We start from the raw sequence: 57,671 nt of genomic DNA on the forward strand, positions 1-57,671 counted from the left end.
CGCAGCTGGCCGACTGGCTACATCGAAGGGCCATCGCCTCACAGACGACGACCGCGTGCGAGCCGCAATTATCGAGCGATTAATGTGCGATTTCGAGGCTGACGTGCCGGCAATCTGTGTCGCCCACGGATCTGATCCGATCCGTCTTCGCGATTCGGCTGAGCGCTTGGCCATGCTGGCCAAGGACGGGATGGTGGACTTCGAAAACGGCTTTGTCCGCGTACGGCGGGAGCATCGCTTTGGGATTCGCGCTGTCGCTGCCGCATTCGATGTGTTTAGGGATGGCGTTACGTATATCCCGCAGCAGCTTAATGCGATGCAAAGCACGACATAGTCCGGCATCAATGTCTCCGCTTGGAACCGCCGGCCTACTTGCCACGCCGGCCGGGCGCTGGTCTGGCAAGTGGGCTTTCCGTTTGCCAATGCGTTCGTTCCCGGCCCTCACGGGGCGGCGAGTCCCTGCCGTGAGCGCCTCACCCGCGAGGCTACATGGCGGCCGTGGAGATTACCTCAGCAGCGGCGCCCGATCGGAAACCTTAGCACCTCAGCGCTTTGGCGTGGCTGCTTGAACTCTTCGACGGCAACCGCCTCAATTAGCAGGTCCAAGGCTTCGCGGCCCCTTTGACTCATCGGGTCATCCCCACAAAGGTAGTCATACGCTCGATCTAAATGCACTCGGGCGGCGGAAAAATCGCTTGTCATATCATAGAACCCTCTCTACCCGCCCGCATTGCCGTCTACGAGGTGAAGGTAGTGCAATCGTCAATATATACAGAAAAATTTGAATTAAATCGGAGATGATCATGGAGGCCGAGTTCCCTGACCTGATGCCGCCATCGAGCCCGCCGACGACCACTCGCTGGCGCTCGGTCGCTTCATAAATGCCGAGCACCCCGTCCCGAGACCACCTCTGACCTCCCTCCTTCGATGCTAGACGCGTGGAAGACATGGCTGCGCCGCCGCTGCGAGAAAGGCGTGTCCCGTCGCGCGGCGGCTGCATAGTGGGCAGCCAGCGCCGGGAGCTAATCGGCAAAGCCGCGTGTGGCGATTTTGCATAGCGCGCAGGCGAATCGCCACGCCCGTCCAGCATGTCCGATGCCGCGTAGGCCGCCAGGATCCCTGAGCGGAGTGCATGCACGATCCCGCGTGATGACAGTGGATCGGCACAGAACAGGCAGTCGCCCGCCGCGACGCAGCGGTCACCGGCGGCGGGATCGATCGTTGCGGTTCCCGCCGCCTTGATCATGCTGGCGGTCTCGATTGCGTTGGGCGGCACGAGCGGCGCGACGGACTGCGTTGCGGCTAAAGCGCGGTACCAATGTCCGGCTTTGCGCAGTTCGCTGCCCAGATCCGGATCGGTGAGGCACGCGCAAGTCGGCGCTGTACCACCAGCCTTCGGGACGCGCCTCGACTGCTGCAATCGCCCGGTGCTCGGTCGAAAAAGCGTGTGTAGGCGGCAAGATGTCCGTGCATGGTGAGCTTGGCGCCGAAACATCGGGCCAGCCTCCAACTGGACCGGTCGCCCAAACCACGGCGCGGGCAACGATAGCTTCATCGGCCAGCTTGAGCAGCCAGCCTTGATCGTCGCGCACTGCCGAACCCACGGCCGAGCCAAACCGCGTGTCCACACCTGCCGCCTTGCCGCCTGCACCATCAGCCGGTCGAATCGCGTCCGGTCGAGCTGCCAGTCGGCACCGTAAGCGGAAAACATGCCGTGCCGCTCGCTGGGAACTTCATTGGCCCACACCGAAACAAGCGCACGATTTTCAACGAAGCCGGCCTCGGCGAACGGCGTCCAGACACCAAGCTGACGCAGCAGCCCATTCGCTACTGCCGGCAGCACCTCTCCCGGCTTTGGCCGATCATGCCTTCCTGCTTCCAGCAACAGCACGCTCCGCGCGGGTGCATCGTTGCCAACGCCAGTCCGGATGTGGTCGCCGCCGAACGTGATCGTCTCAGCGAGCTGGCGGGACAAAATGCCAACCTCAAGATAGCGTTGGCCCGGATCAGCGAGGCGGACTGAGGAAGACTTTAAATTCAAAAGGTGACACGCGGCAATAGTCGCGTGCCGCTGTAGCCCCAGGCTCCGCTTCACCGTGGGGACCGATCGGTCGCACTCTCAGCCTGGGGTTCTTCTCTGCCACCCATCATCGAATTTTGGTGGATTGTCCGTCTCCCGCACCGGTTTGAGCGCGATAGACAAGAATCGCGTTTTCTGTGCCGGCCGGCTTCAATGACGGAGATGGCGAAAAGCTGAGTGCTCGGGCTTGCGGGCCGAGCTTGTCGGCCGCTCGATGGAAAGTGTCATTTGAGGTGGGGTCTCGGCCGCGTGCAGCTGAAAGACACGCTCGTCCAGTTCCTTGTCCACTTCCGTCAGACGATGATTGAGGCGAAGGTAGTCCGTCCAGGTCGGCGTGCGAAACGTTTCTGTCCAATGCATAGGCTTCTGCAGGTTCCGCTGGAGCGTCCAGTTCCGAGCACCGACGCGGCTGTGAACATGGCGCCGCTGCCGCATGAGGTCGAGGAAGGCCTCGAGATTTCTCTCGGCTATCAGATATTCGACCTTGACCACGATCGGGCCGCTCCTCGGCTTCAAGTTGAGAGAGACAGCTGGGGCATCGAATTCCTCCAAGGGATCGGGCTCGGAGTCGCGGCGCTCTCGAAGAGGAAAGAGAACGCCGGCTGCAGCGACGATCAACAGGGCTCCAGCGGAGCCCTCCAGCGCCCAGGTCAACGAATGGTTTTCGGCCACCGTGCCCCACACCCAGCTGCCGAGCGCGATGCCGCCGTCTATCAAAGCATAGTAGATCGAGATGGTGCGCCCCACGACCCAGCGCGGGCTCGCCAGCTGCACGCTCACACCAACCCCGGACCAGGCGGTGACCCAGCCGGCGCCGCCCAAGGCGAGTGCAATTGCCGCCACCCCGATCGAAGTTGTCAGTGCCAGGGAAAGTGAGCACGCCGCGCAGGCGACGCAGGAGAGCCTCATCAGCCGCTCCTGCGACAAGCTCCGTCTGAACAGGCTGTTGGAGAGGCCAGCGAAGACGGCTCCGGTCCCGAAGCCGGCCATGAGCGCGCCATAGGCGAGCGGGCCTCCTCCCAGCTGATCGCGGACAACCACCGGCAGCAGCGCGAGTATGGCGATGCTCGCCAAGCCAAAGAGGGTTCCGCGCGCGATCGCTGCCTTGATCTCCGATGACATCGCCGTGAAGCGCAGCCCGTCATAAATTGCCGTCCTCATCGACTCGCGGGGAAGAGGGGAAGAACGAACCTTCCACTTGCAGCGCCAAATAGTGGCCAAGGGTACGAAATAGGTGAGCGTGGTTACGGCGAATGCCGCCATAAGGCCAAATGAGGCAACCACAATGCCGCCGAGCGCCGGACCCACAGTCCGGACGGTGTTGAAGCCAACAGAAAGCAGGGTGACGGCAGCGGGAACATCGCGTCGATCCACGATATCGCCAACCGACGCTTGCCAGGCCGGATCATTGAGAGCACCGCCGCTTGCGATCAGGAAGCTGAAGCCGAGGATCATCCACGGACTGACAAAGCCCAGCGCCACGGACGCGGTCAGCATCGCGGACGCAATCATCATAAGGGACCGACCGGCGAACATGACCCGGCGCCGGCTGAAATTGTCGGCGAGAGCTCCGGCAAAAACGGACAGGACGAAGGCGGGGAGGTTCGATGAAGCCTGCACCAGCGCAACCATCAGATCGGAAGTCGAGATCGTTGCCATCAGCCAGCTGATGGCAACAGTCTGCATCAACCAGCCGAGGCTTGAAACCTGCGTGGCGAGCCAGATCGAGCGAAAGGTGGGCTGCAGAAGTGGCCCAAAGGTCGTTGGTGCAGCCAAATCTTCGTTTGATCCAGCCACCCTACTCATTTTGCGATCCTTTGCTTTCCGTTATTGTCGCTTCCCATGTAATCTAGGCTGAACCGTGGCGGCTGGAAGAATAGATGGACCCATTTGTCTCCGACGATGTGGCCACAGTTCCTCCTGACCAGTGGTCTGGCGGCCGAGACGCAGAAATGGGCCGGCTCACTCGCCTTCGGCGACATGTTGCTGAGCCGGAATTCACATGTCATTTGAGGCATCATGCTCGTTCGACGCGCTGCCGAGCGATTTTTCGCGAAACGTTACCCTGTTTTTTTGTGGAAACTCACTCATCAGCGGCGTTCGATGCTGAGTGTGGCTTCCGAAAAGTGAGGACGCTTGCAGATCTTTGACAGGATCAGTTCCCTGATAGATGCACACGATTGCCAGGCCGCGAGCGAAGACGCGCGCGCCCTGCTCCTTCAGTTCGGACAAAAGTCTGATGCGCTCACACATGCGACCGACGAGTTTCTGCTCGACCTCATGACATTGGCTTTCATCGTCGAATGTTACGGACGCGGCTTTGAACTTTTGGCGCGAACGCTTGCCCGTAGAAGGCTGGCGAAGGTCAGACTGTTGTCGGGAGGGGTCGGCCGGGCAGAACGGGTTCCACCGCAAAGCCTCAAGTTGCAAGATCGAGTTTGGAAATGTTTGCTGCTCGTACGGTGATGGGCGAGATCCTTAAGCGTATGTACGGCGGCATGATGGACGCTTGCAAGCATCCAGACTAGATTATCGCGAAGCTAAAATAAGAGGTTCGATCCAATCGGCGATGCTCAATAGCCGCGCCATTCTGGTTCAGCCGGGCGTTACATCGCCTCGCCAAGCTGAGGATGTATTGGTCGCGAGCAGCCGCGCGCCAATTTGGAACCCACGACCATATGCGACGATTGGGCACTGTCCGAAAGAAGGCCGAGAACTGTTGAAAGTGCGCTAGATGGAGATATTCTGAATCGGAACGGGGGCCTGGTTCATCGCCAAAGCGAGACATGGATGAAAAGCAGATCGCGCCCAACGCCTGATCCAACCTTTGCAACGGAAGTCCCCTGGTCGGCAAGCCTAACCGCATATGATGACAAGCATTTCGAGCTCTATTTGAAGCTCATGGACGCTTGCGCCGACAGTGCCAGCGAAGAGGAGATGGCGCTGGATGTACTGGGTATCGATCCGGTGAAAGAGCCAATCCGCGCCCGTAAGGCCCTTCGCAGTCATCTCAGACGGGTGCTCTGGTTTATGCATGAGGGCCATAAGGAACTGCTTCCAAGCCGACCGCCTCAATAACTGCGGCGCCGAACAAGGTTGCCCGAGAGATCAGGTGGCGCCCTCGGGGGATGCGAGGACACTTGAAAGCCGCAATCGGGTTATCATCTCCATACTGCGTGTCTTCGGCTCCGCACGGCAAGTGCCCTTGAGTCGAGGAGGAATGCACATGAAGAAGAAAGTTCATCTGGAAGCCTGCTGACCGATGCCTTGGGGCCCATAATCGGGTCCCAAGTTGGTCCCGACGAGCGTTGCGAGGGGCGGATGCAGGACCAGCCGGAAATCGAGCCCGGGCGTGAAACGAAGTCAACAGGTGGGAGGTTCGGCCTGCTGGGTGTGGCTGTGTTGGCCGTAGGCGCCTTCATCTGGACCGGCTTCGGCGAAGGCATCCAGCAGGGCACGTCCAACGTCGTTCGGACTGTCATCGACAAGAGCATGCAGCGCCTTGGGCTCGGGCAAGCCCCCAACGCTCTTACAGAGGGCGAGTGGTATCTCTCGGTGTACTACGGTCCCGACTTTACGGATGTCACCCCCGTCGGCCTGGGGCACCCCTTCAAGGTGACATTCACGTCGGCCCCGGATTTGTCTGGCACCTACGAGAACGTTGCAGGGAGCGGCTCGGTAAGCGGCTTTGAACGACCCGGTCAACTCGTAATGACCTACTCCGGAGCAGATGGGATGTCCCATGCAGTTGCCATTCTCCAAGACATTCAGACCCACCTTTCTTCCAACAACGTCGAGCATGATTACGTGGGAGCCGTTTTGGTCCACGCTTGCTATAAGGCGGACACCCAGCAGTGCGATGCCGCCAAATCGCAATATAAATTCTGCAGGGCGATTTTGTCGAAAAACAGGGAACCCGACAAGGATCCTTCCCTCAAAGGTTACCTCGACGAACCATGTTCGGCTTTTCAGAACGATCTGAAGCTGAAGCTTAGCCCGACGGCACAGCTTTAGGGCACGAAGGCGCTCACTATTCTAGGGTCGCAGCTCAAAGAGAAAGGCGCCCTTCGCCGGGGGCCGTCCGTTCCGCATCCCGCCTGACGGCGGCGCGTTGCTGATGCTCCTACGGCCGCCCTGTTGAGCCGGTCTCAGGGCATTTCGGTGCTTCCGTTTTGTACGCTCTTCTTTCTTGGGCCGCTTCGCGGCACGGCTGCGCCGACATGGATGTGCCTAGTGGCACCTTTCCTATGTAGCGGGAAGAGAGGCGCGCGGCCCTCTCTCCCCACCCACTCAAACCGGCCTTTGCTTTGCTCCAGCACTGCGGGGCCAGATCCGGCGGCCCCCGCCGCGTTGAAATGCCTCGCTCCTGCGGCCTCACACTCGCCAGGAGGCACAAGTGCGGTCTTATGTAGCAAACGCACCAAAGGCGCCCCGCTGATGCCGGGGCTAGGTCTGCTTTTCCTGCTTTTCGCGTCGCTCTTTATCGCGAGCGGACCGAACTATGCGGCGGTAATCGACAATCCATCCGGACATGAAGGCCGGGAACCGCTTCATCTCGACCGTCAAGATTTTCCCCTCACGCACGGCGGTCTCTACAACGGGTCTGGATGGTCCAAACATGAACAAGAACGGCGTGTCCATATCGATGTTGCCGGTCTTAACGTCGAAGACGGTTTGATATTCAAGGATGCCTTCCAGAACAAACCCCAAGCCGCCTTCGTCCTTGGCCTTTGGGGGGCTGCTAACAACTCCAAGCGAAAAGTCGTCCTCGCTACCTGCGCCGATCAGTTTCGCAATGCGTACTTTGGCAACGCTCATGCCAGAGATGTCACCAGTTGGTTTTTCATCGAACACAACGCCTGTGGATCTGTGGAAATCAGCCGTGACATCGAATGCCGGACTATTGCCAGCGTTTCTAATCCTAAGGATCAGTTCCGGGTCTATTCCGCCTTTGAAAATGGCTTTCCCGCTAATTACGGAGAGATAGGCGCGGGTTTGAGCCTCGCCCATTTCGCGAGTGATGCCGATAGCGTCTTCCGCCTGTGTTTCGGCGTGGAATAAGGACCCCGTTTCAGGGGTGATCGGCGTCCAAAAAGGACCCCTGTAACGCAGGGTTGTCACACTGCCTCCGGGTTCATCGGAGGCATTTGTTTTGGATGTTGGTTGTGGAGACGATTGCAAAGATACGCCGGCTGTCGCTGGTTCATGGGAAGTCGATCAAGGAGATTTGCCGCGAATTGCGGATCTCCCGGAAGGTCGTCCGCAAGGTTCTGCGATCTGATGCGACTGAGTTCCGCTACGAGCGCGAGCGGCAGCCGATGCCGAAGATCGGTCCCTGGCAGGGTCAGCTCGATGGATTTTTGAACGGCAATCACAGCAAGTTTGGGCGCGAGCGGCTAACGCTGATCCGGATCTTTGAGGAGCTTCGCGGTCTCGGATACGACGGCAGCTACGATGCGGTTCGCCGATACGCCAAGAGCTGGGCGAAGGCGCAGGGATCAGCGACGGCGGAAGCCTATGTGCCGTTGTTCTTCCCGCCGGGCGAGGCCTACCAGTTCGACTGGAGCCTCGAGATCGTCCTGATCAATGGCGTGACTGTGACCGTGAAGGTCGCCCATGTCCGGCTCTGCCACGGCCGCATGATGTTCGTGAGGGCCTATCCGCGCGAGACGCAGGAGATGGTGTTCGACGCCCACGATCGGGCCTTCGCCTTCTTCGGTGGCGCCTGCACGCGCGGCATCTACGACAACATGAAGACGGCGGTGGAGACGGTGTTCGTCGGCAAGGACCGGCAATATAATCGCCGCTTCTTGCAGATGTGCAGCCACTATCTGGTGCAGCCGGTCGCCTGCACGCCGGCGTCGGGCTGGGAGAAGGGTCAGGTCGAGAACCAGGTCGGCCTGGTGCGGGAGCGCTTCTTCACGCCGCGCCTGCGCTTCAAATCCTATGAGGAACTCAACGCTTGGCTCCTCGACAAATGCATCGCCTACACGAAAGCGCACCGTCATATTGACCAGCCGGAGCGCACGATCTGGAACGTGTTCGAGGAAGAGCGCGGCAAGCTTGTCGAGTATCGTGGGCCCTTCGATGGATTCCACACGGTCCCCGCCTCAGTGTCGAAGACCTGCACGGTGCGCTTCGACAACAACAAATACTCGGTGCTCTCGACGGCCGTCGGCCGCCCCGTCGAGGTCCAGGCCTATGCCGATCGCATCGTCATCCGTCAGGACGGCAGCCTCGTCGCCGAACATGTCCGCTCGTTCGGGCGCGGCGAGACGATCTACGACCCCTGGCACTATGTCCCCGTGCTTGCCCGCAAGCCCGGAGCGTTGCGCAATGGCGCGCCGTTCCAGGGCTGGGTTCTGCCATCGGCAATGGAGCGGGTCCGGCGCAGATTGAAGTCCGCGGACGACGGCGATCGGCAGATGGTGGCGATCCTGGCCGCCGTTCTCAGCGACGGTCTCGATGCCGTCGAGGTGACCTGCCAAGAGGCACTCGACCAGAACGTCTGCTCGTCAGCCGTCATCATCAATATCCTGGCGCGTCGGCGCGATCCGGCGCCGGCCGTCACCATCCTCACCCCGGACGCGCTCCGCCTGCAGCATGAGCCGCAGGCCGACTGCGCCCGCTACGACAGCCTCAGGAGGGCAAGCTGATGGAACGCACCCAGGTTCTGGATCTTATGGGGACGCTGAAGCTCTATGGCATGCGCAGCGCCTACGACGAGATCATGGCGACAGGCATCAAGCGCCAGCACGAGCCGCCGAAGATCGTCGGCGATCTGCTCTCGGCCGAGATCGCCGAGAAGCAGGCCCGCTCTATCAAATACCAGCTTACCGTCGCCAAGCTGCCGCTCGCCAAGGACATCGAGGAGTTCGACTTCGACGGCACGCCGGTCAACGAGGTGCTGGTCCGCGACCTTGCCAACGGCACCTTCGTCGCCGATCAGCGCAACGCCGTCCTCATCGGCGGCACAGGAACCGGCAAGTCGCATCTGGCCATCGCCATTGCCCGGGCCTTGATCCGCAACGGCTCACGTGACCGCTTCTTCAACGTCGTCGATCTGGTCAATCGATTGGAGACCGAGCACCGCGGTGGCAAGCAAGGCCGCATCGCCGACTACCTCACCCGGCTCGACTTCGTCGTGCTCGACGAGCTCGGCTATCTCCCGTTCGCACAAGCCGGTGGGCAGTTGCTCTTCCATCTGATCAGCCGGCTCTACGAGCGCACCTCGATCATCGTCACCACCAACCTGGCATTCGGCGAATGGCCCGCCGTCTTCGGCGACCCCAAGATGACCACCGCGCTGCTCGACCGTCTCACCCATCACTGCGAGATCATCGAGACCGGAAACGAATCCTGGCGCTTCAAGAACCGCGCCTGATCACCCCATAACGCCGATCCGCACTCGCCGGGCTGCGCAACCCTGACCAGCTCCGCCCGGCGAGCGCTGACCATTTGTGCCTCAAAAAAGGGGTCCCTTTTGCGAGCCGATCCAGGGTCCCAATTGCGGGCCGATTGACATTCCGCCGCCTTGGCGCTTCGTTCGGCCTGAATGGCACCAGTTTCGGTATGCTTGGCGGCCTCTCTCGCATACAGGGCAGCGGCTATAGCGGCGAACAGAGTGAAAGCTCCCACAACGGTACCGGCGAAGATCAGCCAGTAGGAGCGCATGGTCCAATCCGCCGACTCCTTGGCGGCATCGGCAGCCTTCCATTGGGCGCAAAGGTCGGAATTGCGATTGTCTTGTCCGGCCTCGCAGGATGGATTGGGGTTTTCGGGTTTGTTGGCGCTCTCGACTGGAGGCTGACTTACTGGCGGCGGACTGGGCGCGGTCTGCTTGTGTTGTTCGGGCTTAGCCTGTTCTGCCTGCCCGCCGCTTTCTGGTGGTGAAGCGGCTCCGAGTAAAACTACTCCCATAGCCGCAATGAGGATGCCCCGATAGCCTCTAAGCATTGCAGTAAAAACGCAGCACTAAAGCCCCCCGGCTTATTTTGTTGTTTAAGTTACGCTCCGTCTCGTGAATGTCCATAGTCGCCAATTTTTCCGCGAGCTGGGCATAGGTGACGCCCTTCCGCTTCAATTCTGACTTCAAAAGGTTCTTGGCTTTCGTCTCGTATTCGACGGTCTGCGGGTCGTCCTTGCGTGCCATATCTTCGCCTCAAAAAGTACCATCACATTCGATGATATATGCCCTTGTATTTGACGATACGAGTCGCATATACGGTGAACAATATCACCGGATATGATGACAGTGGCCCAACACTTCCTCCTTTCCGCCGAAAGCCGCCCCCTTTCTCAAAAGAGATTTACAAGGGCGGCGAGGAAAAGGCTTGCGACACGTTCAAGCGCCTTCGTTGGGCTTCGGCGCAAGGCGAGCCTGTTTGCCCGAAATGCGGATGCCTGGATCATTACGACATTCCGACCCGTCGCAAGTTCAAGTGCGCCGCTTGCGGTGCGCAGTTCTCGGTTACGAGCGGCACAATCTTCGCCTCGCGCAAGCTGTCGTTTGTTGATCTGCTCGCCGCGATCTGCCTGTTCGTCAACGGAGCCAAGGGCATGTCGGCGGTCCAGTTCTCTCGCGATCTGGACGTTCAATACAAGACCGCGTTCGTGCTGGCTTACAAGCTGCGCGAAGCCCTGTCGGCTGAAACCAAGAACGAAACCCTCAAAGGCGAGGTCGAGATTGATGGCGCATACTTTGGTGGCGTGGTGCGCCCTGAGAACCGCGTAGAGGACCGCAAGGACCGCCGCATGAAGGAGAACCAGTCAGACCGCCGCCGCGTTGTAATCGCCCTTCGCGAGCGCGCCGGCCGCACTTTGACGTTCATCCGTCATCGCGAAGCCGAAGGCGTGGAAATCGCCCGCGCTCGCATGCTGGCCGGTTCCAAGCTGTTCGCGGATGAAGCGAACCATTGGGACGCCTTGGAAACCGAATTTGCCTCGACCCGTATCAACCACTCGGAAAGCTATAGCGACGGCCACGGCAAGCATACCAACATGGTGGAAAGCTATTTCAGCCGCCTTCGCCGCATGGTCGCTGGCCAGCACCACCACGTGTCGCACCGCTACCTCTACCAGTACGCCAATCATGCCGCATGGCTTGAAGATCACCGTCGCCGGTCAAATGGCGGCAATGCATATGCCCTGCTTGGCGGCGCGCTTACCCATTCGGTGTCGCGAGTGTGGGCTGGCTACTGGCAGCGGGCGGCATAACTGCATTCGAGGCGTATTTTTCAACGACAACGTACATATTTTCGTAGTTGGGTCGTTTAAATTCGCCACTATAGGTCACGCCGATTTTGTCGGCTATGCGATGTAGGGTTTCATAGTAAAGAGGTATGTTTTTTTCGAGCGCTTCAGCTATGGCTGAGACGATGGTCTCGCGGGACACTTTGTCTATCGAGTTGCCTATTATAGCATCTGACGCCATCTTGAGTTCGCTAAAATACAAGTCGCCAGCTTTCGATATGCTCTGGAAGTCGTCAAGCGTCAGCTTGGCTTCGATTTTCTTCTTTTCTATGTATACCCCAATAGCGTCACAAAACTCGACGTACCTTTTCTCTCTCTCGGTTTTGTGATGCAAACCATTCTCATAAAGCCGCTGTCGCTGTTGCTGCCGCTCGGCAGGCGTGCTGGTCAAACTCCGGGCCAAAAAGCCCAAAACACCACCCACCACAAACGTTATGGTCGAGACAGTTGCGGTTGCTCCCGGCGTATTAAGCCAAGCCCATACCTTGTCGAGATCCACTATTTTCCCGCCTCTCGGAGCAGCATCTCAATCGTATCAGCCTCGGATGCATAGACACGAGTGTGGAAGTCACTAAACAAGTATTTAGCAGCGTTTTCGCCGGCTCTGTCTGCCGTCTGACCATCCCTGATATATTGCCGGGTTAAGCGAGCCCACTCCTGCTGACGCTCTGCCGAAGGCTGCACGCCTAGGCCGTATCTAATTAGAAGCGCATGACCAATGCTTGCCACGAAATCCTCCCACACCGCCAAGAGATCGGAGTGCCGCAAGATAACCACCATATCGACAAAATCTCACCTTTCGAGTAAGCCTTACCTCGCTCGATGGTTGGCGCTGTCGATTTGGTTGTAGGTGGGTAGCACCCCGACTAAACCGGTGCACCGTAAGGGCTCTTTGTATTTAAGCAAAGGGACTTGGCGGAATTATTGTTGTTCTGCACCGAAACTGTTTGGCTCCCTCACATTCCCCGTAGCCTTCCGCCGTCGCCAACCCTTTGCCGTCTTGATGTCGTTCATGAGCGGCTTGACGAGCGCGGCATCCCATCCCTTCGCCTGCGCAATGCGCGTTGCCGTCTCACGGTTCGACGCGCTGCCGTCCGCCTCATGCTTCAAGATCAGCCGGTAAAGCTCGCCCTTGCGGAAGCGGCTTGGCGTCCGCCGTAGCGGCACGATCAGCGACGGATCGCCTTTGTGGCCAAGGATCAACAGCACCGCGTCTATGTGGTGTATCTGGTGTGCCAGGTCCGCACCCTTGAACCGGATTGCGCCGGATATCTTGGATCGCTTGGCCACCAGCGTGTTGATGGCGTGTTCGTATCGGGTCGAGCGAAGGATAGGGGCAACTCTCGGCATCCCCGGATTTTATGGGAACCCACCAAAAAGAGCGCGCGGGAAGTTGGTGCTTTTGCTACATAAGACCGCACAAGTGCATCCCCATGCCTGACTGGCAGTGCGCTTCGCCGCAGGAAGAGTCCCGTTACTTTCCCGGCCTGGCAGGGCAGCTTGTCTCGGCGCCGCTGAATTCCGATCTGCAAAGCGGCCTCATCCCGTCACGCCCTGTGAAAAAAGGGCAGGAGGGCTACGGCTTCCATTTCAGCGTCAGCCGCTGAACGCTTGAGCCGGCTCTACGGCTATTCGGCTGGGGTTTTCCGAAGCTTTTCTAACACAAAGAGCTTGCCCTGGCGCACGGCGTACTCGATTGATTGCGCCTTCGCCAGATGTGCCGCAATCGAGCTGGCCAGCATGCAGCCCGTCCCGCGCATCGATGCGGCAAGACGCGGCGTGTCAAAGCGGACTGGTTCGTGATCGGGGCGCAACAGAATATCGATCGATCGGGGTCCCGCCGCGTGGCCGCCCTTGATCAGCAGGGCCTGCATCCCGGCCACCAGCAATTCCTGGCCTTGCCACACCGCGCCGTCTTCATCAACCGCTGGCTCTAAGCCAACAAGAAGCGCCAGCTCGATGAGATTGGGTGTGACGAGGCGGCAAAGGGGCATCAGGTCGCGTTTCATGGCGGCGATGGCCCTTGCGTCCAGCAGCGCCCGGCCTGACGTCGAGGCCAGCACCGGGTCGAGTACTGCCGGCACCTGTGGATTTTCGCGGAGCACAGCCGCGACGGCTACGACGATCTCGGCCGTTGCAAGCATGCCGATCTTGATTGCCGCCACCTTGTTGGCCCGCAGCGCGGCGCGCATTTGATTGGCCACAAGATCGGGCTGCGAAGGATGGATTTTCATCACGGCTTCGTGCGTCTGCACCGTCAGCGCTGTGACAGCCAGGCAGGTGCGGACGCCAATCGAAGAGATCGTCTCGATATGGCGTGCAATTCCAGCCCCACCGCTGGAGTCAGATCCGCCGACCACGAGCACATGCGGTTCTCGCCTCAGCGCCATGGCTTTGTCTTTTCGATCCATTCTCGCGTGCGCGCTTCGGGATCGGCATTCAACGTGATGTCGGTGACCACCGCCGCAGTGTCCGCACCAGCCGCGAAAACACCGTCGAGCCGATCGGGGTTGAGGCCGCCAATGGCGACCAATGGGATCGGCGCCACCCGATGCTTCCACTCGCTGATCCGCTCGAGCCCTTGCGGCGCCCATTTCATCTGCTTCAGGACGGTGGGATAGATTGGGCCGAGCGCGACATAGTCGGGCTCGGCAGCGATGGCCATTTCCAGTTCTAGATGATCGTGCGTGGAAAGCCCGAGCTTCAATCCGGCGTACTTAATCGCCAGCAGGTCGGCAGCAGCCAAATCCTCTTGGCCGAGATGGACGAAGTCGCAGCCTTCCTCGATTGCCGTGCGCCAATAGTCGTTGACGATCAGTTGGCAACCATGGACCGCGCAGACGTCGTTCGCGCGGCGGATTTCCGACCGCAGCGTGATCTCGTCCCTATCCTTGATGCGCAACTGAACCAGCTTGACGCCGAGCGGGACCAGCCGCTCGACCCAGTCAGCGCTGTCGACGATCAGGTAGAAGGGATCGAGCTTCATGAAAAAACGGCCCTGCCGATGGTCGGCGTCGATGGCACGGCGACGTCGCGCGGTTCAAGCATACCCGAGCTGAAAGCTTCACGACCGGCCTCGACCGCCTTGCCGAACGCACGCGCCATGCCGACCGGATCGGTCGCCTTGGCGACCGCGGTGTTCAGGAGTACGGCGTCAAAGCCGAGCTCCATGACGGTTGCCGCGTGCGATGGCCGTCCGAGCCCCGCATCCACGATCAGCGGAACATCAGGGAAATGTCCCCGCATCGAGCGCAGCGCCGTGATGTTGATCGGTCCGAGAGCGGAACCGATCGGCGCGCACCACGGCATCAACACCTTGCAGCCCGCCGCAAGCAGCCGCTCGGCAACGACAAGGTCGTCGGTGGTATAGGGGAAGACTGCAAACCCGTCCTCGCACAGGATGCGGGCGGCTTCGACCAGACCGAACACATCCGGCTGCAGCGTGTCGTGGTTGCCGATCACTTCGAGCTTGACCCAGTTCGTACCGAAGACTTCGCGCGCCATTTGTGCGGTCGTGACCGCTTCCTTGACGGAGTGGCAGCCAGCAGTGTTGGGCAGGATTCTGACACCAAGCGAGCGGATCAACGACCAGAATTCTTCGCCAGCCCTGCCGCCTGCCATTTCACGGCGCAACGAGACGGTCACCACCGCCGTGCCCGATGCCCTGACTGCATAGGCAAGGATGGCCGGCGAAGGATATTGAGCCGTGCCAAGAAGCAGGCGGGAGGGAAGCTCGGCTCCATAAAGCTCGATCATGGCCTAGCCGCCCTGCATGGGCGAGAGGATTTCGATCCGGTCGCCGTCGTTCAATTGGAATTCCGCCCGGTTGGCTTTGTGCACGAGGTCGTTGTTGACGGCGGTCGCGAGCCAATCGCCCTCATAGTCAAGCGCGGCAAGCAGCTCGGCCAGCGTGGTGGCGGCAACCTCATGCGCTTCGCCGTTGACCATCAATTTCATGAGCAAGCTCCTTGGTTCTGTCTTGACTGAAAACCAGGTCGGCAGCCTGGCGCGCCATGGCGGGAGCCAGGAGAAAACCGTGACGATAGAGCTTGATCGCGATGATTTCACCGTTTGTTTCGACGCGCGGCAAATTGTCGGGAAAGGCTGGGCGGACGCCGACACCGGTTTCAACGATCTCGGCCTCCCCAAAGGCCGGGTGGAGGGCATAGGCGGTACCCAGCAGCTCCATCATGGAGCGCGCCGTGACCGGTCCGCCGGACTGGCTTTCAATCATCGTCGCACCAATCATGAAACGGTGGTCGGTGCGCGGCACTGCGTACAGTGGAAAGCGCGGATGCAGCAGCCTGACAGGGCGCGACAGCGAGATATCAGGGGTACGCAGGGTGAGCATTTCGCCGCGAACGCCGCGCAGCCAGTCATTTTGTGCCGCCATTCCCGTACAGTCGATCTGACGATCGAAACCAAAAACATGCTGGGCGTCGGCGCCGAAGTGGAATTCAACACCCGTGGCCGCGAGCTTGTCATGAAGTGCTGCCATCGCCTGGCGCGGATCAAGATGGCCCTCAGCGGGGAAGAGCAATCCGCGGCGGAAGCGGCCGGCTAAGTCGGGCTCCAGCAAGGCAATTTCGTCTTCCTCGACGCGCCGATAGCCCGTCGTGCGGCTGGCGAACCGGTCGAGCTCGCCCGCATCGCGCGGCGGGGCCAAGACCAGCGTTCCCCGTCGTGCTACCAAGCCGGGCGTTGCGGCGTCCCACCAGTCGGCGGCGTCACGTCCGAGATCCAGCACCGGCTGCTCGGCGCTTTCACGCTCGCACCACGGCGCCAGCATGCCACCGGCGAACCACGGTACGGGCGGCCGCACCGTTGAGAATACAGCATCGTGAGCCGCGCTCACCCAGAATGACATAGGTCGAAATCCGCGCGCCGGAATTCTTGTTCCATATCTCCACGAATTCCATAGGCAGGATCCCCGCCGCTTCGCAGTGGTCAGGGTCGAGCGTTATCGAACCGTGATAGTTGAGGTTTGCTTCGGTGACGTGGATGCCGTGTAGCTTGCCAGCGACTAGTTTTCGCATTGGTCTGGTGTCCCTATTCATCATCAAGGTCGATCTTGGCATCCGGACCGCTCCGCTAAATCCCGACGGCAAGCGCGCCGCCGCTGAGACCCGCACCCGCAGCCGCCAGCAGGATTTTCTCTCCCTGCCGGAACGGCTCCGTCTGATGGGCGAGCGACAGCGAGAGCGGGATCGTCGCGGCGGAAGAGTTGCCGTAATCGACGATCGTCTTGACGATTGCTTGATCTGCAATGCCGAGGTTTCGTCCGGCCGCATCGAAGATGCGGGCATTGGCCTGATGCGGCACGAACCGATCGATGTCCTGCGGCTGCATCCGGGCTGCGGCCAATGCGTCCCGCGAGCAGGCGGTCATCATCTCGACGGCCTTGCCGAACACCTCACGGCCGTCGGTGATGGTCATCCGGGTCTGCGCGAGTTCGAGCTCGCCATGGAACGGCTTGTTGCTTCCGCCGGCGGGAATCTGGATCAGCCCGTAGCGCGAGCCGTCGGAATCCACCGATGCGCCGAGAATGCCCAGGTCCTGATCCTCGCACGCACCAATCACCACGGCGCCGGCGGCATCCGCAAACAGTACGGCGCTGGCGCGCTCGGCCGGGTTGATGCGGCGGCTGAGGATGTTGGCCGCGATGATCAGCGCTGGTTTGCCGTGCAAGCGGGTGAATCCGTCCGCGAACATCAGCGCATAGATGAAGCCGGCGCAGGCACCGGTCAGATCGACCGCGCCTGCGCGACCAAGGCCGAGCTTGTGCGCGACCAGGGGTGCACTGGGCGGCAGAAGGTGGTCGGGCGTCGAGGTGGCAAGCAACAAAAGACCGATGTCGCCGCGGTCAATACCGGCGTTCGCCAGCGCCATGTCGCCAGCCTGCGTGGCAAGACCAGACAGCGTGTCTTCGTCCGCTGCCCAGAAGCGCGACCGTATCCCGGTACGCCTTTCGATCCAGCCCGGCTCGAGGCCGAGATTGCTCTCGATCTCGGCATTCGCCACCTTGCGCCCAGGCGCGTGATGGCCAAATCCGAGAATGCGCGACGATCGGCTCATGGTTTTGAGCCGAAGCGTTCGCCGACCTCCGCGATGGCGTCATAGAGCCCGTCGAGCTCGTCGCCGGCGATGCAATAGGGCGGCAGAAGATAGAGCACATTGCCGAGCGGACGCACCAGCAGTCCGCGCTCGAGGAAAAAAGCGCGCAGTTTCGGCCCGATCTCGGCCAGATAACCTGCGGAATCGGTTCGCAGGTCGAGCGCTGCGATCGTTCCGGTCGCGCGGCAGTCGGTAAAATATGGATTGTCTTGAAACCGTCGAAGTCCGGCGGCCACAGAGAAGTGCCCAAAAGGGACGTTAGACTAGTACAACTGGTTAGGATCTTGCGAAAAAAATTTGTTTCAGGCGCATGGCGCCGATGCTTCGCTGTGGTTTTCCGAAAGCAATTGCGGCGTGACAAGATGTTGAGCATATCGTATGGCGGACTTGGCGCGCGCATGTCTAAATCATTTCGCATTGCGACAGGTGTGTCCGGCTGAAGAGCATCTGTGTTCGGAACCTGACGCACTGAGGCGCACGTTTTCGGCCATTGCGGCGCGAAACCCATGATTAGCCCCTCTTACTCACACAATCTCTTCGTTGGCACGCCGATTGCGCGAGACGTGCTGAAGGATTTGTTAGGACCATTGCGGTCTCGCAGTCTCCGACCGAAGAGGTCTACATGAAACTTGCTCAAACGATCCAAATCAATGCGATGGCTCCGTCCTGTCGAGCGCTGTCCCGCCAATCGAAGCTTTGCCGCGTCCATCGACCGCTTCCGGTTGTCATTCCCGCAGCAGCAGCTTTGGTTCCTTTCGCTCCGACGGGCGGAAGTGAGAACCGTCGCTTGCAGATGGGCTTCAGCTTTGCGGCAAAATGGACGACGCGGCCCTGCAGTCGGCCGTAGACGCGTTGGTGGCGCGTCATGAGGCTGCGCACCACCTTCAAGGTTGAGGACGGCGAGCCGCCCATCCAGCAAACAAATCCGAGCGTACCAACGTAACGGGCAACATTAAGGAGTAACTCATGCGGGTAGCCATCGTTAGTAGCAATGATTGTACGGGCGTGATCAATCGGTTCGGCCAACCTTGTCCGGAGCAACACCGCGGCGACAGGACGGCTAGAAGCGTGGCAGTGGCACTGCAAGAGGGCGGTCACGAGACGCTGCTGTGCGAAGGCGATAAAGGACTGCTCGCCAGGCTCGAGCGGTTCATGCCACCCGATCCGCAGGCGCGCCCTTCGGGTATCGTCTTCAACCTGGCGGAGGGAATTCAGGGCGAGTACCGTTACACCCACGTTCCGGCCATGCTCGAAATGGCCGGCGTTCCATACACCGGATCGAGCCTGCTCGGGCATGGGCTGACGAACGACAAGGTTATCACCAAGACGCTCATCCGCGATCGCGGCGTGCCGACGCCAAACTTTCGCGTTATGCGTCGCGGCACCGAGTGTACCGGCGACCTGCGATTCCCTGTGATAGTGAAGCCGCGTCTCGAAGAGTGCAGCCTCGGATTGCAGCTCGCACATGAACCTGCTCAGTTAAGGCAGGCCGTGGAAAGGATCGTCACCCAGTATGCGCAGGATGCGCTCGTGGAAGAGTATATCGACGGGCAAGAAATCGCTGTCGCGCTGCTCGGAAACGAAGAGCTTGAGGTTTTGCCTCCGGTGGAGCAAGACTTCGGCGAAGGCGAAACGCGCCTTTTCAGTTGGGAAATGAAGAGCAAGGCGGTCGCGGCGCCACTCCCGATTTGCCCGGCGCGAATCGATACTAAGCTTGCGACGGTACTGCGGGATATTTCGGTTGCGACCTTCCGTGCCTGCCAGTGCCGGGACTATGCCCGCGTCGACCTCCGGATCGATCGCTCCGGCAAACCCTTTGTCCTGGAGATTAACGCCATGGCGGGCCTCGGTACGGCTAGTTTTTTTGCCTTGGCCGCGAGGACCGCCGGACACAGCTACTCGAGCTTGGTCAATCGCATACTGGATGTAGCGCACACGCGGTATTTCGGAGTCGGCATCCCCGACAGGGGCGAGAGTCTAGAGCATTGGAGACCAAAGCCTGCAAAGTCGTGACACAGTTTGAGACGCCCTACTCTCTTCTGAATCCATCATGCGGTGGCCCAAGCGCTGATTGCGAACAGAAGCCCATGCTCAGGGGCGACACGATGCGGAATAAGAGCAGGAGCAAATAGACTTCAATGACCCCGATCAGAGAGGACTCTAATACATCCCATACATGAGGTGGTGCTCCCCCGGCGATGAGACCATCTGCCTGGTTTGTCGAAGACCTAAGGAGAGCAGCGATGGAATATTACGTCGGGTTGGTCGTCAGTCTCAAGAGCACGCACATCTGCATTATGGACCAGGATTGACAGGTGGTGTGGCGCGGAAGCGCGGACACCCAGCCGTCAATGATCGCGAAGCGGCTAAAGAGATGGAAAGGTCATCTTGCGAAAGTCGGCCTTGAGACGGGCTCGATGACGCCTTGGCTCTACCACGAGCTCAAGGATCTGAGTTTTCCGGTCATCTGCAGGATGCGCGGCGTGCTGCAGATGCCCTGAAGGCGCGGCCTGAGAAGACGGACAAGGCGGATGCGCAGGCGCTTGCCGAGATGCTGGCAAGCGGCTGGTATTCTGCGGTGCATGTGAAGACCATGGAAGCCACCAGCTGAAGGCATTGCTTGGCGCGCGTGAGCAACTGGTCAATGTCAAGCGCTAGAGCATAATCTGACCTGATGGAATCGCGAGGGATTCCCATCGGGGAGAATATCTGATTCATCATGTCGGGTTAGAGCCATATCGGAGGATTTGCGTTCGCGAGTGATCGCAGCGGTTGAGAGTGGCCTGTCGCGGCGGGCTGCGGCGGATCGTTTCGGTGTTGCCGCGGCAAGCGCGGTCCGCTGGGTCCGCGAATGGCGAGAGAGCGGCGCGACGCGGGCAAAGCCCCAAGGCGGAGACAAGCGCTCCCAGCGGATCGAAGCCTACCGGGATACGATCCTGGCGGTGATCGAAGGTCAGGACGACATCACATTGGTCGAGTTGGCTGAATTTCTCAGGGCGGAGCATGCGGTCGTGTTCGCGCCGAGCACGATCTGGCGCTTTCTCGACCGTCACTCGATGACCTTCAAAAAAAACAGCGCACGCCAGCGAGCAGGATCGGCCCGACGTGCTCGCGCGGCGACGCGCCTGGTTCAAGGCCCAGCCTGATCTCGATCCCGAACGGTTGGTCTTTATCGACGAGACCGGCGCATCGACGAAGATGGCTCGCCTGCGTGGACGGGCAAAGCGGGGCATGCGGTGCCGATCTCCGATCCCGCACGGGCACTGGAAAACGACTACTTTTACAGGCGCATTGCGCCTGACGGGCATGACTGCGCCGATGGTCCTCGACGGACCGATGACGGGTGAATGGTTCGCCGCTTATGCCGAGCATGTATTGGCGCCTACGCTTCGAGTTGGTGACATCGTCATCCTCGACAACCTGCCCGCTCACAAAGTCGCCGCCGCCCGCCAAGCGATCGAAGCGGCCGGCGCGCGAATGCTCTTCCTACCGCCTTACAGCCCCGACTTTAACCCGATCGAGAATGCCTTCTCCAAGCTGAAGTCGATCCTCAGGAAAGCCGCCGCACGCAACATCCCCGAGCTTTGGGACGCAATCCGCGACGCCTTGCCACGCTTCACCGCCGAGGAGTGCTCAAACTACTTCTGCGCCGCAGGATACGAGCCTGAGTGATCAGATTCTGCTCTAGCTTTACGGGCAGGCTGCTGCGCCCGTTTGGCATCAAGATCTCGGCACGGGCCGGCGGCAAGCGGTTTGACGAGGAGGTCCGTTCTTCCTGCAACCGGCATGATGCGCTCTATATCGGTGTCGCGGCACTTCTCGACACGCTTGCGCGGGTTGAGGTCGAACTGGCTGGTCTGGACAAGAAGGTACAGAAGATAACCGCCTCATCGAAGCCTTGCTGGCATCTGATGTCGGTGCCTGGCGTTGGACCGCTGACTTCTCTGGCCTTCGTGGCGACGGTGGAAACCCGCGACGATTTAGAACGAGCAGATCCATCGAATCGGCCTGACACCGAACAGGTATCAGTCGGGCGATCGGGATGTGAAGGCTCGATCTGCAAGCAGGGCGACGACATGTTACGGCTCTATCTCTATGAGGCAGCGGGCTGCCTGCTGACGACGGTGATCGCGCCGTCCGCCCTGCGAAGCTGGGGCTTGAAGCTAGCCAAACGGCTGGGTCCCAAGCGCGCGAACGGCGGTCGCACGCAAATTGGCGGTCCTGCTGCTTGGGCTTTGGAAGAGGGAGGATCATTTCCGCGCCGCGCCGAGCGGCAAGGCTTCTCTTTTGGGGCTGGGTTTGTCAAGCAAAAGGGATTCTCACCGCAGCATACCATGCGCGGTGCGGATTTCACTAAATTGGGACTGCCGTTTCAGTAAATCGCGGACAAGCGTTTCGCTAAGTCGCGGACAACGGAAGCGATCGAGTTCCGGTTGCCTTGTTGCTGTTAGGAGTGATTGATTTCGGTTATTTCGCTGCCGGTCAAGAGCGTCGATGGTTTTCGCTTTCGCATGCTGTCGCCTTCGAGCGTTATGCGGTGCGCATTGTGAACGATACGGTCCAGGATCGCATCGGCTAAAGTGACCTCTCCGATCATATCGTGCCAGGCGGCCACAGGAAGTTGAGCCGTGATCAGCGTCGATTTCCGCCGGTATCGCTCCTCGAAGATTTCGAGCAGATCGAGGTGCTGCCTGTCGCTCAGCGTATGCGTTCCCCAATCGTCGAGGATCAGCAGCTGGACGCGAGCGAGTTTATCGATAAGGCGCGGGAAGCGTCCGTCGAGCCTTGCAAGTGCGAGATCCTCGAAGAGCCGTGGCATGCGAACGTAGAGCACGGAATAGTCCAGACGGGCCGCCTGTCGTCCGAAGGCGCAGGCAATCCATGTCTTTCCGGTGCCCGTTTGGCCTGTCAGAATCAAGTTCTCGTTTGCCTTCAGCCATGCCCCCTGCGCCAAGGATAAGACGTTCCGGCGATCAAGGCCGTGGTGAGTGCTAAAATCGATGTCTTCGATCGAGGCATTGGCAAAACGCAGCTTTGCTGTTGCCAACCGATTGGTCAGCCGTTTGTCTGTTCTCAGTGCGATCTCGCGGTCGAGCATCAGGCCGAGCCGCTCGTCAAAGCTGAGGTCGTTTCCATGGACCTGCTCGGCAAGCTCGCGATAGGCCGCGACCATTCCGGCAAGGCCGAGCGTGTGCATTTGATCAAGGGTTGGATGTGTCAGCATCTGGGTGTTTTCCTTTCTCATTGATAGTAGGTTTTACCGCGGATATTGCCGTGCGGCGGTGCCGGCTTGACGGCCTCGCTCACGGGCGCAGCTTGGTCGAGACCAGATTTGAGAATGTTGGCGACGACGAATAGCTCATTGCATTGATGGTCAAGGCACGCTCGCACGCCATTTCCAGGCGATCGGATTTGTAGCGTCGCGCCAAGGAAAGGACGCCCTGCGCGGATCGATAGCCTTGTTCCGGATGCGGGCGGTCACTCAGCAGACGCTCGATAAATATCGCCGTATTGCTCCCGACTTTTGCCGCTTCCTTGCGCAACGTGTGAGGCGTCGTGTTTGCATAGCGCTGGTGGGACTTCGGCATATGCTCATTGACGGTAATATGGCCCGAGCGCTGCGAGCTTCTGATGTGGCTGGCGATCCGCTTATGGTCAAAGAAGATCTCGACCGCCCGGTAGGTCAGTCTCACATGGACCCGCCTGCCGATCAGACCGTGCGGCACGGAGTAGAAGGTCTTGTCGACCTCGACATGATAGTCGGGATGGACCTTGGCGACTTTCCATTCTGCATATTCAAACGGTGTTGCCGGCAGTGGCTTGAGCTGGGTGCGTTCGATCTCATCAAACAACGCACGGCGGGATTTGCCATAACGGCGCATGGTCCGGCCGTTGAGGTCTTCGATCAAACTGCTGATCCGGATATTGAGATCAGCAAGGTTGAAGAAGCGTTCGTTTCGAAGCCTGGCCAGCACCCACCTCTCGACGATTAAAACTGAACCTTCGGCGGATGGCTTATCCCGAGGACGTTTTGGCCGCGCTGGCAGGATGGTCGTATCGTAGTGCTCGGCGAAGGCGGCGAAGGTCGCATTTAACGTCGGCTCGAACCAAAGAGCCTTGGCAACCGCGGATTTGAGATTGTCGCAGTTTTGTGTCCAACGCCATTATGTGGCGAACGGAGTTAAAACCCGCATTTGCGAGCCTTATCGTTGCACTAGTGGCAACATAACGGAGCGCTGATGGCATGGTGATCTCGTTGTTTCCTTAGGAGATTGTCATGCTGGAGAAGTACTACATCCGCCCTTCTACTATCGATCGCATTCAGGAGTCGTGGATCGCCTCCACAGTCGAACAATACGTCGGCTGGATGGCAGAACGCCGCTATACGGATCGCAGCGTGTCTCGCCGGATTCCCATTGTGGTGAGTTTCGGCGAGTTCGCAAAAGCTCAGGGAGCCCGCGAAGTTGAGAACCTACCTGATCACGTCGAGCCATTCGTGCAAGCGTGGATTGGTGAGCATGCTCGACGACGCTCGCGCCGGCGACGCAAGCAGATCGGCAATGAAGTACGCAATCCCATCCGCCAGATGCTGAAGCTGGCGGTCTCCGGCTACATTGGTCGGGGTCGTTCCCATAAGCCGGACAACCCGTTCGAGCGTCAGGCGCCGGGGTTGTTGAAGTACCTGGCCGAAGAGAAGGGGCTTCGTCAGAGTTCGATTTACCAGTACCAGTTTAGTTTGCGTCAGTTCGCAACCTATCTTGAGCGCATCGGCATCGACGACCTCGCAAAGCTGTCGCCAACCGTGCTCAGCGGGTTCATTGCCGAATATGCTCCGCCACGAGTTTCCTGGTCGACGGTGCGCAATGCATGCGGGGTGCTACGGGTCTTTCTGCGCTACCTCCATCGTGAGGGAGCTCTGGCCAAGGATCTCAGTTCGCTTGTCGAGTTTCCGCAGTCGTACCGGCACGCTGGTGTTCCGCGATCGACCAGTTGGGAACAGGTCGAGCAAGTGCTGGCAGGTATCGACAGACGGTCCACCTCCGGCAAGCGCGACTTCGTAATGATGATGCTGCTCGCAACCTATGGACTGCGGGCTGCGGAGGTCGCCACGCTCACGCTTGACGCCCGACTCTGCACTCTCCGCGACGACCCGAGCCCTTCTCCACCGGCATCCAGTTGCGCCGTCGCCGCCGGCCGGTGAACCCCTCGATCCGGCGATGGCGACCCTCTTCATGCCCTTGATGACTGTCTTGATGACTGGCATCAGCCTCGTCCCACTCGATGCGCCTGCGCTCCTCGCAAATCAGGCGGCAAATCTCGCCAGTGCATAGCTCAGGCAAGATGGGGTTGCTCGTGACGCTCACGTTCAAACTCGCCTCCCTGCCTCCGCCGCAATATTAAACGCAGTTTGAAGGTTATCGCTATGGCTGGAGCGGCGAACACCCTTGGCGCTGACATCTTTCCGCCCTTTGCCGTGGATGCCGAACAGATCAAACAAAAGCAACGCAAAATCCCCCGCGCACAGGTCTCATGAGGCTCAAAAACATATCGTAGATGAATTAATGGCGCTAACTGTGCATTTGACATGAATGGGCCACTCAACGAAGTTCGGACACTGCCGGAGAGAGGAATGTGACAATTATGACCTTGAAAATAGCTATAGGTGGGATCGAACACGAGACAAATACCTTTTGCGCCGACAATGTGCCGCTTTCGGATTTCAACATAGAGCACGGCCAGTCAATTATCGCCGCACACCGGGGCGTGCGCGATTACGTTGGCGGTATGCTGGATGCAGCGGAGGCTCTGAGCGCGACAGTGGTCCCGACAATTCTTGCGGTCGCGACTCCTGCAGGCGCCATATGCGAAAGCGCCTATACGAGAATGGTTGACGATTTGATCGCCGGTATCGAGCGGGCACTGCCACTCGACGCCGTGGCATTGGCACTTCACGGCGCTGGGATCGCAGAAGGGATAGGTAACATCGAGGTCGACATCTGCCGAAGAGTCCGGCACGTCGTCGGATCAAACGTCAAGATCGTGATAACCCTTGATCTGCACGGGAATCTTAACCCACAACTCGCTGAATTCATTGATGCTGCTTTTGGTGTTCATTACCATCCCCATATCGATGAGTTTGAAAGAGGTCAGGACGCCGTCAACATTCTCCCTAAGTTAGTCGACGGCAGCGTTAAACCAAAAATTCATATTGAAAAGCTGCCGTTCTTGATGGTCACAGCGACTACCATGAATGGTTGGGCTGCGGATATAAGTTCCCTTTGCCGATCGATTGAGGAAGATCCGGATATCATTACCTGCACCTTTTTTCACGGGTTTGTGTGGGCGGATTCCCCTGACACAGGCCCATCTGTGCTGGTCGTAGCTAACCGAGATACCGACAAGGCAAAAGACGCCGCACGGCGTGTCGCGCGCTTTGTCTGGGACAGGCGAAACGAGATTCGGCCAAAAGCACTCTCACCCGAGGAGGCAATCAAATCCGCTCTCCAGTCTGAAGAGTGGCCGGTCGTCCTGGTGGATGGCGCCGACTGTTCCGGCGCCGGTTGTCCGGCAGACGGAACTTACCTCCTGCGTGCGATGCTAGAGGCGAAATTACACGACGCTTGTTTTGCAGTAATTTGTGACCCGGCAGTTGTCGGGCAAGCCCATGAAGCTGGTGTTGGCACAACCATAGACATTGAACTCGGTGGTAAATCCGATCAGTTGCATGGCCCACCAATTGCCGGGAAAGCTTACGTCAAAGCTCTGACTGACGGCCAGTTTCTGATCCAGCAGCCGATGGGAAAAGGAGGCCGTGTTTCAGTCGGCCGAACCGCAAGGTTGCAAATCAATGGTATCGACGTCGTCGTCGTGTCCAAAAGATACCAACCACTCGATCCTGAGATATTCTTGTCGCATGGTATAGACGTCTCTCGGGCCCGGATTATCGGCCTAAAATCTCTAAACCATTGGCGCGCAGGGTTTGCCGGCGTTGTCAAACACGATTACTTGGCTGACAGTCCTGGCCTGATGAGCCAAGATATCACGCGCTTCTCTTACAAGTTAGTGCCAAGGCCTGTTTGGCCGTTGGACAAAGAGGCAGCGTACTAAGCTCCCGTCAATTGCAAGATCGCAGCCCCGGCGGGAAAGCCGATAGCGGCAAATTTTGCGGCAACCGCGCTTTGGTTAACCGGGACTGTTTGCTTTTGCCAATGCTGCACAGTTCATCAGGAGCGCAAGGAAAAAACTATCGATGGCCGCGGATTGCTTTGGACGCAAAATCATCGGCGCATTACTTGATGTCCACATACAAAAGAGAGGGAATAAACCATGAAAAATACGACTATCACTTTTGCCTTCAATGCGGCGCTCCTGCTATCAGGGTTAACCTATGCCGCGCAAGCGGAGGACATACCTGAAAACCTGAAGGGGACCGGGGAAGTTGTTATTGCAACGTACGGCGGGACCTGGGAAGCGGCTCAAAAGAAAGCATACTTTGATCCGTTTACCCGCGATACCGGCATAAACGTTGTGACTGTCACCAGCGATGGAGCGAAGCTGATGGCTTCTGTAAAGCTCGGCACCGCCCCCGACACCGACATCAACTCCCTTAGCGGTAGTGAGGTAGCGAGCTGGATTAAGATAGGTGGGCTTGAGAAGATCGATTACAGCTTCTTCGCTGAAAAGACCTTGGCCGGCATACCTGATGAACTGAAGAAGGAGTATGGAATTGGCGCTGTGATCTTCTCCACAGCAGTCGCTTACAACAAGGACAAATTCCCCGAGGAGAGCAAGCGCCCGAAGAACTGGCTAGACTTTTACAATGTCGAAGGCTTTCCAGGAAAGCGAGCTCTTCCAAGTTGCAGCAGGCTTACCTCCGACGCCCTGCTCGAAGGGGCGCTTATGGGCAGCGGCGTATCGCCAAAAGAGCTTTATCCGCTCGACCTAGATCGCGCTTTCGCAGCAATCAAGAAGTTGGCGCCCAATGTCGGACGTTGGACAACCTCAGCCGCTGATGCCCCTCAGAGCCTCATAGACGGCGAAGTTGAGATGGCCCAAGCCGCCAATGGCCGAATCTACGCTGCGGCAAAACAAGGCGCGCCACTTGCTTTTTCTTGGGACCAGTCCGTGCTTGAATATGATGTGTGGGGGGTCTTGAAAAATGCGCCCAACAAGGAAAACGCCTTCAAGTTCTTGGCTTATATTTCCCGCCCTGAACCGCAGGCAGCCTTTGCGGAGGCGATCTCTTATGGCCCGGTAAACAAGGACGCGTTCAAGCTTCTTCCACAAGAGGTAGCCGCGAATCTCCCCGGCGCACCGGGAATCGTGGAGAAGCAGATTTTCCAGGATTACGATTGGTGGAACAAAGCGACGCCGGACGGCCGTACGAATCTAGAGGTGGCTCAGGAACGGTGCGTCGCGGAGCTTTCTCACTGATCTGCGCGCCGCTGCGGGACAACGTGTGCCCGCAGCGGCAATTTGGCTTAGGTTGGGGGAGCGGCCAGACCAGCGCACGGCGAGCGAATGGACATAATCGTCTGTTGCGTTTCGAAAGAACCCGCTTCGGCGGTCAACCGAGCAAAGGCTGGCTGGGTCGGCATCGGAGGAGAAAGATCATATGACTCAGGCGGTTATGACAAATAAGATCGGGAATTCGGACGTCGGTTTAGCCAGGGGACAAGATTACATGAAAGGACTGCTGGCAAATCGCTGGATCCGTGGGGGCATCGTTGCCGGACCGCTCGTCATCCTTCTGATTGGGTTTCTTGTCATTCCGATCTCGGCAATCGCATGGGATAGCGTCGAAGGTTCCAAACTGAACTTTACGCCCTACACGTACCTATTCTCCGATGAGACCAACCTCAAGATCCTGCTCTACACGCTGAAAATTGGGCTGATCGTCACCGTTCTGTCATTAGTGGCTGCGTACCCCGTTGCGTATTTACTGACGAAGACCGGACCGGGCGGATCGTTGATTGTAACCATCCTCCTACTCATCCCGCTATTCACAGCTTTTCTTATTCGCACCTATGCTTGGCTGGTAATTCTTGGGCGAGAAGGCATCATCAACAATACGCTCATCTGGTTTGGCGTCATCCGTGAGCCCCTGCAACTTCTTTATACGACATTCGCGGTTGTCATCGGCATGACACATGTGCTCCTGCCGCTGGCCATCTTTACGATGTTCTCGTCGATGGTACGAATCGAGCACGACTTCACGCGTTCGGCTCAGATCCTTGGTGCGAAACCTGTACAGGCATTCCTACGGATCTATCTCCCAATGTCGCTTCCCGGCGTGTTTGCTGCTGGTGTCCTGATCTTCATTGGTTCGATCGGCTTCTACATAACGCCGGCCATCCTCGGCGGACCGCATGCCACCATGATATCGCAGCTGATTGTCACTCAGATGACGACTCTGCTGAATTTCGAACTCAGCAATGCGACGTCAATCGTGCTCCTTGTCATCACGTTCGCAATCCTTTTCCTTGCAAGCCTCATCATTCCCATCGAGTCGATATGGTCTTCCTCGATCGCAGAACTGTCGAACCGGCCGTCTGGCGCGAGGTCCCGTGCCTTAAAGCGCGCGAAACGGATTTTGGAGCCACTCCTGGTTGCTGTCGAAACTCTGGTTCATGCGACCACCAAGCCGCTTTTGACCCGCAAATCGCGCTGGCTTTGGGTTTATACGATCGTCGTTCTCGTGTTTCTTTCAGCGCCTTTGATCGTCGTGGTCGTGCTTTCTTTCAGTTCGTCTCCGTTTGTCGTATTTCCCCCTCCGGGGTTTTCCCTGCAATGGTGGGAGAGGTTGGCGAACGCCACGGACTGGCATAATTCCTTTTTCTTCTCCGTAAAGCTCGCTCTCACGACCTCGTTCCTTGGGACAATTGTCGGCACGATGGGCGCCTTTTGGCTGGTCCGCGCAACTCTGCCCCTCAAGAGGCTGCTTTTCCTCTTTTCGCTGTCGCCGCTCATGGTGCCTGTCGTCGTCATAGCAACGTCACTGTACGTCTTCGAGGCGCGCATCCATTTACTTGGAAGCTTCGCTGGCCTGGTGATTGGACATGTTCTTTTGTCAGTGCCCTACGTAATCGTGGTCATGGCCGCCGCCTTGCGTGGTTTCGACCAGTCGCTCGAGAGGGCCGCGGCCGTTCATGGCGCGCGCCCCATCCAGGTGCTTCGCCTGGTAACGTTGCCGATCCTCAAACCGGCCATAGTCGTTTCGAGCCTTCTCGCCTTCCTGACGTCGTTCGATGAACTGCTCGTCGGCATCTTCCTCCTGGGGCGGCAGACGCAGACGCTGCAGATCAAGTTCTGGTCTGATATTCAAATGCAGGTGAACCCGCTTCTCAGTGCAGCTTCCACCTTCATGGTCGCGCTCGTCATTGTAGGAATTGTGACCGCTCAGTGGATCAGATTACGCACTGAAAAGAGAACCGCGACAAGCGCGGGCAAATAGACAAACGGAGGCGATTATGTCGACCAGCCTTGAGATGAAGAATGTCCAGAAGTGGTATGGCGCGCTCCACGTGCTGCACGACTTCGATCTCTACATTCAGCCAGGCGAATTCTTGACCTTTCTCGGGCCCTCTGGTTCGGGCAAGACTACGGCGTTGAAAATGATCGCTGGCTTCGAAATGCTGAGTTCCGGCGACATATTGCTCGGTCCGCGCTCGATCGCGGACATGCCTCCGTATGAGCGTGGAATCGGCATGGTGTTCCAGAACTATGCCCTATTTCCACACATGACGGTGGCTGAGAACGTTGCTTTTCCCCTCACGGTTCGCAAGGTGACTCGATCAGAGACCGAGAGAAAAGTCTTGCGCGCTTTGCAGTTGGTTAAAATGGTCGAGTACCGCGACCGCTACCCTAATCAGCTTTCCGGCGGACAGCAGCAGCGCATTGCGCTTGCACGTGCCATTGTCTTCGACCCGAGCGTCCTGCTGATGGATGAACCGCTCGGTGCTCTCGACCGAAAACTGCGCGAATACATGAAAATCGAGATCATGCGCATCCAGAAGGAGCTGAATATGACGGTCGTCTTCGTCACTCACGATCAGGACGAAGCGCTCACCATGTCCGATCGGGTTGCCGTTATCAACGAAGGCAGGCTGATGCAGGTCGCCGACAGCAAGAACCTCTACTATAATCCACGGGACCGCTTCGTCGCCTCCTTCGTCGGCGAGTCCAACCTTCTCCCCTGCCGTGTTGATCGTATCGAGAAGGGCGCGGGCAAGGTGATCATCGGCGACCGAACCGCAGGCGTCGCTCGCCTGTCCGGGCAATCGGGGGGCGAGGCGGGATGGCTTTTTGTCCGGCCGGAGCATGTTGATATCAGCCCACGCGGTGGAACGTCCAATGCACAGAATGTCCTTGAAGGGGTCGTCGAAGATGTACTGTTTCTGGGCGAGATGACGCGCTATGCGGTTCGCTGCGAAAATGAAATCATTACGGTCAAGCAGCAGAATAGGGGGCAGACCGAATTTGCGGGTGGAGAGCCAGTCACCGTCTCATGGAAGGCGAACGACTGTATCGTGTTGAATTGAATCGTGGCTTTTTTGGGAAATGCGACAATCATGAGCTTGTCGCTCTTGGCGGCATTGAACACGAAACCAACACCTATCACGTGGGTGATGCGCAGCTTTCTGATTTCAATGTCGTCCGCGGCCAGTCACGCATTGATGGTCATCAGGGCTGCGTACATACCGGGGCGCTATGCTGGACGCAGCTATGAGAGACTGTAGGACAATGATCGTCCCACCATCAAAGCGTCTGACTGTCCTCGGCACTAGGTTTCTGCAGCAGCTGCGGAATCCGCTCCCATTCCTCGTCAGTGAGATCGGTCGGATAACTTTGCCTTCCGCTCGATCTGGGCCATCCGGCCTCGCGTCTTGTGCCCACATATATCGCGTGAATCACAATTCGACCGCAGGTGGATTCAAGCGGACTCTTAGGCGGCAGGGGGAGCCACACATGACAAAATCATTTGATTTTGGAAATGAACCTCACCAGGACGAGCTTTCAAGCTTGGTTGCAAAAGAGGTCCAGCGCGTTCTGGCTCAGCACGAAGAGGTTATAAAGGAAAGGAGTTCAATCTCATCGCATATGGGGACTGGCAATATCACTGCGGCCGATTCACTTTATGCAACTCGCCCACAAGGGATTCATGACGATTTGACCGCCTTGGCCTCCGAATTTGTTCGGAGGCTCGCCCGTGAGGCGAATTCGCTCACGGCACGAACTGAGGTCGCGCATGGGTGCGCAGTAAAAGTGCGGGATCAGCAAAGCGATTGCCTGCGCATTGAAGACTGGGCGGGTCAGGTTGCAGGGCCCACATATCTGGAAGAACACTTCCACATACCGCGATCGACATTGCATTGGTGGCAACGGCACAACGACGTGGTCGCATTGCGGAAGGGCGCGCGCAAGCATGTGTTCCCCTTGGCTCAGTTCATCGACGGCAGGCCTGCGCCGGGGATACGACAAGTGCTCTCCTTGATCCCCAATCCCAGACCGGCATGGCTTTGGCTGACCTCGCCTTCACCGCGGCTGGATGGCCGAATTCCCATAGAAATGCTCAGACAAGATCTGGCTGCAGAAGTCATCTTGGCCGCACGAGATTATTCCTCGACGTGAAGCCCAACTGAGGAAGGCAATTGCAAAATCAGTGCGCCGGCAATCGGTTGGTCGCTATGAGCCTGTGAAAGCCCTATTGAGGGTCGCACGCCCACTACGCTCTGGCTAATGTATTTTGCAATATTGTGCGAACTGTCCAGCATGTGTTGTTTGTATAGTTTGCACGAATTGTACAGTATATGTATTCGATTTTCGTGACATAATCGCAACGTTGTTTTATATATCTCTGATTCGCTCGCCGTATATCTTGCGTTATTTAATATCGCGGATATCGTCAAACTGCGAAGAAGCAGCGCGACGCGCATCTTTTTCGATCGTGGGGAATGGGGAGGGGATGCAGTCCTTCAGCAATGACACCCTGGCCCTTTTTTTAATCCTTTGAGTGGAGATCAAAATGAACATCAAGAGCCTTCTTCTCGGCTCCGCTGCGGCCTTGGCCGCGGTCACCGGCGCACGCGCGGCTGATGCCGTTACTGTCGCCGAGCCGGAACCAGCTGAGTACGTCAAGATTTGCGACGTCTATGGCGCCGGCTATTTCTACATCCCTGGCACCGAAACCTGCCTGCGCATCGGTGGCTATGTCCGATGGGATGCTTCGGCTGGCCAAGAAGGTTCGTTCGACGAGCGTCGTGCTGTCGACCATGAGGACGGCAGTATCAACGATACCTGGCACAAGAAGGCCCGCCTCTCGCTGAGGACCTGGACTGGTCAGGAAACAGAGCTCGGCACCTTGAAGACCTACACTGACTTCCGCTTCAACTATTCCGACGGCAGTAACAGCAGTTCGCTGAACTATGCCTGGATTCAACTCGGCGGGCTGCGTGTCGGCAAGGACGATTCGGCCTTCGATTCGTTCATCGGTTACGCCGGCAACGTCATCAACGATACGCTGGTTCCCTATGGTGATTTCGACTCTAACGTCGTGCAGTACTATTTCGATGCCGGCAACGGCTTCTCGGCCGTGGTCTCGCTCGAAGAAGGCTCTGGCACGGTCGGTACGATCGACAGCTACGTTCCGCATGTCGTCGGCGGCGTGAAGTACACGCAGGGTTGGGGCGCCGTCACCGGCGTCGTTGCTTATGACAGCAACTACGAAGAGGTGGCCGGCAAGGTTCGCTTGGACGTGACTGCGACCGAGGCGCTGGCGCTGTTCATCATGGCCGGCTACGGCACTGACGACAATCTCAACGACCCGACCTATGCGATCCCCGCCGGCGACCGCGGCTTCTACAAGCAGTGGGGCGGCAACTGGGCAGTCTGGGGTGGCGCCACCTACACCTTAAACGAGAAGACCGCGTTCAACCTCCAGGTGTCGTATGATGAAGCCAAAGAGTTTGGCCTTGCGGCGAACGTCGCCTACAAGATCGTCCCGGGTCTCACGATCACGGCCGAAGTTGACTGGGCTCATAACGACCACGACAGCAACGGTTACAACTGGACCGGCATCCCTGTTGGCAAGAGCAATGCTGTCGGCGGTATCCTCCGCTTCCAGCGCTCGTTCTGATGGAGCGAAGCATTGACCCATAGCGCCCGTCGCATACGACTGGGTGCTAGACTCGCTCCTCCAGCCGGTGTTGGCTAAGCGGCTTACCCAAAAAGGGTTCATCGGCGGCTCCTCCCAAAGTGCTTAGGTCCGCACCTCCGGGATCGAAGCCTGCCGCCGATGCGAAGGGCGCCTTTGGCCAAGACGTCGCGCGGCAACCCCATGACCGGGCACATCCAGTCTTGCGGATCCGGGAACCGCGGCCCGGTGACCGCCGCTGTTACGAAGCTATCCAGCGCCGAGACGGTCCGCACCAGCGGACGGGTGTTGGTCTTGACGGCCATCCAGGCCTCCAGCCGTCCGACAGCCCCATGTCATCGATCGCGCTCACTGGTGCACCTTTGGGCTGGCGGGTGCGAAGCGATCAAGTGGCGTAGCATCCGCTAGCCCGAGCCTCTGCCGTGACGGCCAATCACGCTTGCCGGTTGACTGCCCGCATGAGATCCGCCGCGCGGCAGGTGCCGTGAGGCCGCGACGGACCACAGGGTGAAGCGCCAGTGCTGGCCAGCCAGAGCGCCTGTCAGTGAGCGATCCGTACGATCTCCCAGCTCGGGTGAGTTTATCGCAATCCGAGGAGATCAGCATATGCCATTTCACGCAGGTTTGGACTGGGGCGGCGTAAGCCATGCCCTGTGCGTTATTGACGGCGTCGGCCAGGTCATCGTCCGTCTCGATGTCCGCCACGATGCTGCTGGGTTGGCCGACATGGTAGCCCGGCTCAAGCGCGTGGCGGCGCCGGCCGAACTGCCTATCGCCATCGAGCGACCATCCGGTCTGATCGTCGATACCTTGGTCGAGGCCGGGTATCCCGTGATCCCGATCCATCCAAACGTCGTCAAGGCCTGCAGGCCGCGCTACCGCGCCGCCGGGGGCAAAAGCGATCCAGGCGAGGCCTTCATGTTGGACGATGGTAGGATCGCCGGGCTGACAGGTGAGCGCGGCCGCGCCGCGGAGGATACACCAGCGCGTATCTTTCAGGCGGGTACATGCGCCTGCTATGTTGTTTTCAAAATTCTCCGATTCTGGACCGATTTTCCATCGCGCCCTACGGGCTCTGCGAAGGTCGGAAAATATTATGTATATTTGACGTAACGAACGCGAAACATATCACAATTATTTGCCACAACATGTTGATCGTATGAAGATAATTTAACATAGAAAAGTTATCGTGATAGTTGACTCAAAATGTTCTTCCATGAATTCTGGAGTTCAGGGAGACACGGCAGGACGCAATATTTTTCCTCGATGCCTACCTAGCTGTCGTCAACTACTCGGAAAATTTTTAGACGGTGTGAGGAGAGCAGAGATATGACAGACGTTGCCCAGATCAGGATGAGACTAAAACTCAGCCAACAATGCACCTTTCCGGCGCATATCAAAGAATTTGGGTTGGATTTGATTGTGAACGAAGCGGTATTTTCACCACTAGAATTCCAGAATTGGCGTTGGCTTACTGATAATTTTCCTCCTGTCGCCGGGAAAAGCATCCTGGAAATCGGCTGCGGCTTCGGCCTGCCAGGACTGTACCTCGCCAAGCTCGGCGCACTTTCGTTGCTTGCTTGTGATATCAACCCGAAGGCGGTGGCGAACACATTAGAAAATGCTGCAAGAAACGGCATCCAGAACGCCGAGGTGATCGAAAGCGACATTTTCAATGATATTCCCCTCAATCGAAAATTCGATTTTATATTTTGGAACTACCCGTCGATCTTTGCGCCCGACGATTACGAGTATAAGGATAATCTCGAACCAGGAGCTATCGATCCGGGTTATAGATTGCTCAGCCGGTTCCTATCGCAAGGGACAGAATTCCTCACAGAGTCGGGCTGCATCCTCCTAGGTTTCTCCAGCGGTGCGCGCGACGATCTTCTCTCGGAAATCATAGATGCAAACGATCTCGCCTCCGTGCTTCTCGCGTCCGGTACCGCCCCTAAGGGGAACCAAATCTACCGGATGTTCTCCATACGCAAATCTTCGGCGGGACACCCAGGTCGATCTGAAGAAGCGGATAGGCGACGAGCGCCTTCATCCTGTTGAGGAGCCGCGTCTTTCAGCACGACTGCCGCCCCGATCACATCGCCATTGGCTGGGCAACGTGCGATGCCAGCGACCGACGGTCTTCGACCGACATTATTGTCTGAAACCCAACAGTGGGCATGAGACAGAGCAGCCATCAAGCTATCATGCTGACAAAAACGTCTTCTGGCATTGGCATAGAATATGCGTGATCAGCAGCAGGCGATTTGCGTTTCAGAGACGAGTTACCCTGAATCGCGGTTGCCACTCAGCAAAACTCAAAACCGGACATGTGGAATTCATCATTGTGAGGGACGACAGCATCGACCGAAAGTCATGATTGATGTCGATACAATTGTGGATTCCGAGGTTATCCGGCCGGGTATTCCAACTTGAAGCCGGCTACCAGTCCGGAATGAAGCCGGCCAGGATTCCGATCAATATCCGGCCACTTTAACGAGGCTAAATTTAGAGAGAACACATCTGGGTCAGCAACTTTGGCATGACGGTCCTTTTGAACAAGGGGCGCGTGATGCCGGCAAAGAGAAGGCTGACCATGAGACACTTATGACAAATGCTGCGGCTTGCCGGTGACGGAACGAGCGCCCGCGAGATTGCACAGAGACTGGGAATAGCGCGCAGCACCGTGCAGGATAATCTGAAGCGGGCGGCCGCGGCGGAGTTGAGCTGGCCGCTGCCGGGCGACCTGACCGACGATACGCTGGAGAACCGGCTGTTTGCCAGGGCGGGAGTGAAGCAGGGCCTGCGCCGGCTTCCCGAGCCGAACTGGGCGCAACAGGCGCTGGAACTGAAGAAGCCGGGCATCACGCTGATGATCCTGTGGGAGGAGTATCGTGCGGTCCATCCCGGAGGCTACGGCTATAGCCGTTATGTTGCGGCCAAATTTATGTTGCGGCTGCACCAGGAGTGCGGTGGGACAAGCTTGCGCGGGACTGTCAGGAATTCCGTGTGCGGGCGGGCGGTTGAACATCACGCCGCCATGGCCTTGATGAAGCGCTCGCCGAAGATGACGGCGAATTGGGCTTTGGCTATGGTCCACTCACGAGGTGGCATTTTCCACTCTTTTTCCGATCGGTTCAAGATCAGATAGAGCAGCTTGGTGGCAGCATCATCGCTGGGGAAATGGCCCCTGGCCCTGACAACCCGCCTGAGCTTCGAGTTCAACGCCTCTATTGAGTTCGTGGTGTAAATGATCCGACGGACGTCGTCAGGGAACGCGAAGAATGTAATGACCTCGCCCCAGGCACGCCGCCTGCCAAGCCGCAATACTTCTGAGCGGCGGCAATGGCGCGCTCGGGGCCGGAAGTAGCGGATATCTTCCGCTGCTACGGCGAAGCCTATCGCGCACAGCATGATGGCATGATGCGTCGCTGTCGACCGCCCAGCACCGCGTCATGACGGCGATCGAACTGTGCCGGACCGCCGCGCTCGGCGGGCACGTCGAAGCGTGCGATCAATGCGGCCACCGGCGCATTGCCTTCAACAGCTGCCGCGACAGGCATTGCCCCCGCTGCCAATCGCTCGCCCGTGCGAAATCGCTGGAGGATCGTCGCGCCGAGCTTCTCGACACACAGTACTTTCATGTCGTCTTCACGCTGCCGGCGAAACCGTCATGTGGGGCGATGATCTGAAAGGCCCATTGCCGCCATTGCCTATCAGAACAAGGCACTCGTCTACGGCCTGCTCTTCCGCGCCACCGCCGAGACCTTGCGCATCATCGCCGCCGATCCCAAGCATCTCGGCGCCGAAATCGGTTTCTTCGCCGTGCTGCACACCTGGGGGCAAAATCTGCTGCACCATCCCCATCTGCACTGCGTCGTCCCGGGTGGCGGGTTCTCGCCGGACGGCACGCGATGGATCGCCTGCAAACCGGGCTTCTTCTTGCCGGTCCGGGTGCTCTCACGCCTGTTTCGGCGATTGTTTCTGGAGCACCTGGAGAAAGCCTTCGACGCCGGCCTTTTGAAGGTCTTCTCTGACTTGCAGGCGTTGCGCGAGCGCGATGCCTTCCGGCGCACTTTGGCACCGCTTCGAAAGGTCGACTGCCGAGTAGGTGGGGGCGTTACTGCCCCCACCCCTCACAGACCCGGACCTGCAGTTTTCCCGCATCCGGTTCCTCATGGTAGAGTTTCGCTCACGGTGGCAAACGAATGAAGAATCCTGGCTGGCGGCAGCGGATGGCGTTTCAGGATTTCGTTAAGGCGGATCCATCGGAACACGCTTTGACGATCTCGCCGAGATAGCCATTTCTGCCATATCCTCACGACCTGGTGGGCGAACCATCGCAATCGCCGAGCATTTCCCCCGACGCCATAATAGGCGAAGTGGCCCCGCATCATGGACGAGAGATGGCGATGCTGATCGCGGATCGACCAGTTCCGGTGTTTCCGGCACCAGTCACTTACCGCAGCCAGCGCACGAGCAAAACGGCCCTTGGCCGTGACTTGCATCACCATGTCCTTGCCTCTGCGCGACCGTCCCCACACATGGGTCAGGCCGAGAAAGTCGAAGTTGGTGCCATCCGTCTCCGGATGCCGTGTGCTCTCCGTCCTTCGCGGGCGAAAGTCGACGAGACGCGTCTTGTCGGGGTGGAGCGTAAGCCCGAACCGTCCAAGACGTTTGTCCAGCACTGCCAGGACACGCTGGGCGTCGACGATGTTGTCGAACGCCATGAGCGCATCGTCAGCGTAGCGGGCAATGGTACAGCCCCCACGGAGCCGCGGCCGCACCTCGGTCTCGAACCATTCGTCCAGCACGTGGTGCAGGAAGATATTCGAGAGGCAGGGCGAGACCACGCCTCCTTGCGGGGATCCTTCGGCCGTTCGGCGCAGAAGACCGTCTTCGACGGCTCCTGCGTTCAGCCATTTACCGATCATCCGTCGGATGACGCCGTCCGTGACTCTCTGGTCGAGGAACGCCCGGAGGTGAGAGTGCGGAATCGAGTCGAAGTACTTCTGTATGTCGAGATCGATCACCCAATAGAGCCGCTTTGCCCACAGCACGTTCTGCATATTGCGGAGCGCCTGATGGGCCGAGCGGCCCGGTCGGAACCCATACGAGCAGGGGCAGAAATCCTCCTCATAGACGGTCTCCAGCACCATCGTAATGGCGCGTTGCGCCACCTTGTCCTCGAAGGTCGGAATGCCGAGCATCCTTTGCGACCCATCCGCCTTGGGTATATAGGCCCGCCGGACCGGCGGCGCACGATATCGGCCGGACTTGATGCGCTCCAGGAGGTCCAGAAGTCTGGTCTCCAGGTTCACCTCATAGTCCGCCGCCGTGACGCCGTCGATGCCAGGGGCACCATCCTTGCGGGTCAGCCGGTAGGCCTCCTTCATCCAGTCCAGATCGATGACACGGTGGAGCGAGCACAGCGCCACACCCCGTTTCGTCCTCGCCAGTTCGGCTATCCGTTGTCGGTTCGTAGACAGGTTTGTGGGGTTCAGAGCCCCCTCCCATGTTTCAGGTCAACGGTTCTCTATACATGACGCCTCCCTTCGCTCCGTCGGGTCCCGGTGAGCCCAGTTCCCCGTCTTCACCGCTACTATGAAGACGCTACGACTTCCCGCTCACGCATACCTGCTCCCTTATAGTTTCGGTCACAGGCCCCACATGCGCGTCCACAAGCGAAGTACGCCGGAACAGGGACCGCCGGTTGACCATGGGTCCAGACTCGATGAGCGCCCTCCACGCTCATCGGGAGCGCCTCGGCGAGCACGAACATGGGAGGCCGACGATGCTGCCCCCGGGCTACCCACGCCGAAGGCCTCCGCATGCACATAATCTCGAGGCTGACACATGTGTGGCGCGACAATTTGGACGGGAAGCGCGACGATCAGGATGAAGAGTCAGGTGGTCGCGATTTGGTGAAGATGGACTGTGGATCAGTGAGTTGCAATGGGTATTTTCGTCATTGTCGCGGCGCGTCAATGCGGCCGGCTTTTAGATTGTCGCGGAGCGTCAATCTGGATGAGAGATGTTTGTCGCGGGCCGCAGTGATCGCAGCAGAAAGCCGGCCTCCGTTTGACGGAGGCCGGCCTTGATTTTCGCGACACTCTATACTGATGTTTGTTTGTCGCGGCGCGTCAATCAGCGAGGGCTGAGGCCAGCGTTGCCGTGGCGCCATCGCTGTTTTCCGTCAGGCGGGATATTGCAGTTTTGCGCCTGAAGCTCTCGACGTTCATCTCGAAGATGGTGGCGTGATGAACCAGTCTGTCAATGGCGGCCAAAGTCATGGCTTTATCTGGAAAGACCTTGTCCCATTCCCCAAAGGGCTGATTTGCGGTGATGAGAAGCGAGCGGCGCTCGTATCTTGCGCTGATCAGTTCGAAGAGCACACTGGTTTCAGCCTGATCCTTGGTCACATATGCCATGTCGTCGAGCACCAGCAGATGATACTTGTCGAGCTTTGCGATCGCCCCTTCGAGATCGAGATTGAGTCGCGCGGCTTGCAGTTTCTGAACAAGGTCGCTGGTCCGTGCAAACAGCACACGCCAACCATTCTCGATCGACCCGGCGCCGATGGCGGCCGCCAGATGCGATTTACCGCCACCCGGTCCGCCAAACAGCATCAGATTGGCACCGTTCTTCAACCAGACATCACCGGCGACCAATGCCATGACCCGGGCCTTGGAGACCATGGGCACAGCCGTGAAGTCGAAGGCATCGAGGGTTTTGCCTGGAGGAAGACGCGCTTCGGTGAGGTGACGCTGCATACGCCGCGTTTCGCGTTCGGCGACCTCGAACTCAGCAAGCGCCGCCAGCAGCCGGGAAGCTGGCCAGCCTTCGGTGTCAGCCCGCTCGGTGAAGGTGTGCCAGGCCCTGGAGATGCCCGGCAGGCGCAGATCGGTGAGCATCAGGGACAAGCGTGCGGTATCGACAGGATCGTTGGGTCTCATGCCGCGGCCTCCACGCGGCTGCCGATAAGCCTGTCGTAATCGACCAGTTTACCCAGATTGACGGATTGACGCTGACCTGCGGGACACAGGCCGGGTTCGGCGCGAACCGGGCGCGCATGCCGTCAAGCGTCGGCAAGGTTCCCGCATCGAGCTCGCCCTGGATGGCGTGGGCGAGTGCGGCCTCGACATTGCGTTCATGGGCCAGGCTCAGCAGTTCCACCGTCAGGCGGCAGGCATCGCGTTCCGGCAGCCTCTCCATGGCGGCATTGTAGAGATTGCGATAGGCATCCCTGGGGAAGAGCTGATCGCGATAGCCGAGTCTGGGCAAAGCTCCCGGCTTCTGGCGCAGGGAATGAATGACGTGACGGTAGTTCACGACATGCTGGGTGGGGCCGAGCTGGCCTCTGACGCGCGGCAGCTTCATCAGGGACGTGCCGCCGAGGAACAGTTCGATATGCTCCTTGAAGAGCCGTGCGCGCAGCCGATGTCCGATCAGCCGTGAAGGAACGGTGTAGAAGACCCGGCGAAGGGTAAACCCTCCACTGCTGGTGACGTAGACGATCTCGTCTTCGCCTTCGGGCTGGCGCTTGCGCGGCAGCGCCAGCAGGCTTTCGCGCTCAATGGCGATCTCCCTGCCCGACGGGCATTGCGCTGGCCGACAACCTCGTCGATGAAGGCGGCAAAACTGGTGACGTCCGCAAAGTCACGCGTTCCGCGCAGGAGAAGAGCATCCTCCAGTTCCCGCTTCAGATCGCCATGGGATCCTTCGACCGCGCCGTTCTCGTGGGCGACGCCGCGCGATTGTTGCGGCTGGCCTTCATGCCGTAATGGGCGCAAAGCGCTTCATACCGATCTGTCATATCCTGTGCGGTATCGGCATTGAGATTGCGGAATGCAGCCGAAAGACTGTCCGTGCGGTGATCGCGCGGCGCGCCGCCGAGAGACCAAAGGGCGTTCTGCAAACCACTTGTCAGTGCAGAAAAACTCTCGCCGCCTTCGACAATCTCGGCATGCTCGAATCCACTGTATGCAAGTCGGAAGTGATAGAGCAGGTAATCGAAGGTCACGCCGGCGATCGTGACCTTGAGGTGCGGTGCGTGGGTAAAATCCGACAGCCCCATGCGTCCCGGCTCGTGAACCTGCCGGAATATGACCTCCTGATCTCCTCCATGGATCGCGCGCCATGCGCGGATCCGGCGCTCGAGTGTGCGGCGAATACCAGAACCGAGCTCGGGATGACGCTTGCAAAGCTCACGAAGAATGCCGACAGGGCGCAAGCCGGGAGCGCTTTGCAGCATGGGAACCACCTCTTCGGTGAATATCCCTTCCAATGGATCAGGCCGACGTCGTTCGTGTTTGGCCTTCTTCTCGCTTGGTGGACGGGGGTCTGCTTCGATCCGATAACCAGTGGATGGGCTGAAACCTGATTTGGCGGCCGCGACAGGGACACTGTGCTTCTGGCGATTTTGCATATAGAGCCTCGATTGTTGATCCGTGATGTGACTGCCGGACATTCATTCTTCCTTTGAGCGGGAAGAAGAAATGCACCCGACACATCGCGATCACCAGACGGCGTGAACCCCTTTGTGGGTTCGCGCCGTCGCCAGGAACGTCCCTCCAGTCGGGCTACGCCCTCCCTCCGTGACGTCCCTGGCGACGCTCCCATCCTGATTGACGCTGTTCCCAGGTTGATTGCCGCGCCGCACACATGGCTTCAGCATCCGCTGTTTACGCTTCACGAGCGGCGTTGCCGTCGCCCATGCAAGACTCGCTTCCGGCTGGCGGGCTGCGCCTTTGCCGGGAGGGGGTCGAACCCTCTGGATCGCTTCGAAAGGTGTCAGGATCTACATTCCATTCTCCTTTCCAGGGCTTAGCCTGTCGCAAGGGTCGTCTACGCCAAGCCGCCATTTGCCGGCCCCGAACAGGTCCTCGATTACGTCGGCCGCTACACGCACCGCGTCGCCATCTCCAACAACCGGCTCGTCGATATCGAGGATGGCGCGGTGCGTTTCCGCTGGAAGGATTATCGGCCCGGCGATCGGCAAAAAGTCATAACCGTCTCCGCCGATGAGTTAATTCGTCGCTTCCTGCCACACGTCCTGCACGAGGGCTTTCATCGCATCCGCTACTACGGCTTCCTCGGCAATCGCTATCGCGCGCAAAAGCTCGCCCGCTGTCGCGACCTGCTCGGCATGCCGGTTCCCGAGCCGGCGGATAGCCGATCCGCAAAGGACTATCGCGACCGCTACGAGGACCTCACCGGGCATTCCCTCAGGCAATGCCCCGCCTGTCGTCAAGGCCAGATGATCATCATCGAAACATTCGACTGGGTCACCGGACATTCGCCATACCAGGACACGTCATGAAGCAGGGACGTCGCCTTCCTTGTCATCACATCGCGCCGGCCAGCTCGGAAGCCAAACTGAGCCGGTCCTGCAAGAGTGTGCGTCGTCACCACCGGCAAGCTGTCCAGGCAGGCCGCGGCGCCGATCCTCACATGCCGGAACCGATATCCGTGCCGCTTTCGAAATATGCCACGCCTTCAATTGCCGCGACCGCACCGTCATGCGATGCCTGTTCATGGCTGCGGCCCCAATTGAAAACCCATAGCGGCCACCCGTGCCGGCGGCTTATACCAAGTCTCTTGAGCCCTGACTCATGAAGGGCTTTCCAAAATGGCTGGTGTCTGATTCATTGATCGCGAACCCAAGGAGGTTGGCGATGGCAGCGGCAGTGAAGCTTCGAGATGGTTATACGGCGTCGGCGATGCGGGCACTGGCCCGGTCGAGCGATAATGCGAACCAGGTTCGCCGGGTTGCTGACGTTGGCGATGATTTACGAGGGCAGCACGCGCTGCGAGGCGGCGCGGGTTGGCGGCGTAGGTCTTCAGACGGTTCGCGACTGGGTGCTGCGCTTCAACGCCTCTGGCCCTAACGGCCTGATCGACGGGGTGTCTCCTGGTGGCGTGCCCCTGCTGGATGATGCGCAGCCGTTGGGCGAGGCGCGGAACGCGACCATCAGCCCCAAAGGATCAGCGCACCACGTCGGCCTACATCTACGGCGTGATCTGTCCGGCCGAAGGGCGGACGACTTTCAGCCTATTGCCAGATTTCTTCCCTGCCCGCCTCCCTGGGCTGCTTGCAACGATCGAGCGCGCCATAATAAATGACTGGGCCAAACATCCTAATGCAAGACGCAAGCGACGGGCACGCATAGCTCAGGCAAATTTCTGTCAAAAAGCAGGACTCCTATACATGAGCTCTTTACACCCCACTACTGCATTCCGCTTTGTCTGGAATCTAACAATGTCGGACACGTGAGACCAACGGTCATGGAGGCATCTTGCTAATAACAAACGTTTTTCAGCATTGGCACGGAACATGCGTCGGTAGCTGCAGCCGCATTGCATGGGGCGACTTTATGCTGAACCGCCGGCTATCACTCATACGAGATCGGCTTAAATATTCATTCGAATAGACCACTCTCCTGCAATGGATTGTCCAACAAATTTACAGAACCTTTATGATTGTAAATCGCTGACAATGGTACGCTCAGCAGCAGTCTGAGGTGAGGCATGGGCGAAAACGCGGGCCCCGGTTAGGTAGGATGGCCGCTGAGCACGCAACGTCGGAGTCATCAGTAAATGGCAAGAAAAGGGCCCATCCTGGTTAAAGGCAACACACGCGGCGCTGGCAACACACGCGGCACTGGTTTGCAATACGCCCCCGCCGCCCAGCGTCTTGGGCTTCCTCCAACCCTGTCGGCTAACCGAGCTCCGTATGAACATCTGGCGGCGGAAACGGTCGAGCAATCCATGTCGGTACAACATGCCCTGATCCGCGACCGTTTGCGACCGCATGCGGCCTGTGGCATTTTCGGGATTAGGGCGCCAGCGAGGCGGCTTATGCGACTGTTGGAAAGCTCCGCCAACATTTCGATCAACCAAGAGCTAACCCCGTATGCGTCCCACTATGCCGCATCGTATGGCGTTCCTCGCCGGGATGCTGGCACGAAAAATCCGCACAAGGCGCACATCATGGCGTTCTTATTTTGCGAAACGAAATCCTCAAAATGCATGGTCTGCAGAAATACGTCGTCATCCCTTACCCTGCGACGGAGTGAGCCCTTCAAATATCGAAGAGCCAGTTCGAAATTTCTCCGAGAGACGGTCGTAGTTCCGCAATTTACCACACCTCAACTAAGGGAAAACCAGGATGCCTCTTGAAATTTCATTCATATTCGGCGGTATTTCTACGGAATACGACGGATCCATCACATCTCTAACCAATATCCTCTCGTCATATCTGGCGATTCATAGAAACAAACGTCCATTTTCTGTGAAAAATTTGTATCACATTAGCCGAAAAGATGGATTTGTTCGCCCCATACCGGTTAACTCCGATTTTAATATCGATGACCTTCAATTCTATATTTCAGAGAATAGCACCATCTCTGGGCACCCACTGCTCGTCGCTTTAGATGATATTGCTTCTCGCGAGGAATACGTTGTGAATTTGTTGCACGGACAATTTGGCGAAGACGGAGGGATTCAGACGCTTGCGGCGCTTTCAGGCTTAAGAGGCACGTTTGGCGACCCGCATGTAGCATCGTTAACGATGAATAAGTACGCAATGTCGTCGTTCGTTTCCTCGCTACTGCCAGTTGAAACGGTGAGATCGCCAAAAACAATACTAATAAGACCGAGAAATGTCGCCGAAGTACTTGATGCCATAAAGTCAATCCAACATCCAATCGTTGTGAAGCCAAACTCTCTTGGGTCATCCCTATTCTCAAAGCTCTTTCACGATCCTGGAACGTCTGAGGTGGAGATTGAGGCTCTACTTCGAACAATATTTACCTACGATAGCGCTGCATTGTTACAAGAGTTCATTCCTGGCGATGAGTATACCTGCGGATGCTTGGTCGATTCATCGAATATAATACCACTACCGGTCGTACAACTTGAGGCAGATATGCAATTTTGCGGGCGCGATCAAAAATATTCTGGCCGTTTGGCCAGGAAGACTCTAGTCGAATTGGATAATGTGATTTCGCGTAAAATCCAGTCAGTATCAGAAAATATTGCTTCTTCTATAGACGTATACAATATGGTTAGGTTCGACTTCAGAGTAACAGATGACTCACAAATCTGGTTCCTAGAATGTAACTATATTCCTGGGTTAGCCAAAGATGGATCATTCGAGATGATGCTACACGGTCACGGAATGACAGTCATAGACTTGATATCATTTATCTCTTCCAAATCAACTCCCTTCATAAAACCAGAGCATTACATCAACTACGCGAGCATTTGAACGTTTCCTTTTATGAAAGGCCAGGCGGAAGGGAGCGTTCGAGCAGTGTCGCGGTAAATTCAGTCTGCCAGTAGAATCTTGAAACGCTGCTTCATTTCTTCCGTCACTTGGCGCAACAGTCTAACAAATTGGTCTGCATGCGCAGATCGTAGCCCCTTTGCCGGTCTCCACAGGTTGACATGATAGGACACACGGACGCTCAGCTTTCGCAAGACCACGCCTCTCTCAGCATAGTGCGCGGCTGTGAACGGATTTACGATCGAAACGCCCACGCCAGCGGCTACCATTGAGCAAAGCCCCGTGGCGGTGGTGGTTTCGAGCGTAAAATGGCGCGCGACGCCTGCAGCATCGAAGACCTCGTCTATCTTGTGCCTATAAGGATCCTCTTCCGAGTAATAGACAAACGCGACCCCTTGGAAATCCTGTGGATCAATGACCGACTTTGCCGTTAGAGGATGTCCAGCAGGAAAAACGCAGAGGAGTTCGCCTGCATCAATCTTTTCGGTTGTTGCGTCGTCGTAGTCATAGCTCCCTTCAGTTAGGCCGATGTCGAACAGCTGCGTCGTCATGTCATGCCTGAGCGCCACTTCACCCAGTGAATGCACCGAAAGGTGGACTTGGGGACGAGCCTTCAAAAAACGGTGCACCACATCGGGCAAAAACGCCTCGGCGTAAGCCGGAAGGCAGGCGATTCTGATGTGGGCGGCGTTATGCCCTTTGATCGCAGTGGCCACTCGGCTGATTTCTTCCATCCCAACAAATGACCGCGCAACCACCGAATGCAGCAGTTGAGCCTGGCTTGTCGGCGTGAGGCGCTTGCCGAAGCGGTTGAATAGATCGAAGCCTATCTGCTTTTCAAGATCGCGCAACTCGCGGCTCACGGTTGGTTGCGACGTTCTCAAAGAGGCCGCCGCTGCGGTCACACTCTTATGCACCATGATGGCGTTGAAGACTTCTATCTGGCGCTGATTGAGTCGCATGTTCCCTGCTGTCATATATCGAAAATGAATTTGAAGCCTAAGACAATATATTTTCCACGCCTAGAGTTTTCTGGAATGATCTCTGTCAAGATTGGAAGGTAAGGCCCCACCCACGATGGATCGACAGGACTCGGGATGGCCGAGAATGGCAACTGCTATGATCGATGCTCCACATGGCGACACCGGCTCGAAACAGCTGGCCTATCGCAATCAAGCCCTGCACATGGAGCGCGTTTGCATCGACACAGTCGCTATGGCAGTTCCGACGCCGTTCTATTGCTACTCCTCTGACGCCATAAGAACGGCATACCTTACCCTGAGCGCCGCGCTTAAGCCTAGTGGCGTCTCAGTCTGCTTTGCGGTGAAGGCGAACGGAAACCTGTCTGTTCTCGGAGTGTTGGCAGCTTTGGGAAGCGGCATGGACATCGTATCCGGCGGCGAACTGGAACGTGCGGTATCGGCGGGTGTCCCCGCATCGAAGATCATCTTCTCTGGCGTCGGCAAGAGGCGCTCCGAGATCGCCAGTGCACTGGAAGTGGGTATCCACCAGATCAACATCGAATCTGAAGCCGAACTCGACGCTGTCATTAACGTGGCGGGGGCCCTGGGCGTGCGGGCGCCGGTTGCACTGCGGGTGAATCCAGATGTGGACGCAGGGACGCATGCCAAAATCAGCACAGGCAAGAAGCATGACAAGTTCGGAATCCCCCTCGAGGACATACCGGCTCTTTATGCCAAAGCCTTAACTGCGCCAGAGCTCGATCCAATAGGCCTTGCCGTGCATATCGGATCGCAAATTCTTGATCTTTCGCCTTATCGCGCGGCTTATTCTCGCATTGCTTACCTTGTAAGATTGCTGCGTTCGCAAGGTATGGCCGTTCGTCGCCTTGATCTGGGTGGCGGCATAGGCATCCCGTACGATCAAGGCCGCAGTCCGGACTTGGGCGAGTACGCCACGATCGTGCGCGAAACGGTTAGCGGTCTCGGTTGCGAGTTGACTGTCGAACCGGGACGTTGGTTGGTGGGGCCGGCCGGGATTCTGGTGGCCGAAGTGCTTTACATAAAAAAGACCGCTGACCGGCTTACCGCCATTGTCGACGCGGGCATGAATGACCTAATGCGCCCCGCGATGTATGGGGCCGTTCATCCAGTTTTTCCTGTGAAGCAGGCTCGGCAAGGATTGCACACCTATCAGATTGCCGGTCCCGTTTGCGAGAGTTCGGACATCTTCGGTACCTATGAAGATTTGCCTCTGCTGCGATCCGGGGACCGTCTCGCCTTTGGGTGCGCCGGCGCATATGGCGCCTCGATGGCATCGACCTACAATGCGCGCGACCTAGCAGCTGAAGTCCTTGTCGACGGGGATCGGTTCCGGGTGATCCGGCGTAGGCAGACCACCGCAGCCTTGCTGACGCTCGAGGAAGAGACAGAGTGGCAAGGATCTTGCGTCCAATCGGCGACAGATCTCACAAACGAATGGAAAGAGATATGAAGCATACGGATCTTCTCTCACTACCTTCTCCAGTTGAGTTGCCGCTCCAGTGGCCATTCATCAAGATGCACGGTCTGGAAAACTACTTCGTTATTCTCGACCGTCGAGACGGCAGCAAGCCTCTAGATGATGATGACATTGTGCGTATATGCAGCACTAATGTCGGCATTGGGGGCGAGCAGCTGCTGACAATTGAACGGGCGTCGGACCAGGGTCTGCGCGCCGGCGCCTATGCGGCAATTCGGATCTTCAACATCGACGGTAAGGAAGTTGGGGCATGCGGCAACGCCACGCGCTGCATGGCATATTTGCTGCTCGAGGAATCCGGCAAGGACGAGGTGCTAATGGAGTTGGCGGGGGGCGTCGTCCACTGCCGCAGGGCGGGGCCGATGGAGGTCAGCGTCACGCTCGGACCGATCAGCATGAATTGGCGCGAGATTCCTTTATCGCGGGAGGTTGATACGCTCCACCTGCCCATTGAAAGCGGCCCGCTCGCCGATGGTACCGCTCTTTATATCGGCAACCCGCATGCCGTTTTCTTTGTTGATCAACTCGATAGCGTCGACCTGGGCCGCTATGCGCCCGTGGTGCATAATGATCCTCTCTTCCCAGAGGGAGCCAACGTGGGCGCTGCTCAGGTTCTCGACGGACAGGCCCTTCGGCTCGAGGTCTGGGAACGGCAAGGAATAGTAACCAGGGCATGTGGGACCGGCGCCTGCGTTGCTGCATATGCGGCGCTTAAACGAGGCCTCGTCACCTCGAAGAACATCGTAGTCCATCTACAGGCCGGGAAGCTCGATATCGAACTTCTGGATGGCGACAGAGTCCGCATGACCGGACCAGTCGCGTTTTGCTGTCATGGTTTCCTCGAAGCGGGCAAGAAAGCCGCAGCCAAGGTCTCATAGGCCAGCATCGTATGTACAGAATGACCCGGCCAGAAAAGCGCGAGCATCAGACTGGAAGATAAGACAATGGAAATTAGCCCTTCAAACGATAGCTGCGCCTATGGGCAATCTGGCATTTTCCGAGGGCATTTGCGTTTCGACAATCCTCGTCTGGCGGACTACAGCTGGCCACTTTGTGAGATTCGCGGCAGGAAGCCTGGTCCGCGGCTATGTGTATCCGCTGGAGTTCACGTCAACGAGGTATCCAGCATCGAAGCTGCTGTTCGCTTGCAGCGGATGATCGATCCGGAGACGATCCAGGGTTCCGTCTCTATTATTCCTTTGATCAACCAGCCGGCGTTCTACAAATATACCGAACTAGTCTGTCCGATTGATGGCCGAAATATCAATTTCACTTTCCCGGGCAACAGGGATGGAACTTTTTCGGAAGCGCTGTGCGACTCAATCATGAATGAATGGTGCGTAGACTCTGATTGCTACGTCGACTTGCATGGGGGCGACCTGCGGGAGAACGTCTCCAAGTTTTCAATCTTCCAGCGTACCGACGACGTCGAGCTCGACGCGTTGGGCAGGCGGATGGCAATGTGCTTCGACGCCGAGATAGTAATGGGTCTGCCGGCTGCACATATGGAGAAGCCGGGTCGGGCTCCGACGGCTTTTGCTCGTCACAATCGGCTGGCCTTGATGTCGGAAGCAGGAGCGAATGGGCTTCTGGATGAGGGTTCGATCTCCTTCCACCTCGAAGGAGTGCTCAACATCGCCCGCACCCTAGGAATCATCGATGCGCCCCTCGCACCGTTCCTGAACGCCCGAATTCCATGTGATGAGTATCTCTGGCTTGACTGCCCCGTGGATGGCGAGTTCCACGCTGAGGCCGAGCCGGGTGATCGGGTTACCAAGGGCCAACGCCTCGGTACGATCAGCAATCTTTTCGGCGAGACGCTGGCAGAAGTCGCCGCACCGGAGACAGGTTTTCTTCTGTGGCGCATGACCCATCCGACGATTCCAAAAGGGTCGCCCTTAGGAGCGGTCGCAGTCGAGGAAACATCGGTTTACCAGTAGGACGAACACTTCAGGATCGCTTTTCGGTTGCTCTGGGGCTGCCGGGGCGACAGAACGGCCGCTCATTCGGCACGCTTGGCATAGCAACCACGCAACTGACTCGGCTTGAGAGAAACGGAAGGCCGAAGAAAAGCCGGAAGGGCCGGTCTGCAGGCATGCTCTAGAACGTGATGGGGCACTTGCTGCGCTTGACTGTCGTTAATTGGAAGCTTTGTCGATGAGAGGGTTAGGAATGAAATTCTCAGGCTTCCGCGTATTTGCCGAAGCGCTCAAAGGGAACACCGGATGGCGCCCGCTTTGGCGCAATCCGGAGCCCAAATCAGACTATGACTATGTGGTCGTCGGCGGAGGCGGGCACGGTTTAGCGACCGCTTACTATCTTGCCAAGACGTTCCGGCAGTCCCGGATCGCTGTGCTGGAGAAGGGCTGGTTAGGATCGGGGAATATTGGCCGCAACACCACCATTATCCGTTCAAACTACCTACTTCCCGGCAACGAGCCATTCTACGAATTTTCGATGAAGCTCTGGGAAGGACTGGAGCAGGAACTCAACTTCAACGCGATGGTCTCTCAACGTGGGGTCATCAACCTTCTCCACTCGGATTCGCAGCGCGATTCTTTTCGGCGCCGCGCCAACGCCGTGATACTCGCCGGAGCTGACGCGCGTCTGTTGAGCCGTGAAGATTTGCGCGCGATGGTTCCCTTTCTGAATTTTGACAATGCGCGCTTTCCGATCCGTGGCGGTTTGCTGCAGGCGCGCGGGGGCACGGCGCGTCATGATGGTGTCGCGTGGGGATACGCTCGTGGCGCCGATCTGCAGGGTGTGGACCTGATTCAGAACTGCGAGGTGACAGGTTTCCGGATTGTTGGTGGCAAGATCCGCGGTGTCGAGACCTCGCGCGGCTATATCGGTGCCGGCAAGGTCGGCGTTGCAGTGGCGGGCTCTTCGGGCCGCGTCATGGCGATGGCGGGAATGCGGCTTCCAATGGAGAGCCATGTCTTGCAGGCCTACGTCTCGGAAGGCTTAAAGCCCATACTTCCTGGCGTCATCACCTTCGGGGCGGGACACTTCTACATCAGCCAGTCGGACAAGGGGGGCCTCGTCTTCGGTGGCGATATCGATGGCTATAATTCCTACGCCCAGCGGGGCAACCTGCCTGTGGTCGAGCATGCGGCCGAATGCGGGTTGGCGCTGATGCCAATGATCGGGCGTGCCAGGGTCCTGCGCATGTGGGGCGGTCTCATGGATATGTCGATGGACGGCTCACCGATCATTGACCGCACGGACGTCGAGGGTCTCTTTTTCAACGGCGGCTGGTGCATCGGTGGCTTCAAGGCGACGCCCGCCAGCGGCTACGCCTTCGCCCATCTGCTTGCCACTGGGTCCCCACACGAGACTGCGCGCGCTTACCGGCTCGATCGGTTCTCACGCGGGTATGTAATTGACGAAACCGGCACTGGGGCACAGCCCAACCTGCACTGAGGTCAACCGAATGCTAATTCCCCATCCGATTTTGGGTTCGCGCGATGCGCGAGAATTCATTTATCTCGGCGATGTCAGGCTCCTCGACCGTCCCGACCCGACTAGGCCCGACGCCGAATACTTATTCTGCGACTACGTCTTCCTGCGCGACAACCCAGCGGGCGTGCATCGCGAACTATGGTTCCATGAGCAGGGCGATCGGTCATGGCTGCTAGTCACCCGCAACACAGTCACGCACGAAATCCTCGGCGCTGAACTGGCACGCGATGCCGCGCTGGCGCGCAAAAGGAGCGGTCAATGACCCGGCTAGCCGGCGGGTTGGTCGACCGCTCGAAATCCCTGAACTTTACCTTCGATGGCAAGCGATACGAGGGACATCCAGGCGACACGCTTGCCTCAGCGCTTCTGGCCAATGGCGTGCGCCTGATGGGCCGCAGCTTCAAATATCATCGTCCGCGCGGTGTGTTCTCGGCCGGCTCCGAGGAGCCGAACGCCTTGGTCGAGCTGCGCTTGGGCGCTCGTCAGGAGCCTAATACGCGCGCAACCGTTGCGGAGTTGTTTGAAGGGCTTGTGGCGCGAAGCCAGAATCGTTGGCCCTCACTCAGCTTCGATGCCTTGGCGGTCAATGATTTGCTATCGCCGTTTTTCACGGCCGGGTTCTATTACAAGACCTTCATGTGGCCGAAAGCCTTCTGGGAAAAGCTTTACGAGCCTGCGATCCGCAAAGCGGCCGGCCTCGGAAGCTTGTCCATGCGGGCTGATCCGGATGCCTACGACAAGGGCTTCTTGCATTGCGACCTCTTGGTCATAGGAGGGGGCCCGGCCGGGCTTGCGGCGGCACTGACAGCGGCGCGCTCCGGTGCACGCGTGATCCTGGCGGATGAGGATTTCCGTTTGGGCGGCAGACTCTTGGCCGAGACGGAAACGCTGGACGGGGCGCCGGCTACCGATTGGATCTCCGCGTTGGAGGCTGAATTGGAGAGCCTGCCGAACGTTCGCGTGATGCGTCGCACCACCGTGTTCGGTGTGTTTGACCACGGAATCTACGGGGCGGTCGAACGCGTTTCCGATCACCTTGCGGAGCCGGGCGACAAGGTCCGCCAGACGCTGTGGCGCATCACTGCCAAACGCGCGATCTTGGCTGCGGGTGCCACCGAACGACCCATCGCCTTTGCCGACAATGACCGTCCGGGGATCATGTTGGCGGGCGCAATGCGGGCTTACGCTAATCGCTGGGCGGCATGCCCGTCCAAGACGGTCGCTGTCTTCACTAACAACGACGACGGCCATCGCACTGCCGGCGACCTGGCCGCCAAGGGCGTCCATGTCGTCGCCGTTATCGACGCGCGCCGCGAGGCCAGAGCCTGGGGCGATTATCGCGTGATCGCCGGTGGCATGGTGACGGGTTCGCGCGGGCGGCTGGGCCTGACAGCAATCGAGGTTTCCGAGAACGGTCGCCGCGAATGGATCGAGTGCGGCGGGCTGGGTGTTTCGGGCGGCTGGAACCCGAATGTGCACTTGACCTCCCATCATCGCGGTCGGCCCGTTTGGAATGAGGCACTGCAGGCCTTCCTGCCGGGCGCTGACGGGCCCGCGGGATTGCTTCCGGTGGGTGCGGCGGCGGGCCATTTTTCCACCACCCAGACGCTTCGCTCGGGCGCCGAGGCTGCCCTGCGCGCGCTGAACGAAATCGGAATTGCGGCAGCACTGCCCATTCTGCCGCGGTCGGAGGAGTCGGGCTACGGAGTCGCGCCCATTTTCCATGTACCGGGCAAAAAGCGTGCCTGGGTCGATTTCCAGAACGACGTGACGGTGAAGGACATCAAGATCGCCCATGCCGAGAACATGCGTCCGGTAGAGCATCTGAAACGCTATACGACGCTGGGCATGGCGACGGACCAGGGCAAGACCGCAAACGTGACCGGGCTGGCCGTGATGGCGGAGCTCACCGGGAGAACGATCCCGGAAACGGGAACGACGATTTTCCGCCCGCCCTACACCCCGGTGACGATCTCGGTGCTGGGCGGCGGCGATACGGGGCCGCATTTCCGCCCGCGCCGCCTTACGCCGACGCATGGTTGGGCTGAAGCCCAAGGTGCCGTTTTCGTTGAGAGCGGCCAGTGGATGCGAGCCGAGTATTTCCCCCGTCAGGGCGAAACGCATTGGCGCCAAAGCGTTGACCGTGAGACCAAGGCAGTTCGCAGCGCTGTGGGCTTGTGCGACGTCTCGACCCTCGGCAAGGTCGACGTGCAGGGCGCGGATGCCGGGGAATTTCTGAACCGGCTCTATAGCAATGTGATGAATACGCTGAAGGTCGGTCGAGTCCGCTACGGGCTAATGCTGCGCGAAGACGGCTTTGCCTATGACGACGGCACCTGCGCCCGGCTGGCCGAGGATCACTATGTCGTCACAACGACGACTGCCAACGCCGGGCTAGTCTACCGTAACTTGGAGTTTGCCCGGCAATGCCTGTGGCCGGAACTCGACGTGCAGATCATCTCCACGACGGACGCCTGGGCACAGATCGCAGTGGCCGGACCAAAATCGCGGGACCTGCTCGGTCGCATCGTGGAAGGTTTGGACCTGTCGAACGGAGCCTTCCCTTTTATGGCCTGCGCGGAACTGACTGTTTGCGGTGGGTTGCGCGCGCGGCTCTTCCGCATCTCTTTCTCCGGTGAACTCGCCTACGAAATCGCGGTACCCGCCCGCTACGGCCAGGCGCTCATGGAACGGCTGATGCAGACGGGAGCCGACCTCGGAGTGGCGCCTTACGGCGTTGAAGCGCTATCCGTGCTGCGCGTCGAAAAGGGCCATGTGGGTGGTTCCGAACTGAATGGCCAAAGCACGGCCGCGATGCTGGGGTTGGGAAAGATGGTGTCGCAGAAGAAGGACGCCATCGGCGCGGTCATGTCGCGACGTGAGGGACTGGCGGGTGATGTCCGCCGCATTGTGGGTCTGCAACCCGTCGAGCGTGCGGGCAAGGTTGTTGCCGGGTCACATCTCTTCATCCAGGGCGCAACGCAAAATCTCGACACCGACCAGGGCTGGATCACGTCGGCCTGCTACAGCCCGCATGTCGGATCGATGATTGGGCTCGGCTTTCTGGAAAACGGCGACCAACGCATAGGCGAGGTGATCGTGGCCGCGAATCCGGTCGAAGGCGAAAGCGAACGCCTGCGGATCGTGCCGGCACACTTCCTCGATCCAGAGGGAGCACGTCTGCGTGACTGACCTTAACGCCTTCACGGCGCTCGGCGACGCACAGCCCCGCCTGGTATCTTTTGCGGCACTGGACATCCGGGAGAACCCGGAGCTGGCGCTTGCCTCTCTTTCGCTACGCCGCGGTTCGGCAAAGCCAGTGCCCTCCGGCCTTCATCTCCCCGAGCCGGGCCGCTGGGTGGCAGGGCAGGGGGTGGCGGCCTTCTGGGTTGGCCCGGATCAATGGATGATCGAAGCCGAGGGTCGTGCCGAAGACAATTTCGCTGCCGATCTGAAAGAGGTCTCGCCCGATTGTACGGTAACCGAGCAAACTGATGGCTGGATCGTGTTTGAGATTGCTTCGCGCGCGGGAAGCGCGCCTCTCGAGGCACTATTGTCGAAACTCGTCAACATAGATCTTGCGGGCTTTGGTCCTGGCCGAGCGACGCGTTCCGGCGTTGAGGAGATGAGCTGTTTCGTGATCCGCCGGAGCGAAACTCATGTGGCTGTGATGGGGGCGCGTTCCTTTGCCGGATCGCTGTGGCACGCGCTCGAAACGGCGGCCCAGCGGTTGGATGAGAAGGCAGCCTGACTGCCCTTGCGATAAGGGTTCGCGGTCCAGCAGGGCATGACGGCGGATCGACCAGGTGGCGGCTCACGGGAGACTGTCGTTTCACGCTCTGCCCCGCCGCGGTTCTGGAGAGCTCGGTTGCTGCGTCAGCCGGTGTCGTTGGCGGCACAACCACAAGCGCGAACGAAGAGGTCACTTTCGGGATTCGTACCCAGCATTCGGAATGCCAACGCTCGTCGCGAGTTGACGTGAATGCGCTGTGCGGCCGCTTGAGATGCCACTGCTAACTTCCGTACGCGATTGGTCCCGTACATATCCAGATTGGATAAAGGCATGCCGAATTTCTATTTTCCAAACTATGGGGTGTGTGGAATGCTTTCTCATCAGAAGGGACCCCTGACGAACTCAAATGTCGGAAAAAGGCAGTCAAAGGGATGCCCCTCATGACGATGCAGGGAACGCGGACGGGTCAGGTGCCTGCGAGACCTATAGGTCGCACGAGATTGCAACCTAACTCGCGAAAGTTTCGATCTCAGTACCTATCGCGCAAAGCCCCGCCGGCATCCGTTTCTTGTGGCGGCACAAGCTGGGGTAGCTCGATAGGAAAACGCCAAGGATCTCTATTGGAAGCGTGTGGATGGAAGCCGGGTCCGGCATGAAAGAGCCTGAGTGGCAAAGGATCGCCCTTCTGCTCTGCGACAGATCTCAGACACGAATGGAAAGAGATATGAAGCACACAGACCTTCTGTCGCTACCTGCGCCGATCGAGCTGCCGGTACAATGGCCATTCATCAAGATGCACGGTCTGGAAAACTACTTTGTTATTTTCGACCGGCGCGACGGCAACAAAGTCCTGGATGCCGACGTTATAGTGCGCATCTGCAGCACGAACATCGGCATTGGGGGCGAGCAGCTTCTGACCATTGAACCGGCCTCGGAGGAGGGGCTGCGCGATGGCGCCTACGCGGCAATGAGGATTTTCAACATCGACGGCAAGGAAGTGGGGGCTTGCGGCAATGCCACGCGCTGCGTGGCATATCTGCTGCTTGAGGAATCCGGCAAGGATGAGCTTGTCATGGAGCTGGCAGGGGGCGTCGTCCTCTGCCGCCGGGCAGGGCCGATGGAGGTCAGCGTCACCCTCGGACCGATCAGCATGGAATGGCGAAAGATCCCACTATCGCGAGAGGTTGATACGCTCCACCTGCCCATTCAAAGCGGTCCGCTCACAAATGGTGTCGCCCTGTACATCGGCAACCCGCATGCGGTCTTCTTTGTTGATCAACTCGATAGCGTCGACATGGGCCGCTATGCGCCGGCGGTGCAGAATGATCCTCTTTTTGCAGAGGGTACCAACGTGGGCGCGGCTGAGATTATCGACAGCCAAACCATTCGGCTCAAGGTCTGGGAACGACCCGGCGTGCTCACCAAGGCCTGTGGAACCGGCGCCTGCGTTGCCTCTTATGCGGCGCTTGAGCGAGGTCTCATAACCTCCAAGAACATCGCCGTGCATCTTCCCGGCGGGAAGCTCGATGTCGAACTTCTGGATGGCGACAGAGTTCACATGACTGGGCCGGTCGCGTTTTGCTGTCACGGTTTCATAGAAGGAGGCAAGTAGCGACGTGCAAATTCGCCGCAGGTCATGGCTCAGACATGCGAGCCGATAAAAAGGCGATGAGAGCCATATCACAAAAACAGGGGAATGAGATTATGAGCGCAACAACCAGGTATTTTGGATTCAACGCCGCGCTGCTATTGGCCGCGTTGCCGTTCGCAGCGCAAGCGCAGGACACCATCCCGGATAACCTTAAGGGTAGCGGGGAAGTCGTTATAGAATCGAGCGGAGGGACCTTAGAAGCGGCTGAAAAGAAAGCATTTTTTGATCCATTCACGCGCGATACAGGTATTAACGTTGTGCTGGTTGCGGAGGATCACGCAAAGCTGTTGGCTTCGGTGCAGCTCGGTCAGCCTGCAAACGACATTGCTGACCTGGCCGGCGGTCAGCTTGCGAGTTGGATCGCCAAAGACGGAGCCGAGAAGATAGACTACAGCTACTTCGCCAAAGAGACCCTTGCCAGCATACCAGAGCCGCTCAGAAATGAATTCGGCATCGGCA

Annotated in this window: 48 protein-coding genes and 10 pseudogenes (2 of these 58 only partly in view); 35 read left to right on the top strand and 23 right to left on the bottom strand. The window is 58.5% G+C overall.

Annotated features, from left to right (window positions below; genetic code table 11):
- Positions 1–334 carry the 3' portion of an oxygen-independent coproporphyrinogen III oxidase gene (gene hemN, locus NLY37_RS28535; protein WP_023743330.1) on the top strand. Its footprint begins 1,028 nt before the window's first position, so the window shows 334 of its 1,362 coding nt (coding positions 1,029–1,362); its start codon lies off the left edge, out of view; its stop codon occupies positions 332–334.
- Between the two features lie 176 nt (positions 335–510).
- Here hemN and NLY37_RS28540 read toward each other — a convergent pair whose 3' ends face one another.
- The 4 genes from NLY37_RS28540 to NLY37_RS28555 form a co-directional block, all read right to left on the bottom strand.
- Entirely contained in the window at positions 511–702 is a 192-nt protein-coding gene (locus NLY37_RS28540; protein ID WP_023727257.1) for a hypothetical protein, read from the bottom strand.
- Between the two features lies 1 nt (position 703).
- Positions 704–1,975 carry an NAD(P)/FAD-dependent oxidoreductase gene (locus tag NLY37_RS28545; protein WP_156933993.1) on the bottom strand — a complete coding sequence of 424 codons (1,272 nt, stop codon included), beginning with the start codon at positions 1,973–1,975 and terminating at the stop codon, positions 704–706.
- A gap of 255 nt (positions 1,976–2,230) precedes the next feature.
- A complete protein-coding gene (locus tag NLY37_RS28550) occupies positions 2,231–3,886 on the bottom strand; it encodes an MFS transporter (protein WP_286440969.1) in 1,656 nt (551 codons plus the stop codon).
- A 192-nt stretch (positions 3,887–4,078) separates the two neighbouring features.
- On the bottom strand, positions 4,079–4,510 hold the full coding sequence (locus tag NLY37_RS28555) for a hypothetical protein (RefSeq protein WP_156933875.1): 432 nt from the start codon (positions 4,508–4,510) through the stop codon (positions 4,079–4,081).
- A 360-nt stretch (positions 4,511–4,870) separates the two neighbouring features.
- Here NLY37_RS28555 and NLY37_RS28560 point away from each other — a divergent pair, with 360 nt between their 5' ends.
- Together NLY37_RS28560 and NLY37_RS28565 are read left to right on the top strand one after the other, a co-directional pair.
- The gene (locus NLY37_RS28560; RefSeq protein WP_084558888.1) at positions 4,871–5,158 is read left to right on the top strand and encodes a hypothetical protein; all 288 of its coding nucleotides are present in this window, start codon (positions 4,871–4,873) and stop codon (positions 5,156–5,158) included.
- Positions 5,159–5,401: 243 nt separating this feature from the next.
- Positions 5,402–6,094: a hypothetical protein gene (locus NLY37_RS28565; RefSeq protein WP_031245828.1), complete on the top strand. Its 693-nt coding sequence runs from the start codon at positions 5,402–5,404 to the stop codon at positions 6,092–6,094.
- Positions 6,095–6,526: 432 nt separating this feature from the next.
- Here NLY37_RS28565 and NLY37_RS28570 read toward each other — a convergent pair whose 3' ends face one another.
- Positions 6,527–7,201 carry a hypothetical protein gene (locus NLY37_RS28570; RefSeq protein ID WP_156933876.1) on the bottom strand — a complete coding sequence of 225 codons (675 nt, stop codon included), beginning with the start codon at positions 7,199–7,201 and terminating at the stop codon, positions 6,527–6,529.
- Positions 7,202–7,236: 35 nt separating this feature from the next.
- On the opposite strand from NLY37_RS28570, the pseudogene istA (NLY37_RS28575) reads away from it, so the two are divergent.
- Positions 7,237–8,730: pseudogene (istA, locus tag NLY37_RS28575) on the top strand (IS21 family transposase); the annotation flags it as partial.
- A gap of 5 nt (positions 8,731–8,735) precedes the next feature.
- Complete coding sequence (gene istB / locus NLY37_RS28580) at positions 8,736–9,464, top strand: IS21-like element helper ATPase IstB (protein ID WP_031245829.1); 729 nt, start codon at positions 8,736–8,738, stop codon at positions 9,462–9,464.
- A gap of 564 nt (positions 9,465–10,028) precedes the next feature.
- Here the strand turns inward: istB (NLY37_RS28580) and NLY37_RS28585 are convergent.
- Positions 10,029–10,232 carry a DUF6471 domain-containing protein gene (locus NLY37_RS28585; RefSeq protein ID WP_245270668.1) on the bottom strand — a complete coding sequence of 68 codons (204 nt, stop codon included), beginning with the start codon at positions 10,230–10,232 and terminating at the stop codon, positions 10,029–10,031.
- 102 nt (positions 10,233–10,334) lie between these two features.
- On the opposite strand from NLY37_RS28585, the pseudogene NLY37_RS28590 reads away from it, so the two are divergent.
- Positions 10,335–11,296 (top strand): annotated as a pseudogene (locus NLY37_RS28590) (IS1595 family transposase).
- Here the strand turns inward: NLY37_RS28590 and NLY37_RS28595 are convergent.
- Together NLY37_RS28595 and NLY37_RS28600 are read right to left on the bottom strand one after the other, a co-directional pair.
- A complete protein-coding gene (locus NLY37_RS28595; RefSeq protein WP_156933877.1) occupies positions 11,244–11,831 on the bottom strand; it encodes a hypothetical protein in 588 nt (195 codons plus the stop codon). The pseudogene NLY37_RS28590 and the gene NLY37_RS28595 overlap by 53 nt on opposite strands.
- Positions 11,832–12,253: 422 nt before the next feature.
- Positions 12,254–12,682, bottom strand: a complete 429-nt coding sequence (locus NLY37_RS28600) for a hypothetical protein (protein ID WP_023740394.1) — start codon at positions 12,680–12,682, stop codon at positions 12,254–12,256.
- Positions 12,683–12,765: 83 nt separating this feature from the next.
- On the opposite strand from NLY37_RS28600, the gene NLY37_RS28605 reads away from it, so the two are divergent.
- A complete protein-coding gene (locus NLY37_RS28605) occupies positions 12,766–12,939 on the top strand; it encodes a hypothetical protein (RefSeq protein ID WP_023737084.1) in 174 nt (57 codons plus the stop codon).
- Positions 12,940–12,960: 21 nt separating this feature from the next.
- Here NLY37_RS28605 and NLY37_RS28610 read toward each other — a convergent pair whose 3' ends face one another.
- The 8 genes and pseudogenes from NLY37_RS28610 to NLY37_RS28645 all read right to left on the bottom strand — a co-directional run.
- Positions 12,961–13,722: a hydroxymethylpyrimidine/phosphomethylpyrimidine kinase gene (locus tag NLY37_RS28610; protein WP_286442981.1), complete on the bottom strand. Its 762-nt coding sequence runs from the start codon at positions 13,720–13,722 to the stop codon at positions 12,961–12,963.
- The gene (locus tag NLY37_RS28615) at positions 13,713–14,318 is read right to left on the bottom strand and encodes a thiamine phosphate synthase (RefSeq protein ID WP_023740396.1); all 606 of its coding nucleotides are present in this window, start codon (positions 14,316–14,318) and stop codon (positions 13,713–13,715) included. Before NLY37_RS28615 ends, NLY37_RS28610 begins: the two co-directional genes overlap by 10 nt.
- The gene (locus NLY37_RS28620; RefSeq protein ID WP_023740397.1) at positions 14,315–15,088 is read right to left on the bottom strand and encodes a thiazole synthase; all 774 of its coding nucleotides are present in this window, start codon (positions 15,086–15,088) and stop codon (positions 14,315–14,317) included. The genes NLY37_RS28615 and NLY37_RS28620 overlap by 4 nt, the downstream gene beginning before the upstream one ends.
- Positions 15,089–15,091: 3 nt before the next feature.
- Entirely contained in the window at positions 15,092–15,289 is a 198-nt protein-coding gene (thiS, locus tag NLY37_RS28625; protein ID WP_023685606.1) for a sulfur carrier protein ThiS, read from the bottom strand.
- Positions 15,258–16,199 (bottom strand): FAD-dependent oxidoreductase, encoded by a 942-nt coding sequence (locus NLY37_RS28630; RefSeq protein ID WP_156933878.1) that lies wholly within the window; start codon positions 16,197–16,199, stop codon positions 15,258–15,260. Before NLY37_RS28630 ends, thiS begins: the two co-directional genes overlap by 32 nt.
- Positions 16,138–16,368, bottom strand: a pseudogene (locus tag NLY37_RS28635) (aspartate 1-decarboxylase); the annotation flags it as partial. The gene NLY37_RS28630 and the pseudogene NLY37_RS28635, both read right to left, overlap by 62 nt.
- Positions 16,369–16,423: 55 nt before the next feature.
- Positions 16,424–17,407, bottom strand: a complete 984-nt coding sequence (gene bioZ / locus NLY37_RS28640; RefSeq protein WP_286440980.1) for a 3-oxopimeloyl-[acyl-carrier-protein] synthase BioZ — start codon at positions 17,405–17,407, stop codon at positions 16,424–16,426.
- Positions 17,404–17,679: pseudogene (locus NLY37_RS28645) on the bottom strand (adenosylmethionine--8-amino-7-oxononanoate transaminase); the annotation flags it as partial. The gene bioZ and the pseudogene NLY37_RS28645, both read right to left, overlap by 4 nt.
- Positions 17,680–18,412: 733 nt before the next feature.
- Between NLY37_RS28645 and NLY37_RS28650 the strand changes: the two are divergent.
- The 4 genes from NLY37_RS28650 (at position 18,413) to NLY37_RS28665 (ending at position 21,825) form a co-directional block, all read left to right on the top strand.
- Positions 18,413–19,459, top strand: coding sequence for a D-alanine--D-alanine ligase family protein (locus tag NLY37_RS28650; RefSeq protein WP_023743556.1), 1,047 nt, complete (start codon positions 18,413–18,415; stop codon positions 19,457–19,459).
- A gap of 412 nt (positions 19,460–19,871) precedes the next feature.
- Positions 19,872–20,057 carry a hypothetical protein gene (locus tag NLY37_RS28655; RefSeq protein ID WP_156934005.1) on the top strand — a complete coding sequence of 62 codons (186 nt, stop codon included), beginning with the start codon at positions 19,872–19,874 and terminating at the stop codon, positions 20,055–20,057.
- 94 nt (positions 20,058–20,151) lie between these two features.
- Positions 20,152–21,118 (top strand): IS630 family transposase gene (locus tag NLY37_RS28660; protein WP_502882116.1). Its coding sequence is split into 2 segments (ribosomal slippage): positions 20,152–20,513 and positions 20,512–21,118, totalling 969 coding nucleotides; the frame shifts between segments, so codons are not numbered across the junction.
- Entirely contained in the window at positions 21,115–21,825 is a 711-nt protein-coding gene (locus NLY37_RS28665; RefSeq protein ID WP_023743407.1) for a hypothetical protein, read from the top strand. The genes NLY37_RS28660 and NLY37_RS28665 overlap by 4 nt, the downstream gene beginning before the upstream one ends.
- Positions 21,826–21,893: 68 nt before the next feature.
- Here NLY37_RS28665 and istB (NLY37_RS28670) read toward each other — a convergent pair whose 3' ends face one another.
- Together istB (NLY37_RS28670) and NLY37_RS28675 are read right to left on the bottom strand one after the other, a co-directional pair.
- Positions 21,894–22,670 (bottom strand): IS21-like element helper ATPase IstB, encoded by a 777-nt coding sequence (gene istB / locus NLY37_RS28670; RefSeq protein WP_031246690.1) that lies wholly within the window; start codon positions 22,668–22,670, stop codon positions 21,894–21,896.
- Positions 22,671–22,687: 17 nt separating this feature from the next.
- Positions 22,688–23,592, bottom strand: a pseudogene (locus NLY37_RS28675) (Mu transposase domain-containing protein); the annotation flags it as partial.
- A gap of 131 nt (positions 23,593–23,723) precedes the next feature.
- Here NLY37_RS28675 and NLY37_RS28680 point away from each other — a divergent pair.
- The 11 genes and pseudogenes from NLY37_RS28680 to NLY37_RS28730 all read left to right on the top strand — a co-directional run.
- The gene (locus NLY37_RS28680) at positions 23,724–24,647 is read left to right on the top strand and encodes a tyrosine-type recombinase/integrase (RefSeq protein ID WP_023743410.1); all 924 of its coding nucleotides are present in this window, start codon (positions 23,724–23,726) and stop codon (positions 24,645–24,647) included.
- Positions 24,648–25,087: 440 nt separating this feature from the next.
- Positions 25,088–26,554 (top strand): M81 family metallopeptidase, encoded by a 1,467-nt coding sequence (locus NLY37_RS28685; RefSeq protein ID WP_023743412.1) that lies wholly within the window; start codon positions 25,088–25,090, stop codon positions 26,552–26,554.
- A 219-nt stretch (positions 26,555–26,773) separates the two neighbouring features.
- Positions 26,774–27,880 (top strand): ABC transporter substrate-binding protein, encoded by a 1,107-nt coding sequence (locus NLY37_RS28690; RefSeq protein WP_023743413.1) that lies wholly within the window; start codon positions 26,774–26,776, stop codon positions 27,878–27,880.
- A 250-nt stretch (positions 27,881–28,130) separates the two neighbouring features.
- On the top strand, positions 28,131–29,900 hold the full coding sequence (locus tag NLY37_RS28695) for an ABC transporter permease subunit (protein ID WP_084559065.1): 1,770 nt from the start codon (positions 28,131–28,133) through the stop codon (positions 29,898–29,900).
- Between the two features lie 16 nt (positions 29,901–29,916).
- Positions 29,917–30,987: an ABC transporter ATP-binding protein gene (locus NLY37_RS28700; protein ID WP_031246696.1), complete on the top strand. Its 1,071-nt coding sequence runs from the start codon at positions 29,917–29,919 to the stop codon at positions 30,985–30,987.
- Complete coding sequence (locus tag NLY37_RS28705) at positions 30,954–31,175, top strand: hypothetical protein (protein WP_156933997.1); 222 nt, start codon at positions 30,954–30,956, stop codon at positions 31,173–31,175. Before NLY37_RS28700 ends, NLY37_RS28705 begins: the two co-directional genes overlap by 34 nt.
- Positions 31,176–31,414: 239 nt before the next feature.
- The gene (locus NLY37_RS28710; protein WP_084559064.1) at positions 31,415–32,077 is read left to right on the top strand and encodes an antitoxin Xre/MbcA/ParS-like domain-containing protein; all 663 of its coding nucleotides are present in this window, start codon (positions 31,415–31,417) and stop codon (positions 32,075–32,077) included.
- Between the two features lie 394 nt (positions 32,078–32,471).
- Positions 32,472–33,581, top strand: coding sequence for a porin (locus tag NLY37_RS28715; RefSeq protein ID WP_031246698.1), 1,110 nt, complete (start codon positions 32,472–32,474; stop codon positions 33,579–33,581).
- 624 nt (positions 33,582–34,205) lie between these two features.
- Positions 34,206–34,712, top strand: coding sequence for an IS110 family transposase (locus NLY37_RS28720; protein WP_245271033.1), 507 nt, complete (start codon positions 34,206–34,208; stop codon positions 34,710–34,712).
- A 216-nt stretch (positions 34,713–34,928) separates the two neighbouring features.
- Entirely contained in the window at positions 34,929–35,657 is a 729-nt protein-coding gene (locus NLY37_RS28725; RefSeq protein WP_023743418.1) for a methyltransferase, read from the top strand.
- A gap of 553 nt (positions 35,658–36,210) precedes the next feature.
- Positions 36,211–36,291, top strand: a pseudogene (locus NLY37_RS28730) (helix-turn-helix domain-containing protein); the annotation flags it as partial.
- Between the two features lie 335 nt (positions 36,292–36,626).
- Here the strand turns inward: NLY37_RS28730 and NLY37_RS28735 are convergent.
- Positions 36,627–36,908 (bottom strand): annotated as a pseudogene (locus NLY37_RS28735) (transposase); the annotation flags it as partial.
- A 33-nt stretch (positions 36,909–36,941) separates the two neighbouring features.
- On the opposite strand from NLY37_RS28735, the pseudogene NLY37_RS28740 reads away from it, so the two are divergent.
- Positions 36,942–37,691: pseudogene (locus NLY37_RS28740) on the top strand (IS91 family transposase); the annotation flags it as partial.
- 80 nt (positions 37,692–37,771) lie between these two features.
- On the opposite strand, the gene ltrA reads toward NLY37_RS28740, so the two are convergent.
- From ltrA to istA (NLY37_RS28755), 3 genes and pseudogenes are all read right to left on the bottom strand, one after another.
- Positions 37,772–38,992 carry a group II intron reverse transcriptase/maturase gene (gene ltrA / locus NLY37_RS28745; protein ID WP_023743424.1) on the bottom strand — a complete coding sequence of 407 codons (1,221 nt, stop codon included), beginning with the start codon at positions 38,990–38,992 and terminating at the stop codon, positions 37,772–37,774.
- 747 nt (positions 38,993–39,739) lie between these two features.
- The gene (gene istB, locus NLY37_RS28750) at positions 39,740–40,552 is read right to left on the bottom strand and encodes an IS21-like element ISRm9 family helper ATPase IstB (RefSeq protein WP_023743425.1); all 813 of its coding nucleotides are present in this window, start codon (positions 40,550–40,552) and stop codon (positions 39,740–39,742) included.
- Positions 40,549–42,066: pseudogene (gene istA, locus NLY37_RS28755) on the bottom strand (IS21 family transposase). Before istA (NLY37_RS28755) ends, istB (NLY37_RS28750) begins: the two are co-directional and overlap by 4 nt.
- Positions 42,067–42,438: 372 nt before the next feature.
- On the opposite strand from istA (NLY37_RS28755), the pseudogene NLY37_RS28760 reads away from it, so the two are divergent.
- The 3 genes and pseudogenes from NLY37_RS28760 to NLY37_RS28770 all read left to right on the top strand — a co-directional run.
- Positions 42,439–42,918, top strand: a pseudogene (locus tag NLY37_RS28760) (IS91 family transposase); the annotation flags it as partial.
- 464 nt (positions 42,919–43,382) lie between these two features.
- Complete coding sequence (locus NLY37_RS28765; protein WP_502882117.1) at positions 43,383–43,721, top strand: helix-turn-helix domain-containing protein; 339 nt, start codon at positions 43,383–43,385, stop codon at positions 43,719–43,721.
- A 1,045-nt stretch (positions 43,722–44,766) separates the two neighbouring features.
- Entirely contained in the window at positions 44,767–45,867 is a 1,101-nt protein-coding gene (locus NLY37_RS28770) for a D-alanine--D-alanine ligase family protein (protein WP_084559048.1), read from the top strand.
- Between the two features lie 59 nt (positions 45,868–45,926).
- Here NLY37_RS28770 and NLY37_RS28775 read toward each other — a convergent pair whose 3' ends face one another.
- Positions 45,927–46,847 carry a LysR family transcriptional regulator gene (locus tag NLY37_RS28775; protein ID WP_023743235.1) on the bottom strand — a complete coding sequence of 307 codons (921 nt, stop codon included), beginning with the start codon at positions 46,845–46,847 and terminating at the stop codon, positions 45,927–45,929.
- 145 nt (positions 46,848–46,992) lie between these two features.
- Between NLY37_RS28775 and lysA the strand changes: the two genes are divergently transcribed.
- The 9 genes from lysA to NLY37_RS28820 form a co-directional block, all read left to right on the top strand.
- Positions 46,993–48,339 carry a diaminopimelate decarboxylase gene (gene lysA / locus NLY37_RS28780; RefSeq protein WP_084559054.1) on the top strand — a complete coding sequence of 449 codons (1,347 nt, stop codon included), beginning with the start codon at positions 46,993–46,995 and terminating at the stop codon, positions 48,337–48,339.
- Positions 48,336–49,244: a diaminopimelate epimerase gene (gene dapF / locus NLY37_RS28785; protein ID WP_023743233.1), complete on the top strand. Its 909-nt coding sequence runs from the start codon at positions 48,336–48,338 to the stop codon at positions 49,242–49,244. Before lysA ends, dapF (NLY37_RS28785) begins: the two co-directional genes overlap by 4 nt.
- Positions 49,245–49,310: 66 nt before the next feature.
- The gene (locus NLY37_RS28790; protein ID WP_031246597.1) at positions 49,311–50,306 is read left to right on the top strand and encodes a M14 family metallopeptidase; all 996 of its coding nucleotides are present in this window, start codon (positions 49,311–49,313) and stop codon (positions 50,304–50,306) included.
- A 232-nt stretch (positions 50,307–50,538) separates the two neighbouring features.
- The gene (locus NLY37_RS28795; RefSeq protein WP_023743231.1) at positions 50,539–51,789 is read left to right on the top strand and encodes a sarcosine oxidase subunit beta family protein; all 1,251 of its coding nucleotides are present in this window, start codon (positions 50,539–50,541) and stop codon (positions 51,787–51,789) included.
- 10 nt (positions 51,790–51,799) lie between these two features.
- Positions 51,800–52,090 carry a sarcosine oxidase subunit delta gene (locus tag NLY37_RS28800; RefSeq protein ID WP_031246596.1) on the top strand — a complete coding sequence of 97 codons (291 nt, stop codon included), beginning with the start codon at positions 51,800–51,802 and terminating at the stop codon, positions 52,088–52,090.
- On the top strand, positions 52,087–55,020 hold the full coding sequence (locus NLY37_RS28805) for a sarcosine oxidase subunit alpha family protein (protein ID WP_023743229.1): 2,934 nt from the start codon (positions 52,087–52,089) through the stop codon (positions 55,018–55,020). Before NLY37_RS28800 ends, NLY37_RS28805 begins: the two co-directional genes overlap by 4 nt.
- Positions 55,013–55,579, top strand: coding sequence for a sarcosine oxidase subunit gamma (locus NLY37_RS28810; RefSeq protein ID WP_023743228.1), 567 nt, complete (start codon positions 55,013–55,015; stop codon positions 55,577–55,579). Before NLY37_RS28805 ends, NLY37_RS28810 begins: the two co-directional genes overlap by 8 nt.
- Before the next feature lie 706 nt (positions 55,580–56,285).
- Positions 56,286–57,173, top strand: a complete 888-nt coding sequence (gene dapF / locus NLY37_RS28815) for a diaminopimelate epimerase (protein ID WP_023743227.1) — start codon at positions 56,286–56,288, stop codon at positions 57,171–57,173.
- A gap of 92 nt (positions 57,174–57,265) precedes the next feature.
- Positions 57,266–57,671: the start of an ABC transporter substrate-binding protein gene (locus NLY37_RS28820; RefSeq protein ID WP_031246593.1), read on the top strand. It continues 701 nt past the right edge of the window; 406 of the gene's 1,107 nt are visible here — the first part of the coding sequence; its start codon is at positions 57,266–57,268; its stop codon lies beyond the right edge, outside the window.

This window comes from Mesorhizobium sp. C395A, from assembly GCF_030323205.1.
In the GTDB taxonomy this organism is placed as follows: domain Bacteria; phylum Pseudomonadota; class Alphaproteobacteria; order Rhizobiales; family Rhizobiaceae; genus Mesorhizobium.

Excerpts from the sequence above, each read along its gene's own strand:
- NLY37_RS28540 (WP_023727257.1), bottom strand. The coding sequence starts at position 702 with ATGACAAGCGATTTTTCCGCCGCCCGAGTGCATTTAGATCGAGCGTAT.
- NLY37_RS28550 (WP_286440969.1), bottom strand. The coding sequence starts at position 3,886 with ATGAGTAGGGTGGCTGGATCAAACGAAGATTTGGCTGCACCAACGACC.
- NLY37_RS28560 (WP_084558888.1), top strand. The coding sequence starts at position 4,871 with ATGAAAAGCAGATCGCGCCCAACGCCTGATCCAACCTTTGCAACGGAA.
- NLY37_RS28565 (WP_031245828.1), top strand. The coding sequence starts at position 5,402 with ATGCAGGACCAGCCGGAAATCGAGCCCGGGCGTGAAACGAAGTCAACA.
- istB (WP_031245829.1), top strand. The coding sequence starts at position 8,736 with ATGGAACGCACCCAGGTTCTGGATCTTATGGGGACGCTGAAGCTCTAT.
- NLY37_RS28585 (WP_245270668.1), bottom strand. The coding sequence starts at position 10,232 with ATGGCACGCAAGGACGACCCGCAGACCGTCGAATACGAGACGAAAGCC.
- NLY37_RS28600 (WP_023740394.1), bottom strand. The coding sequence starts at position 12,682 with ATGCCGAGAGTTGCCCCTATCCTTCGCTCGACCCGATACGAACACGCC.
- NLY37_RS28605 (WP_023737084.1), top strand. The coding sequence starts at position 12,766 with ATGCCTGACTGGCAGTGCGCTTCGCCGCAGGAAGAGTCCCGTTACTTT.
- NLY37_RS28610 (WP_286442981.1), bottom strand. The coding sequence starts at position 13,722 with ATGGCGCTGAGGCGAGAACCGCATGTGCTCGTGGTCGGCGGATCTGAC.
- NLY37_RS28615 (WP_023740396.1), bottom strand. The coding sequence starts at position 14,318 with ATGAAGCTCGATCCCTTCTACCTGATCGTCGACAGCGCTGACTGGGTC.
- NLY37_RS28620 (WP_023740397.1), bottom strand. The coding sequence starts at position 15,088 with ATGATCGAGCTTTATGGAGCCGAGCTTCCCTCCCGCCTGCTTCTTGGC.
- thiS (WP_023685606.1), bottom strand. The coding sequence starts at position 15,289 with ATGAAATTGATGGTCAACGGCGAAGCGCATGAGGTTGCCGCCACCACG.
- NLY37_RS28630 (WP_156933878.1), bottom strand. The coding sequence starts at position 16,199 with ATGTCATTCTGGGTGAGCGCGGCTCACGATGCTGTATTCTCAACGGTG.
- bioZ (WP_286440980.1), bottom strand. The coding sequence starts at position 17,407 with ATGAGCCGATCGTCGCGCATTCTCGGATTTGGCCATCACGCGCCTGGG.
- NLY37_RS28650 (WP_023743556.1), top strand. The coding sequence starts at position 18,413 with ATGCGGGTAGCCATCGTTAGTAGCAATGATTGTACGGGCGTGATCAAT.
- istB (WP_031246690.1), bottom strand. The coding sequence starts at position 22,670 with ATGCTGACACATCCAACCCTTGATCAAATGCACACGCTCGGCCTTGCC.
- NLY37_RS28680 (WP_023743410.1), top strand. The coding sequence starts at position 23,724 with ATGCTGGAGAAGTACTACATCCGCCCTTCTACTATCGATCGCATTCAG.
- NLY37_RS28685 (WP_023743412.1), top strand. The coding sequence starts at position 25,088 with ATGACCTTGAAAATAGCTATAGGTGGGATCGAACACGAGACAAATACC.
- NLY37_RS28690 (WP_023743413.1), top strand. The coding sequence starts at position 26,774 with ATGAAAAATACGACTATCACTTTTGCCTTCAATGCGGCGCTCCTGCTA.
- NLY37_RS28695 (WP_084559065.1), top strand. The coding sequence starts at position 28,131 with ATGAAAGGACTGCTGGCAAATCGCTGGATCCGTGGGGGCATCGTTGCC.
- NLY37_RS28700 (WP_031246696.1), top strand. The coding sequence starts at position 29,917 with ATGTCGACCAGCCTTGAGATGAAGAATGTCCAGAAGTGGTATGGCGCG.
- NLY37_RS28705 (WP_156933997.1), top strand. The coding sequence starts at position 30,954 with ATGGAAGGCGAACGACTGTATCGTGTTGAATTGAATCGTGGCTTTTTT.
- NLY37_RS28710 (WP_084559064.1), top strand. The coding sequence starts at position 31,415 with ATGACAAAATCATTTGATTTTGGAAATGAACCTCACCAGGACGAGCTT.
- NLY37_RS28715 (WP_031246698.1), top strand. The coding sequence starts at position 32,472 with ATGAACATCAAGAGCCTTCTTCTCGGCTCCGCTGCGGCCTTGGCCGCG.
- NLY37_RS28720 (WP_245271033.1), top strand. The coding sequence starts at position 34,206 with ATGCCATTTCACGCAGGTTTGGACTGGGGCGGCGTAAGCCATGCCCTG.
- NLY37_RS28725 (WP_023743418.1), top strand. The coding sequence starts at position 34,929 with ATGACAGACGTTGCCCAGATCAGGATGAGACTAAAACTCAGCCAACAA.
- ltrA (WP_023743424.1), bottom strand. The coding sequence starts at position 38,992 with ATGAAGGAGGCCTACCGGCTGACCCGCAAGGATGGTGCCCCTGGCATC.
- istB (WP_023743425.1), bottom strand. The coding sequence starts at position 40,552 with ATGAGACCCAACGATCCTGTCGATACCGCACGCTTGTCCCTGATGCTC.
- NLY37_RS28765 (WP_502882117.1), top strand. The coding sequence starts at position 43,383 with ATGATTTACGAGGGCAGCACGCGCTGCGAGGCGGCGCGGGTTGGCGGC.
- NLY37_RS28770 (WP_084559048.1), top strand. The coding sequence starts at position 44,767 with ATGCCTCTTGAAATTTCATTCATATTCGGCGGTATTTCTACGGAATAC.
- NLY37_RS28775 (WP_023743235.1), bottom strand. The coding sequence starts at position 46,847 with ATGCGACTCAATCAGCGCCAGATAGAAGTCTTCAACGCCATCATGGTG.
- lysA (WP_084559054.1), top strand. The coding sequence starts at position 46,993 with ATGGCAACTGCTATGATCGATGCTCCACATGGCGACACCGGCTCGAAA.
- dapF (WP_023743233.1), top strand. The coding sequence starts at position 48,336 with ATGAAGCATACGGATCTTCTCTCACTACCTTCTCCAGTTGAGTTGCCG.
- NLY37_RS28790 (WP_031246597.1), top strand. The coding sequence starts at position 49,311 with ATGGAAATTAGCCCTTCAAACGATAGCTGCGCCTATGGGCAATCTGGC.
- NLY37_RS28795 (WP_023743231.1), top strand. The coding sequence starts at position 50,539 with ATGAAATTCTCAGGCTTCCGCGTATTTGCCGAAGCGCTCAAAGGGAAC.
- NLY37_RS28800 (WP_031246596.1), top strand. The coding sequence starts at position 51,800 with ATGCTAATTCCCCATCCGATTTTGGGTTCGCGCGATGCGCGAGAATTC.
- NLY37_RS28805 (WP_023743229.1), top strand. The coding sequence starts at position 52,087 with ATGACCCGGCTAGCCGGCGGGTTGGTCGACCGCTCGAAATCCCTGAAC.
- dapF (WP_023743227.1), top strand. The coding sequence starts at position 56,286 with ATGAAGCACACAGACCTTCTGTCGCTACCTGCGCCGATCGAGCTGCCG.